Origin of the sequence: Alloalcanivorax xenomutans, assembly GCF_900217905.1 — a bacterium.
GTDB lineage: Bacteria > Pseudomonadota > Gammaproteobacteria > Pseudomonadales > Alcanivoracaceae > Alloalcanivorax > Alloalcanivorax xenomutans.
The window spans coordinates 1-56,683 of sequence record NZ_OBMO01000015.1 but is presented as its reverse complement, the minus strand read 5'-3'; the positions used below and the strand labels follow the sequence as shown (position 1 = coordinate 56,683).

Below are 56,683 nucleotides of genomic sequence, written 5' to 3'. Positions count from 1 at the left end.
GCGCCAGCCTAATTATCTGGCGGTGGCACCGATCAGCCATGTGTCCGGCACCAAGGTGCTGCCGACGCTGATCCGGGGCGGCTGTGTACACCTGATGAGCGGCTTCGATACCGGCGAAGTGCTGACGGCGATCGAACGGCGGCGGATCAATTTCACCTTGATGGTGCCAACCATGCTCTACAGCCTGCTGGACGACGCCCGCCTGGCGAAGGCTGATCTGTCTTCCCTGGAGCTGCTGTTGTACGGCGCCTCGCCCATGTCGCCGACCCGGCTGGCCGAAGGCATGGATCGGATCGGTCCGGTGTTCGCGCAACTGTTTGGCCAGACCGAATGCTATCCGATCACCTATCTGCCAAAGGAAGACCATGACCCCGCCCATCCACAATGGCTGGCGTCCTGCGGCTTCCCCGTTTCCTCCAACCGTATCGCTCTGCTGGACGACGAGGGCCATGCCGTGCCGCTTGGCGAGGCGGGGGAAATCTGCGTGCGCGGTCCGTCGATGATGGAAGGGTACTGGAACCAGCCGGAGCAGACCGAGGAAGCGATGCAATTCGGCTGGCTGCATACCGGTGACGTGGCGAGGGCGGATGAGCAGGGCCGGCTGTATATCGTGGACCGCAAGAAGGACATGATCGTCACCGGTGGTTTCAACGTCTACACCCGCGCGGTGGAGGATGTGCTCAGTGCTCATCCGGCGGTGGCCATGGCGGCGGTGATCGGCGTGCCGGACCCGCGCTGGGGCGAAGCGGTCACCGCCATCGTGGTTTGCCACCCGGGCGAGCAGGTATCGGCGCGGACCCTGATCCAGCAGGTCAAGGATTTGAAAGGTGCCGCTCACGCGCCGAAAAAGCTCGAATTCGTCGATGCCCTGCCACTGACCAGCCTGGGCAAAATCGACAAGAAAGCGCTGCGGGCCCGTTATTGGGCCGGCCAGAGCCGGCAGATAGGATGAACGGTGTGATGCGGAACCAAACCACGGGATTGCCACCTTCTCTGGCGCGCCGGCTGCGTTTGCCGCTGATCGCCGCGCCCATGTTCCGGGTCTCCGGGCCGGAACTGGTGATCGCCGCCTGCCGTCAGGGCGTGATCGGTTCGTTCCCCACCGCCAACTGCCGCACGGTGGAAGAGTACGACCGCTGGTTGAGTGAAATCAGCGCCGCGCTGACGGCTGAAGACGCGCCGTTCTGTCCCAACCTGATCATGCGGCGGCGGAGCCTGAAGGAAGAGCTGGCCTGCCTGCTGAAACACAAGGTGGAAATGGTGATCACCAGTGTTGGCGCGCCGGAGCCGGTGATCGCGCCGTTGCACGACATCGGCTGTCTGGTGTTCGCCGATGTGGCCAACGTCCGCCACGCGGAGAAGGCCATCGCCGCTGGCGCCGACGGCCTGATTCTGCTCACCGCCGGTGCCGGCGGTCAGACTGGCTGGGCCAATGGCTTCGCTTTCGCGCGCGCGGTGCGGGCGCTGTTCGATGGTCCCATGGTGCTGGCCGGAGGCATCAGCGATGGCCAGGCGCTGTGGGCGGCCCAGGCCCTGGGCTGTGATCTGGGCTATATGGGCACCAAGTTCATCGCCACCCGGGAAAGCCTGGCGGCGGACGGCTACAAACAAATGCTGGTGGATTCCCGGCTGGATGACATCATGCTCAGCCGTGCCTTCACTGGCCTGGAAACCAATACCTTGCGTCCCTCGGTGATCGCCGCCGGGCTGGACCCGGACAACCTGCCCACCGACATGACCGAGGAGCGGGCCGCGGCTCTGTATGGTGGAGGCTCCGGCAGCCCCGGGCCGAAACGCTGGGTGGACGTATGGAGCGCCGGGCATTCGGTATCCGGCGTCTCCGGAGTGCCGTCGGTGGCGGCGCTGGTGGCCCGGACCGCCGCTGAATATGAGCAGGCCCGCGCACAAACCGAGGCCATGCTGCAAGCGCCGTTCTGATTCGCGTTCTGCTTCGACCGCCCCCGCCGCGATTCATTTTCCTGCGATCATTGCCGTTCATTCTGGTACCTTTCCAGGATTGCCTGATTAATGAATGGAAGCCTCAACAGACGGAGTAGTAATGAACATTGCGGTGTTTTGCGGTTCCAGTTCCGGTGTCGATCCCATCTATGAACAACAGGCGCGGGCGCTGGCCCGGGCGCTGGTGGAGCAGGGTCATGGCCTGGTCTATGGTGGTGGCCGGGTAGGACTGATGGGCGTGATCGCCGATGCGGTCCTGGAGGCCGGCGGCGAGGTTATCGGGGTGATTCCCCAGGCGCTCAAGGATCGGGAGATTCAGCACACCGGGATTACCGAATTGCACGTGGTGGAAGACATGCACCAGCGCAAGGCGATGATGGCGGAACTGGCGGATGGTTTCATCGCCATGCCCGGTGGCGCCGGTACCCTGGAAGAGATCTTCGAGGTATGGACCTGGGCGCAGCTGGGCTACCATCACAAGCCCTGTGGTTTTTTCAACGTGATCGGCTATTACGACGGCTTGATCGGTTTTCTGGAACACATGGTGGACCAGGGTTTCATGAAGCCCGCTTACCGGGAAATGCTTACCGTGGACGCGGATCCCGGGGCGCTGGTGGCGGCGTTCGCCGATTACCAGGCGCCGGTGGCGAAATGGGAGAAGGGGTAAGCAATGTTGAAACCACAACCTGATCAGGAGACGCGCCCATGATGGCGGTGCTTACCGGCGGTTTGATCATCATATGGCTGGCGCTTTCCGCAGGCCGGACGTTGCTGCGCTATCTGCAGGTGGAACTGCATCGCTCCGCGGCCATCGCCGCGCCGTTGCTGCTGGCGGTATTGGAATCGGCGCTGTTCCTGTGTCAGGTGCGGGGCACTCCATTGTTGCTGGAATCCGAAGTGCCCCTGGCCTTGTCGCTGCTGCTGGCGCTGACCTGGGGGATTAATGGTTTGGTGGCGGTGAAGGTGGTAAAAGCCGGAAGTCAGGCGTCGGGCATTCAATAAAGAAATACGGATTGCCGATGTGGCCTTCAAGACAAGAATTCAGAGCTGACGAAGTCGCTGTGGGAGCTTGCCTGCAAGCGAATGGACTCGGGCCCTGAATTCGAGAATTCGCTTGCAGGCAAGCTCCCGCAGCGGCGGGCGGCTCCACCGGTTTTTTCAGAACGTCGACCAGCCGGTGAACTCCATGATCCGGTACAGCGCCATACGCCAATACGACGTGTCCTCGTAGGCCTCATAGGGCAGGCTGAACAACCTGTCGCCCGGGTTACCCCAACGTCTCTCGAATGTGGCCCGGGCACGGCTGATGACCTCATCTTCGGCTCCGGCCACCCATTCCACGCTGGTTTCCAGATTCAAATTATCCAGGTTGCGCCGGGTGTAGTTGGCGGACCCGAGGATCAGCCGCGCCGGGCGGTCGCTGTCCGCCGCCGGAAAGCGCAGCAGCATCTTGGTATGGCATTGTTCTCCGGTGGTGGCACACCAGCGCACCGCGACACCGGCGTCATGCAGCTCCCAGGCCACCTGCCGGTTGGGCACGCCATTTTTCTCTCGGCCGAAGGCATCCTTGTTCGGGTCCAGCAGCAGGCGCACCCGGACACCTCGTCGTTGCGCCTCGGCCAGGGCTTTCACCAGCGGGCGGTGGGAAAGATAAAACACACCGACATCCAACTGCTCGCCCTGGCGCGCTTCGTTCACGGTGGCCAGCAGGGCATCGCGGATGGCGCCCTCGGTGAGCAGGCGCAAATGGGGCAGGGCGTCGCCGCCGGTTTCGGAGGGCGGGGCCGTCGGCCAGTCCTCGCCCACCGCGGCGCCGGACCAGCGTGCCACCGCCAGTTCCGAGTGCAGGACATCAAGCGCCGCCGGACCGCTGAAGCGCAGGGCAATGTTGGAGTGGGCGCTGCTGGCGTCGTGAGCGTTGGCCGAGGTGACCAGCGCGGTCCAGTCATCGCCTTCGTCCACCACCAGGGTCTTGCGGTGATTGGCCTTGAAGTTGAGCAGGCTCAGATAGGTTCTCAACGTGACCTCGTCGCCGCCGGTGGGATTGGGCAGCCAACCGGCGCCCGCGCTATTGCCGAACCATTGACAACACACTCGCCACAGCGCCGACCAACTCGGGTTGGAATCGCGCAGACGAGGCAAGGCGGTGAAGACCACCGGAATGCCGGCCTGACGCAAACGCTCCAGCTGCGGCGCCCTGACACCGCCATAGAGAGTGTTGAAGGGATCGGTGATGACCAGCATGCGCAGCCCGGGCACCGCAGCGTGACGAGCCAGCAGCGCTGCGGTGAGCTGTTCGCTGAGCGGCCGATGGGCGCTGCCGCTGTCGCCGGCGAAGGTGTTGAACAGGAACATATCCACCACCACAAGCTTCCTGGCCTGGCCGATCAAGCGAAAATACTCGTCGAAAATGGCCTGATCGAAATGGCGATCACCTTGTTCATCGCTCCAGGTGTCGTCCACCAGCAGCGCCACCTGATGGGCGGAACGCGGCGGCCCGGCTTCGCCAACGCCCTCCGGTAGGGGCTTGTAGCGTTGCCAGATGGCTATCGCGATGAGTAGTACCAGCACCGTGAGCAGTGCTTTTTTCCATGGCTTCATAGTGTGTCCTGTCGCAAGTAGGGAGCAGCCGGAGCGGGGCCGACCGCTGATATTCGCGGGGAGGGTGGCGGCGGGTCAAGGCGGACGGCGCCATTCGACAGTGCAAGGGATAATGGCACCTTCGTACATGTTGTGAAAAAAATGACGGTTTGGTTAACGCTCCGGTAACCGCCAGCCAACAGTGTTTTCGCCTCCGTTGGGATAACAATCGGGAAAGGCCCGGCACCGGCCGGGACTGAAAACGGAGAATAATAATGAAACGGCTGTCTTCGATCGGACTTTATGGTCTGTGTTTGCTCCTGGCCGCGTGTGGCGGTTCGGGGTCCTCGTCTTCCGGTGATCCCGCCCCTTCCCCCAATCCCGATGGGCCGGATGAGCCGGGGGAAACAGTGTGGGCGGACGGTGAGATCCAGGTGCTGTCCAACCGCGCCGATCTGATCAGCGGCGGTGACGCTCTGATCAACATCGTGGTGGATGATCCCGCCTTGCTGGAGGGCGCCCGCGTCACCGTGGGCAAGCGGGATGCCGGCGCCGGCCTTCATCGCACCGGCGATACCCTGGGCGGTTTGATTGGCGGCCTGACGGAAGGCGAGAACACCGTCACCGTGACACTGGCGGACGGCTCGCTGTTGCAGCGCACTCTGATCAACCACCCGATCGGCGGGCCGGTGTTCTCCGGTCCGCAAATCCAGCCCTGGACCTGTACCAATGCCGCCGCCGAGGACGCCTTTTGCAACCAGCCGGTGGAATACCGCTTCAAATATGTGCCGGCGGACCGCCTGCAAGCGCTGATCACCGGCTTCGATCCGATGAACCCGGGACTGCCCGGTGCTTTCCAGGATTATGACCCGGACAACCCGCCGCCGGCGGACCAGATCGCCAGCGTCACCACCGACCAGGACGTGGAGGTGCCGTTCATCGTTCGCGTGGAAACCGGCGTGATCAACCGTGACCATTACCAGATCATGGCGCTGTACCAGCCGGATCAATCCTGGAGCGCGCTGGCACCGCAGCCGCAATGGAACGGCAAATTGTTGATTCATCACGGCGGCAACGTGGGCGTCAGTTATGGCCCCGGCGAACCGCCCAACGGCGACATTGCCGGTACCGCGCCGGAAGGGGCGGAGATGCTGTTGGGCGACAGCATTTCCGTGGCGCTGGGGCGCGGCTTCATCACTCTGTCCACGGCTCAGGCCAACCTCGGGCACAACGTCAATCTGGTCACCGCCGCCGAATCGCTGATGATGGCCAAGGAGCGCATCGTCGAGCAGTATGGACCGCTGCGTTACGCCATCGGCACCGGGTGTTCCGGCGGTGCCATCGCCCAGCAACACATCGCCAATGCCTATCCGGGTATTTATCAGGGGCTGATCGTGCAGTGCTCCTACCCGGACGTGTGGACCACCGCCACCCAGTTCGCCGATTACCATTTGCTCAGCCGCTATTTTGGCAACCAGTTGCCGGAAAACCCCACCGACCTGCTGTCGGTGATCACCTCGCTGTTGACCTCGGGGACGATTCCGGCGCTGCAGTGGTCGGCGTTCTACGGGCATTTGCCGGTCAATCCGGTGGTCTCCGATCTGGCGTTCTTCCCCTCGGCGTACCCCACCCAGGACCAGTGCCCGGGGCTGGCGGACGGCGTGCCGGTGTACCACCCGGAAGATCGGCCGGACGGGCTGCGCTGCGGCCTGATCGACTATATGGTGAATCAGTTCGGCACCCGGTCGCCGTCGGTGTGGAGCGCCAACGAACAGGCGCTCGGCCGGGGATTCACAGGTATTCCGCTGGATAACGTGGGGGTGCAATACGGTCTGGAAGCGCTGCGCGACGGTACCATCACGCCACAGCAGTTTCTCACCGTGAATCGGGAGATCGGCGGCTTCGACGTGGACATCCGTCACCGACCGGAGCGTACCGTCGCCGATCCGGAAGCGCTGCGTAATGCCTACCGTACCGGCGCCATCAACACCGCCGAGCATCTCGCCAATGTGCCGATCATCGATCTGCGCGGCCCGGATCCGGGGCTGGCCCACGACGCCTACCATTCCTGGCAGATGCGCGAACGACTGATACGAACCCAGGGCCATGCCGACAATCATGTGATCTGGTTCGGCGCCTTTCCGTTGGCCGGCGACACTGTTTACACCACCGAGGCGTTGCTGGTGATGGACCGCTGGTTGTCCGATATCGAGGCCGATTCGGAGCCCGGAGCCATCGAGGAAAAAGTGGTGGCGCGCAAGCCGATTCAGGCACGTGACCGCTGCCTGTCGGTGTCATCGCTGTTGGGCGCCGATGGCCCCATCGTGCCGTTCACCGGTAATTTGTTGTATCCGGATCCATTGATTCCAGGGCTGGATTTGTCCCTGTTGCCACCGCCGCCGCCGGAACTGGGGGTGGTGGTGGATGCGGTCACCGCCCAGGTGTGCGGTCTGGATCTGAGCGCGCTGGGGCTGCCGGGCATCGTCGGTGATCTGCTGTCGCCGATCACCGATATTATCGCCGGGTTGCAGCAAACCGTGGTGCAGACCCGCTTCGGCACGCCGCGCACCGTGGCTGGTGATGACATCACCACCCTGGTCAATAAATGCCAGTTGAAACCGGTGGACCCGGCGGATTATCCGTCCGGGCTGTTGTCCGGGATTCCCGATCCGGACGCCTTCGCCGCGCAGGTAGCGGAAATTTTCCCGGACGGAGTTTGTGATTACAGTCTGCCGGGAGTAGGGCGGGTGCCCACCGAAACCTGGTTGCAATACGGCACCGCGGAGCAGGTGATCACCGGCGGGGCGCCGTTCACCGGCGATGCCGGCGGCTCCCGTCAGGGATGGGCGTCACCGGCATTCGGGGTGGGATTATAGATTCGCATGGGAGAGCCCCCGGCCCGGGGGCTCCCGATCCCCGAGGTCAGTCGGATTTTGGCAGGGCGTAGGTGATGACGTAGTCGCCGCTTGGTGTTTCCATGAAATGATGGCCGGTGGCGACGATCATCAGATATTGCCGCCCGTCCGCTTCGTACACCAAGGGCGTGGCCTGGCCGCCGGCGGGCAGGGCATCCTGCCAGATGGTTTCACCAGTGGTGATGTCGATGGCTCGGATCAGATCGTCGGTGGCGGCGGCGATGAAGATCAGACCGCCGGCGGTGACCACCGGCCCCCCGTTGTTGGGCGTACCGATGGTGAACGGCAAACCGCTGCGAATGCCCCAGGGGCCGTTGGCGCGGGCGGTACCGAACGGGCGGTCCCACAAGGTTTCGCCGGTGGTCACGTCGATGGCGCGGATACCGCCGTAGGGCGGCTGTTTGCACAACAGTCCGGTCCACGGCACACGCCAGCCCGCGTTCACGTCAATCGCATAGGGCGTGCCCGCTTGCGGGTCGCCGGCGCCCTCGGCGTCGCCATGGTCCTTGGCGTCGCCCTCGCCGCGTGGCAGCCAGCCGTATTGATTGGCCAGCTCCCGTGGCACCAGCCGATTGTAATTGGGGGTGATGTTGTAGTTGGCGATCATCACGCCGCGGGACGGGTCCAGCGCCACGCTGCCCCAGTCGGAGCCGCCGTTGTAGCCGGTGAACTCGATCCATGGCCGGTCCGCGTTGGGCGGCGTGTACATGCCCCTGTAGTCGGCTTTGTGGAACTGCACCCGGCAATACATCTGGTCGAACGGCGTCATCCCCCACATGTCATGCACGGTGAGGTCGGGCTGTTTCAGGCTGTGCCAGGTGGAGAAAGGCTGAGTCGCGCTGCGTTGCTCCGGTTCGGCGCCGCCCTGGGGCACCGGCCTTTCCTCGATACCGGTGAGCGCTTCGCCGGTGCGCCGGTCGAACACATAGAATTCGCCTTGCTTGGTCGGTAGCAGAATCGCTGGCACCGGTCCCTTGCTGGTGGGGAAATCCAGCAACGAGGGTTGCGAACCCAGGTCATAATCCCAGACGTCCTTGTGCGCGACCTGAAAGTGCCAGGCTGGTTTACCGGTGCTGGCGTCCAGCGCCACCAGCGACGCCGCCCATTTGTTTTCCGCTTCGCTACGCGGTGTGCTCCAGTAATCGGCGGCGGAGTTGGCCATCGGCAGGTACACCATACCCAGAGCATTGTCGCCCACCGCCGTGGTCCACATATTCGGCGAGCCACGGGTGTAGATCCGGTCGCCGCTGAGGGGCTCGCTTTGCTCCGGCCGGCCGGCGTCCCAGGCCCATTTCAGTTCGCCGGTGAGAGCATCGAATCCCTTGATCACGCCGGACGGCGCATCCCGTTTCTGGCCATCCAGTACCTGGTGCCCGGTGATCACCACATCCCGTACGATCACTGGCGCTGAATTGATCGAGACATAGCCGGGCGGGGTATCGCCCATGTTTTCCTTGATATCCACCTGGCCGCCGTTACCGAAATCCTGGCAGGGTTCGCCGGTGGCGGCGTCCACGGCGACGATGCGACCGTCCAGGGTGCCGGAAAAAATACGGCGGGCGCAGGCCGGGCCACTGCCGTCTCCGGCGCCGCCGGGCAGTGTCGCCAGACGTTCTTCCGGTACCTGATAGTAGGTCACTCCGCGGCAGGCGGCGGTATAGGGAATGGCGTCCTCGGATACTTCGGGGTCGTAGCGCCAGTTTTCCCGGCCATCGGCGGCGTTCAGGGAAATAATGATGTTGCGGGAGGTACACAAAAAGACGTCGTCGCCGACTTTGAGCGGTGTGGTCTCCGCGCCCCAGCGCCGGTCCAGCAGATCGCCGGTACGATAGACCCAGGCCCGTTCCAGGCCGGCGACGTTGTCGGCGGTGATTTGATCCAGCGATGAGTAGCGTTGCGCGCTATTGCCGCCGCCGTAGGCGGGCCAGTCGCCGGGGTGCGGATTGTCCGCCGGTTGCGCGTCGCCCACCGCGGTGGCCAGTCGGGCACTGTCCGGTCCGGGGACCGGCTTGGGGTTGACCGCGCCGAACGGCACGAACGCCAGCCCGAGGCCGACCACCATCAGCACCACCAGCGCCCCCGCGACAGAATAAGAAGCACCGGGGGCAAAGCCGTTACGCAACCTGGGAGCAGCCAGGGCCACCGCCACACCGAGCCCGATCACCACGTCCATGCGCGGAATCCAGCCCCAGTAGTTGCCGCCGGCTTCCCACAGCGTCCACAGCAGGGTGCCAATGAACACCAGAACGTAAATGCCGACGCCGGCCCGGCGCCCGGTGATCAGCAACAAACCGGAGACGATCATGGCGAGGCCGGCCAGCAGGTAATACCAGGTGCCACCCACCGACACCAGCCAACCGCCCTCGATGGTGAAGGCAACACCGAACAGGGCAACGACGGCGCCGATTAGGAAGAGCAGGACATCGCGGGAACGTGAGGCGGCCATGGAGAACTCCTTCTCTGCTTATTGTGAGGGAACATCCGTGCACCCCACGGTAACGCAGCGAAGCAGGCCCTCGCCCATTTTGCGGACCGGGTTCCGCAGATTTTACCAAACTTTAGAATTGAGCCCGCCGGGAGGGTCCGGCGGGCGGGAGCGATCTGCTGTCCTTAGCGGTAGTCGTCGAAGCCCGGGTCGTCGCGGAAGGTCAGCGCCTGATCCCAGCCGGGCAGACGGATGGACTGGTCGGTGATGCTCAGGTCGTCGCCACTGAGGACGCCGTCGTTGAAGTAGTAATCCGGCGCGGTTTCGCCAGCCAGGGCTCGTCGTTCGTAGTCGGCGGCGGCTTCGCGGGTGTCGGCCACCCGGTCCCGCCAACTGTCCAGCGTGCTTTGGCCATGGCGGCGGCGCAGCAGGTCCAGGGTGGCGTCCGGGGACAACATCACGGCGGTGGCGTTGTTACCGCCGAACCCTTTCGAGTTGAGCAGCGCCGCCGAGGGCCGCATCTCCCGGTGCTCGCGGGAGAACGACAGATTGCTGTCATGCAGATCGGCGGCGAAATGGTCCACCGTGGCGATCCCCGGCAGTAAGCCATCCTGGAAAGTCCCCGCCGCGGAAGCCAGTTGATCACCACCAGCGCTGCCCAGGGAATGGCCCACGTAGGCTTTGATCGCGGCCACCGGCCAGTCGCTGATGTGGAAGGCCTTGGCGACTTCGTTGAGGACGTGGGATTCGGTGACCCGGTTCTGCGGCGTGCCGGTGCCATGGGCGTGCACCACACTGTTGTTGCGCAGGGCATCCTCGCCCAGCAGTTGACGGACCAGGGAAGCGGCGCGGCCGAGGGTCAGGTAATTGCCAATGCCCGGCGAGGAAATGGATTTCTTGGCGCCATCGGCGTGGACGAAGACGTCCGGTACCGACGCCAGAATGTCCGCGCCCAACTCCAGCGCCAGGCTGTCGTCCATCACCACCGCGAACTGGGCGGACTCCGCCATGGTGAAACCGCAGTTGTCCGAGAACGGCCGGCAGGCGCGGCGCAGGTCGGCCTGTTTGGCGCCGTCCAGGGCCGCCAGGGCTTCATCCTCGGCCAGCGCGCCCATGGCACGGTAGCCTTCCAGCACTTCCGGTACCAGCGGCGCTTCACTGGTGCCCACCACCACCAGCCGGGCACGGCCGTTGCGGATCGCGTGCACGGCTCTTTCCAGGTTGTAGAGGAAAGTGGCACAGGCGCCGAGCATGCCACCGGTACCACCAGGGCTGCGCAGCACATAGGCGTTGATGAAATCGGCGGTCATCTCGCCGAGGCCCAGCGGGCATTGTTTGGAGGTGGTGCGTTGGCCCAGCGACGGGGCGCGCATCATGCCGCCGAGACCATGGTCGTCCAGTTGCGCCATGGCATTGGAGGCGAACACCGCGACCTCGTCCGGTGCCAGCCGGCCACGCAACTGATCCCAGGGAATACCGAGCATGCCAAAGGCGTCACTGACACCGTAAATGGCCATCTGCAAGGCACGGGGGTGGTTGCGTGAAGCGTACAGAGTGGCGGGATCGAAACCGCTGGGCAACTGGCCGGCGGCGCTGACCCGCCGGGTGATGGCCGCCGGCGCGCGCAGTTCGGCCCCGGCGGGCACGGTGACCCGGCTGCGATGCCGGTTCAGCTCGGTGACTTGCCAGCCCTCCGGCAAGGGGTGGGGCAGATCAAGGTTGCGCATCTCCAGAGTCACCGGCGCGTCGCTATGGCCGTTGCTCGCCATGGTGATGCGCACCGCTTCCGGCAGTTCACGGATCAAGGTGGCGTTCAGCAGTTGCTGGCGGTCGCTCAGGCCGGTGAGCGCGGACAGGCTGTCCAGAGTCTGTTGTTGTCGGTGGGCATCCAGCGCTTCGAACACCATGCGGCGGAAGCCGTGGTGCATGGAGGTGCGGCCGGCGGCGTTGATGCCGCCCACGGCGGTAATGACGGGCAGGGCGGACATGGTACTCCCTAGAATGATGACTAATCGGTCAATTCTAGGCCCCAGGATAGCGTTTGCGTATCAATGCCGCCGCCGGAGTTGCAACGGGATATTACCGCTGGCGCATCTGCACGCTGATCACCTTCTCATCAAGGGCGCTACGAAGCCGCTACAGCGGCTCCGTGGCCCGGTCTGTGGGGCGCTGCCTGACGACGCGGCGTTTTTTACAGCAGCTCGATGGCCACCGCGGTGGCTTCGCCGCCGCCGATACACAGGCTGGCCACGCCGCGTTTGCCGCCGGTGCGTTTGAGTGCATGAATCAGCGTCAGGATGATGCGCGAGCCGGTGGAACCGATCGGGTGGCCCAGGGCACAGGCGCCGCCGTGGATGTTCAGTTTGTCGTGGGGGATGCCCAGATCGATCATCGGCAGCATCGCCACCATGGCGAAGGCTTCGTTGATCTCGAACAGATCCACGTCCGCCACGCTCCAGCCCACCTTCTTCAGCAGTTTCTCGGTGGCGCCGATGGGGGCCACGGTGAACTCGCTGGGGTGACGGCTGTTGGTGGCATGGCCGAGAATGCGCGCCAGCGGTCGCAGGCCGCGCTCGGCGGCGACGGATTCCCGTGCCAGCACCAGCGCGGAAGCGCCGTCGGAAATGGAACTGGCGTTGGCGGCGGTGACGGTGCCGTCTTTCTTGAACGCCGGTTTCAGATTCGGGATCTTGTCGATATTGGCGTTGCCCGGCTGCTCGTCGGTATCCACCACGGTTTCGCCCTTACGGGTGGTCACGGTGACCGGCACGATCTCATCCTTGAACCAGCCCTGCTCGATGGCGGTCTGGGCGCGCTTCAGTGATTCGATGGCGAAAGCGTCCATTTGCTCGCGGGTAATGCCGCGCTGGTCCGCCACTTCCTGAGCGAAAGAACCCATCAGACGGCCGGTCTCGGCGTCTTCCAGACCGTCCAGGAACATGTGGTCATGGATCTGGCCATGGCCCATGCGCAGGCCGGAACGGGCCTTGTCCAGCACATAGGGGGCGTTGGTCATGGACTCCATGCCGCCGGTGACGACGATGTCATGGCTGCCCGCCTTGATCATGTCGTGACCGAACATGGTGGCGCGCATGCCGGAACCGCACAGCTTGTTGACGGTGGTGGCGCCGGTGCTGTCCGGCAGACCGGCCTGGCGCATGGCCTGGCGCGCCGGGCCCTGCTTGAGACCGGCCGGCAGCACGCAACCCATCACCACGTCCTCGATATCGGTGGCCTTGAGGCCGGCGCGGGCCACCGCTTCACGGATGGCGGCGGCGCCCAGAGTGGGCGCGGTCACCGGCGCCAGGCTGCCTTGGAAGCCGCCCATGGGAGTACGGGCGCCGTTAACGATGACAACGGAGTCTTGGGACATGATTTTTCCTCGATCATGGTGGCCGTCCACCGCTCCATGGCGGTCAGCCAAGATGTAAAAACCGCCATCATTGTACTTGAGATGGGCCGGATCGTCCCCAAGTGTCAGAGACACCGACGCGGATGACACAGCCGCACCCAATCGACACGATAGTGCCGGTCTATGTGGTTCCCCGAAAAGCCGCTTGCTATGATGCTCCGGGCCACGGGTGGGAGCGCAACTTCCGCCTGCGGGTGGCTGCGATCATCCGCTTCAATGGCAACACGTCAGATAACAGTCAGGGGAAATGACTATGGCTTTTGAACTTCCGCCGCTTCCGTACGAGAAGAACGCCCTGGAACCGCACATCTCCCAGGAAACCCTCGAATATCATCACGGCAAGCACCACAACGCCTACGTCACCAAGCTCAACGAGTTGACCAAAGGCACGGACGACGAGAACAAGTCCCTGGAGGAGATCATCCAGTCCGCCAAAGGGGGGTTGTTCAACCAGGCGGCGCAGGTATGGAACCATACCTTCTATTGGAACAGCCTGAGCCCCAACGGCGGTGGCGCGCCCACCGGTGATCTGGCCGATGCGATCAACAAAGCCTTTGGTTCCTTCGACAAGTTCAAGGAAGAGTTCAACGCCAAGGCGGCTGGTAACTTCGGCTCCGGCTGGACCTGGCTGGTGAAAAACAGCGACGGCAGCCTGGAAATCGTCAACACCGATGACGCCGACACCCCGATCGCTCACGGCAAGGGCCAGACCCCGCTGCTGACCGTGGACGTGTGGGAGCACGCTTACTACATCGATTACCGCAATGCCCGTCCCAAGTATCTGGAAACCATCTGGAACCTGATCAACTGGGACTTCGCCGCGAAAAACTTCGCCGGTTGATCCAGCCCTGCTGGCGGCGCCATAACGCGCCGCTCCAGGCCACCGCGCCGCCAGACGAGCCTCCGGCCCGTCGTGGCGGCGGCGGTATCCCCTCTCCCCGCCGGCCGTGACGCGATGCCGGACAAGCCTCCCCCGACACGGTAATATGGGCGCCTTGAACGGCGGCCGTTTCCGCCTGTCTGACAGATTCCCGTTCACTTTACTGGTACCACTTCAGGATGCCCTATGACCCAAGAGCGTGACGTCAAGCTGGGTGATATCGACGATCTTTCCCTGGATGATCCACCCCATTCCAGTCACAACCGGCCGCCGGCCAGGGAGCCGGCCCGCCGTGGCGGGGGAGGGGGCGGTGGCCGACGCGAGCCACCAGCGCGCGCCAAGGGCGGCGGCAGTGGCGGCTGGATCGCCGCCACCTTGGTGCTGGCTGTGCTTCTGGCGGTGGTCGCGGGCTACTTCTACAGCGAAATCTCCCGGCTGCAAGCGCGGATGGAAACGCGGATCAGCGAGTCGTCCGAGCAACTCGGCAATCTGCAGTCCAAGCTGTCCGAGACCGGTGAATCCGCCACCGAGTCCTACAGCAAACTGCAGGCCAACGTCGGCGATCTGAACAAGACGGTGAAGGAGCACGGTTCCGAAATCCGCAAACTGTGGGATCTGAGTAATAAGGGCAATAAGGATGCCATCGCCGCCAACGACGCGGCGATCAAGAAACAGGCCCAAAGCGTCCAATCCACCCAGGCCAGCCTGGCGGAACTGAAAAAAACCGTGGCCGGTTACGATGAGGCCATCCGCAAGGCCGGCGGCCAGGCGGAGGCGGTGCGCAAGCAACTGGACAGCGCGGTGAAATCGGTCAACGACAGCAATGCCCAACTGCGTACCCAGGTCGGTCAGTTGCAAACCCAGGTGGATGTGCTGGTGGACTCGCTGAAACAACTGGAACAGCAGAGCAAGAACCAGCAAACCGCCATCAGCCGCTTGCAGACCCGCACCAGCGGCCAAAGCGACGAGCGCCTCAAGGAAATCGAAGCCGCCATCCAGGCCTTCGATGCCTACCGCATCCAGGTCAACAACCGCCTGGATCAATTGGAGCGCTGATCCCTTATCGGCCCATACAGCCGGCTGGCTTTTGCCCGGCTGGCTGCTACAATGTGCCCGCCCGCGCCAGTGGTGGAATTGGTAGACACGCCAGATTTAGGTTCTGGTGCCGAGAGGTGTGGGGGTTCAAGTCCCTCCTGGCGCACCACTATCCCTTTGATTTATCCCCTTGAGTTTCGAGTGATATCCGCCGGATTTTCGGCAGGTTTATCATTCGTCGCTGTTACGACTCTTCTTGTGGTTTCACCAACGGCAAAAAAATCCTGTCCACCCACGCCGTTCGTAATGCCTCCGGCGGTGGTGAGAAGGTCATCAGGACGTGGTGACGAAACAGCACGCCCAGCAGAGTATCCACCGGAGGGGCAAGGTTTTGCTCCAGGATCTCACCACGCTCCACCGCTCTGTCCAGTAGTGCCCTGAGCGTTTCCTTGCCGCCTGCCAACAGGGCAGTGCGCAGGTCCTGCGGCGTGGAGGAGGTGTCTTGAAAATACTCGCTGGAGAACAAGGTGAAGACGGCGGCGATCCCCTTGGCACGGGTGGATGCCAGCTCCAGGTATTCCAGCAATTCCGTGCGCAGATCACCCCGATCCGCCACGGCCATGGGGTGCTTCGCCATCTGCTGCCGGATCGCCGCGATGGCCAGTTCCGCTTTGTGGTTCCATCGTCGGGCCAGTACCGGCCGGCTGGTGCCGGCCCGATTGGCCACGCCCTCCATGGTTAAACCGCTATATCCACGTTCGGTCAGTTCCGTCCAGGCTGCTTCCAGCAGAGCGGCCTCGAGATCCGCGCCGCGCCGGCGTCCTTTCATTGTATGAATCCTTTATTAAGATGCATTGATGTATCTTGACGTGCCAGAAGGTTCGTCAATAGGATGCGACAACGCATCTTAATTGACGGGGAATGAAAATGACAAACAGTGATGGGCTGAGACGCCTGGGTGAGGCGGGTTTTAGATGCTCGCTGGGTATGGTGATGCTGGGTATCTCGGCGTCGGCGACGGCGGATTCGGAACAAGCCCGCTCCCGTCATTTGGCCCTGGGCCTGGGGGTCGCGGGACTGCCCCGATACCAGGGCTCCGATGAATATGAGGCCGAGCCCGTTCCGCTTATTGACGCACGCTATGGTCGCTTCTTCGCCAGAAGCGGCGAGGGTATTGGCATCACCGCCATCGATACCGACGGATTCACGGCGGGCGTCAGCGCTAACTGGATGAGAGGTTACCAGGATGACGACGTGCCCAGGGGGATCGACGAGGTAGACAGTGCTCTGGGGGCACGGCTGTTTGTCTCGACGAGACTTTGGGGTGCGGTGGCTACCCTGGCCACCACTCGGGCCATTACCGAAGTGGAGCGAGGGTTGCTGGTCAATGCCGCTCTGGCTTATCCCATTCACGCCACGGAACGGTTGATGGTGACCCCGAGCCTGGGCGCGACCTGGGCCAATGAGAAATACATGATCAGCTATTTCGGTATTGATGCCACCGAGTCGGCGGCATCGGGATTGGCTCCGTATCAGCCGGAGGATGGTTTCAAGGATGCCTCGCTCCGCATCAGCGCCAGCTATCGGATGACGGAGAAAGTCAGCGCCTGGGGAGCCGTCGGGGTAACGCGTCTGCTTGGTGACGCAGCGGATAGTCCTCTGGTCGAGGACGACACGCATGCCATCGGGCTGCTCGGGTTCGTCTACAGATTCTGAATCACGGACAATGTGGCAGGGCTAGTGCATTTCGTTCATGTCGTGGGTCAGGTTGCGTTGCAGGGTGTGCTTGAGCATGGCATTCAGATCCACATCCAGTTCGGCCAGTGAGCGCGCCGGCCGTTGCTCCCGGGTCGATAACGGAGTGATACCTGTCGGTGCCGCGACTCGGGGGGCGAGGGTGAATTCATCGAGCAGTATTTCCTCGCCCTCGGGGTACAGGTTGCCGTCTTCATCGCTGACCGCGTAGCTGCGTGCGTGGATCCGCCGGTCTTCCACATCCACGACGGTGAAGCCGTGGCATACCCTGGAAACAGCGGCCCAGTTGGCGGGATCCTCGATCAGCTCATAGAGACTTTGCCCGCCGCCTCCCTGGGTGACCTGGACATAACCGTTGTCGGATGGCTTACCGTAGGCCATCGGATGCGAGCGCTCAAAAACATGGTCGTGGCCCACCAGGACCAGGTCCACGTCGTAGCGCAGCAGAATTTGTTCTTCCACCGCCACCAGGGCAAAGTTGGCGGGGTCGCGGCCTTCGCAGTTGGTCCACAGGGTGTAGTGCTGGACAAAAACGATGAAGTCGATTTCGCCGTCACGCCGCCGCCGCCAGGCTTCGGCCAGGTCTTTTTCCATTGCCGCCAGTTCCACCAGAAGTTCGGTGGTGGAGGACAAATCGGTCAGCAGTGAGCCACCAGTGCTGAAAAAGAAATGCACGCGGTTGTAGTCGAAACCGTAATAAATGCCTTTACCCGGCTGGCTGACGCGGGTGCGATAGCCCTGGCCCCCACCATCCTTGTTTTCGTGGTTGCCGGGGCAGGTCATTACCGGCACCCGGGCGGCGAGGGGCTCGAGCATGTCGAAATAGCGGTCCCATACCGGCTGGTCGCCATTGGCGTAGGAGAGATCGCCGGCGACGATGAAAAAATCCGGCGCCAGGTCTTCCACGTTGCTCAGCACACGCTGGCTGGTGTCCCGCAGTCCGTGATCGCCGAAGTGGCAAAAACGAAAGCCATTGATACGAGTGGGCGCGAGTACCCGCGTTGAACTCCAGCCGCCGTTGTCCGAGCCGACCCGATAGCGTACCGCCTGTCCCGCTTGCAGACCGGTCAGTGTGGCTACGTGCGTGAGGGCCTCCACACCGTAAGTCTCATGAGCCGTGCCCGTGACCTCAAAAGGAAAGGCCTCGTTGGTGAGTGAACATGAATCCGCATCCCCGGTGACGGGACCGTACTGAACCCGGGTTCCGGGATCCGTGGTGCCGTCGGTGAACCAGGTCAGGGTGCGGGTGGTGTGAGGATGATCGGTCCAACTGGCGTGAAGCCCTCGCGGGGGCTGCGCGCCGGCGGTTTCCTCGGGAGGGCATTCGGGCTCCTCCGGTGTCTCCGGATCGTCCGTTTGGTTTGGGGAGGGGGTAGATGGGGCGGACGGTGGGCTGGAGCCGGAACCCCCGCCGCCGCAGGCGGTGAGGGTCGACGATGCCATTCCCAACAGAATGGCCCGGACGATAGCGCGGCGAGTAAAACGGGAATCCACGGCAAGCACCTTTAATGCCAGAGCAGTTGCGGCACGAAAGGCAAACCCTAAGAGGCCTTGTTGTCGCTAATGTGACGTTCCCGTTTGGGGATACATAAAAAAACAATAATCCGGAAGGAATAAAAGTTGCCGTTCAGAATAAACCGTTCAGGTCTACCCGTTCAGGTTTTGCTGAAAGAACGACTTGATCGTCTCCAGCACTTCCTCCGGTTTTTCCTTGTGCGGCACATGGCCGCAGTCCGGCACGATCTTCTTCGTCGCCGGCCCGGCGCACAGTGATGTGATGCGTTCAGGGTGGATCAGGGAACCGTACTCATCCTGGTCACCATGGATGGCGAGCACCGGACACAGCACCCGAGGCAGGGTGTCACTGAGCGTCCAGTCCTGAAAGGGCTCGGAAAGCCAGGTGTCGACCCAGGCGCTGAGCACCCATTGTGCTTTGTCGCCGTGGTATTTGCGCAGGCGATCCATTTGTTCTTTTTCGGCGAAGCCGCGGTCGGCGTCACGAATGCCGGCCAGGGTGACATCCTCGACGAAGGTCTGGGCGGATTCCGTGATCAACGCTTGGCAGCGGTCGGCGAAAGCAGTGGCGCAGAAGGTGGCCATGCCGCCGCCGACGCTGTGTCCGAAGACCACCGTATTCTGCAATTGCAGCGCCTGGCAAAGCTCGGGGAAAGTATCCTGCGCTTCCCGCCGTACGAAGTCGGGCTCCAATGTGCCGGGGTGAGGATCCGATTGGCCGAAGCCAAGCCGGTCATAGGCGATCACCTCCCGCCCGGTGACACCGGCAAGCTGTTGCGGGAAGTCGCGCCATAGTGCGACACAGCCCAGTGAATCATGGAACAGAACTATCGGCGTCGGAGTGGCGATGTTTTTCGGTGTCCAGCGTTTCACGAAAAGGCGCCCCTGGGAGGCGTTGATCCAGGTTTCTTCCACGAAAAGCGAGTGCATGCGGCTTCCTTGATTCAATCGGTGGTGCTCTCTCCGGATGGTCGGGAGCGGTCGGTCAGGGAATGGAGCGGTTGCGGCCATCAGTCGCGGTCATAACAAGGGCCTGTTTTTCATGCCTGCTCCATTCCGGGAATGTCCTTTATCTTCTCAACCAGAAAATCGATCAACAAGCGCACCCGGGCGATGCCGGCGCGTTCCGGCACGATCAGCAGATTGATCGGTACCGGCGGCAACGTATAGTCCGGCAGAATCCGCACAAGCCGCCCCGAGGCCAGCAGGTCATCCACCAGCCAGTGATGGACGGGGCCGAGTCCGCGGCCGGCGGCGAAGGCTTCACGGGCAGCCAGGCCATGATCGACACGCAGGCGTCCGCCGAACGGCACGGCATGTTGGCGGCCATCCGGTCCTTGCAGGGTCAGGGTATCGCTGCCCGCCACATTGGTCATGCGCACGCCCTGATGCCGGGACAGGGCCTCGATGGAGGTGGGTGTACCGTGGAGGGCCAGATACTCCGGCGAGGCCACCAGCAGGCGTTGGGAGCGGCCCAGCGGGCGTAGCTTGAGATTACTGTCGTTGAGCGGGCCCAGACGCAGGGCCAGGTCCACGCCTTCGCGGACCAGGTCAATGCGTTCATCGGTGAGATTGAAATCGACATCGATGTCCGGGTAACGATCCTGGAAAGCGAATACCAGCCGGCTGGCTTGCCGCACGCCAAACGCGGCGGAGCAGGACAAGCGGATGGTGCCGGCTTCAGCGCCACGGGCACTGCGAGCTTCCGCCGCCGCCTGATCCAGCAGACGCAGAATCTGCACGCATCGGGTGTAGTAGCGGCGGCCCTCCTCGGTGACGGTGACACGGCGAGTGGTGCGGCTGAGCAGCGGTACTCCCAGTGCTTCCTCCAGTTCCCGCAGGTGACGGGTCACGGTGGATTGCCCTATGCCCAGTTCCCGTGCCACCGCCGACAGACCACCCCTTTCGACGACGCGGACGAAGCTGCGCAAGCGCTCCAGGCTGATGTTTGATTTATCCATTTTTCAGCTAAATGTTATGTATTGCCATGGTATAACGGATAAACGCCTTCCTGGCTATGGTTCTTTCTCCAAGCAATCAATGGAGAGGATCCATGAAGGTATTACTGGTGTTCGCCCATCCGGAACCCCGCTCGTTGAATGGCGCCCTGCGTGATGTGGCGGTAAGTGAGTTGCAAGCGTTGGGGCATGAGGTGCGGGTCTCGGATCTGTATGCCCAGGGCTGGAAGTCCCAGGTGGATCGCGCCGATTTCCCGGCGTTGCCGGCGCGGTCGCGGCTGAAAGTGCCCGGCGCCTCCAAGGACGCGTTCGTTGCCGACGGTTTGACCGCGGATGTGGCGATGGAAATTGAGAAACTGCGGTGGGCGGATACCTTGATTCTGCAGTTCCCACTGTGGTGGTTTTCCATGCCGGCGATTTTGAAGGGTTGGGTGGATCGCGTGTTCGCCTATGGTTTCGCCTATGGCGTGGGGGAGCATAGCGATCATCGCTGGGGAGACCGCTATGGCGAGGGCAGTCTGGCGGGGAAAAAAGCGATGCTGATGGTGACCGTTGGTGGTTGGCGGGAGCATTACTCCGCTCGCGGCATCAACGGCCCAATGGAGGATCTGTTGTTCCCGATCCACCACGGCATCCTGTTCTATCCCGGTTATCAGGTTCTGCCGCCGTTCGTGGTGTATCAGGCGGACCGTTTCGGTGAGCGGGACTTTGAGAGCGCGGCGCGGCGATTGCGGGAGCGGCTGGGCAATCTGGAAACCATTGCGCCGCTGGCATACCGCCAGCAGAATGCCGGCGATTACACCATCCCCGAGTGCGAATTGCGGCCCGGATTGGAGGGCGCCGGCGACAGCGGATTCGCTCTGCACCTGCGCGATGACGGAAAACGGTAACCTGATCAGGGTGTAATTAGCGTAACCGAACGTGCCGAACGTTATCCTGGACGGGTATCATGCTTCCTTCTGGAGTGACGCCCGACATGGGAGGCGCGCATGAAAAACGGACTGTTCCTGTTGATTGCCATTGTCTCCGAGGTGGCGGCGACGTCGGCGTTGAAAGCCAGTGAAGGCTTTACCCGGCTGTGGCCGTCGCTGGTGGTGGTGTTGGGGTACGGGCTGGCGTTCTACTTCCTGTCGCTGACATTGCGAGTGATTCCGGTGGGCGTGGCCTACGCCATCTGGTCCGGCCTTGGCGTGGTGCTGGTGGCGTTGCTGTCCTGGCTGATTTATGGGCAGAAGCTGGATGCACCGGCGATGTTGGGGATGGCGCTGATCATATCCGGCGTGGTGGTCATGAATCTGTTCTCCAGCTCCTCTGTTCATTGAGCCGGGCGATCAGACGGGTCAAGGTTGAAATCGGCGTTGCGCGTCTCTATTATTTGACTATATCAACTATTTATTGTCCCCCGTTCACACCCCAGCATCAGGTCTCCTATGTCCCGTCCTTACCCGGTTACCTTGCCTGTCGTATTGGCACTGGCCATGGCCTTGGGGCCTTTGTCGGTGGATGCCTATCTGCCGGCGTTTCCCCGCATGGCCGAAGCCTTGGGGGTGGAGATCAGTGAGATCGCCCGCAGCCTGTCGATTTATGTGTTCGGCCTGGCGATGGGGCAATTGGTGGGCGGGCCGCTGTCCGATGCCATCGGCCGGGCGCGGGTGATGTATCTGGGGCTGCTGATTTTCATGGTCGCGTGCCTCGGTGTCAGCAGCTCGGAATCGATCTCCGCGTTGTTGGGCTGGCGGGCGCTGCAGGCCTTCGGCGGCGGCTGCGTCGCGGTGCTGGTGCCGGCACTGGTACGGGACCGGGTGCATGGCGCGGATGCCGCCAAGCTGTTCAGTATGATCGGTTTGATCATGGTGGTGGCGCCTGGGGTGGCGCCAAGCATCGGCAGCGCCATTCTGGCGGTGGGAAGCTGGCATACCATCTTTCAGTTGCTGGCGGTGTACGCGGTATGTCTGGCGCCGCTGACTTACTTTTTCGTGCTGCGGCAGAGCCCGCGCAATGGCGGCGGTGCGGCGCCAGCCGAGTCTCTCTGGCAGCGTTACAAGGCGGTGTTCGCCATCACCCCGGCGCTGCCTTTCCTGTTCCTGCAGGCGTTCGCGTTTTCGGTAATGATGCTGTTCATTACCCACGCGTCCTTTATTTATCAGGAACACTTTGGTCACTCGGAGAGCGTATTCGCACTGATGTTTGGCGCCAACATCGTGATGATGCTGATTGCCAACCTCACCAACCGGGTGTTGTTGAACCGGTTTTCCTCCCGCCAGATTTTGTGCGGTTTTCTGGTGCTGCAATTCGCCGGTTGTCTGTTGCTGGCGATCATGACCGCCACCGGCGCGCCGGTGTGGCTGTTCCTGCCGGCAATGATGCTTACCGTGGGGGCTCAGGGTGGGGTGGTGCCGAACAATCAGGCTTGCTTCATGGAGTACTTCGACCGTCACGGCGGCACCGCCGCGTCGCTGCTGGGGGCGGCTCAGTTCGGCATCGCCGGAGCGTTGAGCGCCTTGTCCACGCTACTGCCGGAAACCCTGCCGTCGGTGATCGCCGCCATGTTCGCCTGCTCGCTGGTGTGCATGGTGATTGTCATGGCGGTGGTGAGGCCATTCCGCGATCCGGCCTGAGTCGCAACGCACCATTGGCCATTCGCGAGCAAGCTTGCTCCCACAGAGGGCTACGAAGTCGCTGTGGGAGCGAGCTTGGTCGCGAATAGCCAGGATCAGCGCCCCACTGGCGGCGCTGTCGCTTCCACGCATTGCGTGATCACCTCGATGACCAGATCCCGGCTCGGATTGGGCTGATCCCGCGGCCAGATGCACAGCGACTGGTGGTGGGCCGGGGCGTCCTCGATCGGCAGGAACACCTCCTGACGGAAGCGCGCTCCGGTCAGCGCCTTGGGCACCAGAGAGACGCCCATGCCGTGGGCCACCAGCGCCATTATGGTGAGCCAGTGCGTCACCTGGTGGCGGATCTGCGGCTCCAGCCCGGCCAGGTGAAACTGGGAAATGATGCGATCGTAATAATGGGGTGCCAGATTGCGGCTGAACATGATCAGCGGCTCGCCGGCCAGATCCCGCAGCGTCAGCGAGCGCCGCGAAGCCAGCGGATGGTGCGGAGGCAGGCAGGCCAGGAACGGATCCTCGGCAATGGGTAGCGAGGCAATACCGTCCGGCAGCGGCATGGCATGGATGAAGGCCAGATCCAGTTGCCTGGCCTGCAGCGCCGCAAGCTGTTCCGCCGAATTACGTTCGATCAACTGCACCTCGATACCCGGGTGGGCGTCTTCCAGTTGCCTCAACATCGCCGGCAGGTGGCGAAAAATCATCGCCGGGGTGAATCCCATCCGCACCACGCCGGAGGCGCTGGAAGCGATCCGCTGCACCAGGTTCTGTGAGGCTTCCAGATTCTCCAGCAGCCGCCGGGCTTCGCGCTGAAACACCTCGCCGGCCGGCGTCAGGGCTACGTGCTTGCTGCTGCGTTCCAGCAGCTTTACCCCCAGTTCCTCTTCCAACTGGCGCAGACTGGCGCTCAGCGGCGGCTGGGAGATGTGCAGACGTTTGGCGGCGCGTCCGAAATGCAGGTCCTCGGCGAGTACCAGAAAGTAGCGTAATTGGCGGAAGGTCAGGGCCATGGTCCGGCTCCCATTAAGAATACTGAAAATGCTATTGATAAATAGAAAAATCGGATTGGAGGTTAGGAAAACCCCTTTATATCATGCGATAAATACTATGAATAAGAGAGGTTTGCCATGGCCAAGGCGATTTATCGCAATATTCCGGACAGCCAGGGGAACAATGCTTACCAACAGGACCCGGATTTCGCCCGTTTGTTGTCGGTGTATCTGCCCGCGGAACTGCGTGATCATCTGGAGCCGGTGTTTCAGGAACTGGGTGCCCTGACCGGGGATGAGTTGGAAAGACTGGCGCGGGAGGCGGACCGCAATCCTCCGACGCTGCGATTCCGTAATCGGGATGGCAGTGACGCTCAGGTGGTGGAGAAGCATCCTTCCTATCAGCGGCTGGAGTACTACGCTTTTTCCCGCTTCGGCCTGGCCGCCATGTCCCATCGCGGTAATGTTCTGGGCTGGCCGGAAGTGATGCCGCCGTTGGTCAAATATGGGCTCACTTATCTGTTCGTGCAGGCGGAGTTCGGCCTGTGCTGTCCGTTGAGCATGACCGATGCGCTGACCCGCACTCTGCGCAAGTTCGGTGACGAAGCACTGATCAACCGGTTCATCGACGATCTCACCTCCCAGGACGAAGATTCTCTGTTCCAGGGCGCCATGTTCATGACCGAGCAGGACGCCGGTTCCGACGTCGGCGCGATCACCACCGAGGCCCGCTTCGAGGACGGTGTCTGGCGTCTGTACGGCGATAAGTGGTTCTGCTCCAACGCCGACGCGGATCTGGCCATGGTGCTGGCCCGTCCCTCCGGTGGTGATGGCGGCACCAAGGGGTTGACGTTGTTCCTCCTGCCCCGCCGGTTGCCCGACGGCACTCTCAACCGTTATCGCCTCATCCGACTCAAGGACAAACTGGGCACCCGCTCCATGGCCAGCGGCGAAATCGTGCTGGAAGGGGCGGAAGCCTATGTGGTGGGGGAGCCGGGTAACGGCTTCAAGCAGATGACGGACATGATCAACATGTCACGGCTGTCCAACGGCGTGCGTTCCGCTGGCATGATGCGCCGCTCCGTCAATGAAGCCCTGTTCATTGCCCGTAACCGGGTGGCGTTCGGCCGCAAGCTGATTGACCTGCCGCTGCTGAAGCGGCAACTGGTGAAGATGATGGTCACCGCCGAGCAGGGCCGCAGCATGGTGTTCCATACCGCCGAGTGTCTGCGCCGCGCGGACCAGGGGGATGCGGTGGCGGCCAAACTGCTGCGTATCCTCACGCCGTTGATCAAGTTCCGCACTACTCGGGATGCCCGCAAGGTCGCCGCCGACGGCATGGAAGTGCGTGGTGGTTGCGGCTACATCGAAGAGTGGTCCGATGCCCGGGTATTGCGCGACGCCCACCTGGGCTCGATCTGGGAAGGCACCAGCAACATCGTCGCGCTGGACGTGTTCCGGGCGATCCGGCGGGAACAGACATTGCCGGTGTTGAGCGAGCATCTGCAGCAATTGCTGTCGGAAAGCGCTCTGTCCGACAGCGAGCGCCAGCGGTTCGAGGCGGTGCTCAAACAAGTGACCGCCGCCGCCGAGCAGGTGGCTGGCGACAACACCCTGGAAGCGGACGCGCGCCGCATCGCCAGCGCTCTGTACAACTTCACCTCGGCGGTAGTCCTGGCCTGGGAAGCGGCGCGAATCGGCGATGACCTGCGCCGCCTGGCGCTGGCCAAGTTGGTGTTGAGCCATAAACTGCTGCCACGGGATCCGCTCAAGCCGGAGGCCGGCGACGGTGCCTGGCTGGCGGCCTTGCTGGCGGAAACGCCGCTGTCCCGGGATCAGGTGGACGCGGTCTGGGAGGCGTAGGTATCGCGGCTCGTGAGCCGCGCTGCCGGGCCTATCGCAGGACGGCGAGGCCCTGTCTGACCAACGGCGCCCCGGTTCGCAGGGCGGTTTCCAAAATCTGGCGCCGCCGCCGCGGATCCATCATGTTGTAGCCGAACGCGGCGAGATCCTCCGGGCCGGGCTCCAACCGCACCACTTTTTTGCCCCGCTGCTTCAGCGCGGCTTCTTCCTGGTCGACACGGGTGGTCATATAGCGGCGCAGCCGCCGCTCCAGCCTTTCCAGGGCATTGCCCGGACGGCCCGGATGTCGTGATGCCATCGGTGCCAACAGGATGACTTCGTCCACATTGCGATCCAGCAGTAGGTCGGCGGAGGTGGGAGAGACGATGCCGCCGTCCAGGTAGTGGCGGCTACCGATCTTCACCGGCGGACACCAGCCGGGCACGCCATAAGAGGCGCAGACCGCGTCGCTGAGCGTGGCCCTGGGGGCATCGTCCCGACCGAACGCCACGCGCCGGCCGCTGGTGCTGTCGGCGGCGATGATCCAGGTAGCCGGGTGGGGAACCCAGCCATCGGGGGTTTGCACCTCTTCGCTCAGCCGCCGGAACGGTGCCATGTCCAACCGGCCTCGGGGCAGCAGACCGCACAAGCCGGTCAGAGCCGGCACCCGGCCGCGCAGGGCCAGCATCGCCAGTGCCGGATTGTTCAGTCCCGGAGCTGGCAGCGGGGGCAGGGCGCCGCCGGCATCGCGATCATGATCCCATTGACACCCTGACGACCGTTGTTGCTGGCAGGCCAGCAGCTGTTCCACCGAGCGACCGCCACCGAGTTGCGCGGCCAGGACAGCGCCGACCGACGTGCCCATCAGCACCGCCGCGTCACGGACATCCCAGCCCGATTGCTGCTCCAGGTGATGCAGAACCGCTACCGACCAGGCGCCACCGGCGACGCCACCGCAACCAAGAACCAGGGCACGGCGGGGCGAGGAAGAACGGGCTGGTGGCATGATGACGACTCCGCGGCAAAGGTGGGGATGATGCCCCCGCCGTTCCGGCGGGGCCAGGTGAATGGGGGTCAATTGTTGGCGCCGTCATGTTCTGGAGTGGGCGCGAATTCCTTTATTGTTACGTTATAACATGATAAAAAGCGCCTTCGCACTTTCGTCACCTTGGCATCGTCGCCAAGCAGTCAGGAGCCCGCCATGACGCCAGCCCAACGCTTACCCGTCACCGTGTTGTCCGGTTTTCTCGGTGCCGGCAAGACCACGGTACTCAACCATATCCTCAATAACAGGCAGAACCGCCGGGTGGCGGTGATCGTCAACGATATGAGCGAGATCAATATCGATGCCGCTCTGGTTAACCAGCAGGTCAGTCTTAATCGTGCCGAGGAAAAGCTGGTGGAGATGAGCAACGGCTGTATTTGCTGCACCCTGCGCGAGGATCTGCTGGTGGAAGTGCAGCGGCTGGCCGGGGAAGGGCGCTTTGATTACCTGGTCATCGAGTCCACCGGCATTTCCGAGCCGTTGCCGGTGGCGGAGACCTTCACCTTCGAGGACGAAAGCGGCGCCAGCCTTTCCACGGTGGCGCGGCTGGATACCCTGGTGACCGTGGTGGACGGCGCCAATTTCCTGCGCGATTACCGCGAAGCCCGCTCGTTGCAACAGGTGGGAGAAAGCCTGGGCGAGGAGGATCAGCGTAATGTGGCGGACTTGCTGGCGGACCAGATCGAATTCTGCGACGTGCTGCTGGTCAGCAAGACCGACCTGATCGACGAGGACGAGCTCAAGCAAGTGGTCGCTTCCCTGCGGGCCTTGAATCCGGAGGCGGAAATCGTGCCGATCCGCCGGGGGCAGGTCGACCTGGATCGGGTCCTGGATACCGGCCGCTTTGATTTCGAACGGGCCAGCCAGGCGCCGGGCTGGCTCAAGGAAATGCGCGGCGAGCACACGCCGGAAACCGAGGAGTACGGTATCGCCAGCTTCACCTACAAGGCGCGCCGACCGTTTCATCCCAAGCGCTTTTTCGAGTTTCTTCATCAGGACTGGGAGCAGGGCAAGCTGCTGCGCTCCAAGGGCTTCTTCTGGCTCGCCTCGCGCCCGCGGTGGGCCGGCAGTTGGAGCCAGGCCGGCGGTATCGCCCATCACGGTCCCGCCGGTTTGTTCTGGAAGGCGGTGCCGCAAAGCCACTGGCCGAAGGATCCGGAGTACCGTGATAATATCCTTGCCAACTGGGAGGAGCCGTTCGGCGATATGCGTCAGGAGCTGGTGTTCATCGGCCAGGATCTGAGCCCCGAGCAGGCCCGCCGCGCGCTGGACGCCTGCCTGCTCGATGATGATGAACTGCGGGCCGGGCAAGACCATTGGCGCACCCTGGAGGACCCGTTCCCCGACTGGGGTGAGCCGCCGGTGGGGTAAAAGCGGCGGGGGTTGATGTAGAATGGGCGGTTCGCATTCCGCTCTCTGGAGCCCGCATGACGGAAACCGTGGAAAAGCAACTGCGCATCGCCGAGCAGCGCTGCGCCGAACAAGGCCTGCGGCTGACGCCGCAGCGGCGTCAGGTGATGGCACTGCTGCTGGAGCAGGACGGGCCGCGCAGTGCCTATGATCTGCTGGATGCCCTGCAAAGCCAGCATCACCCCGGCGCCAAGCCCCCCACCATTTACCGGGCACTGGACTTTCTGGTGACCGCCGGACTGGCCCACCGCCTGGCGTCCACCAACCGCTATCTCGCCTGCGGCCATCTGGCCTGTGAGCATGGCCATGACGGCACCTTGTTTCTGGTCTGCGACCGTTGTGGCGCGGTGCGCGAGGCGCCGATGGAAGGCCGCTTCAAGCAGGCACTGAACAACAGCCTGGCCCATCAGGATTTTGTCGTTGGCATGCAGCCGGTGGAGATCCACGGCCATTGCCGTCAATGCCAGGACTGACGCCCCTCCCGATTCTCTCCCGTTGAAGCCTCCGCACGGTGTTCGAAAACGCCTATGGATGCGGTGGTGCCGACGGTTGTGTTTAGATAAATCCAAATAACACAGCAAATCGGGAGAGACGTATGAAAACAACAATGTCAGGTCTTGGTTCGGGATGGCGCTGTCTGCTGGCCGGCTGTCTGTTGGCCTCGGTGTCGCCATTGCTGGCGGAAACCACCATGGAGCGATTACAAAAGGATGCTCCCAACAACTGGAGCAAATGGGGCGAGGACGACCAGGTCGGCGCGCTGAATTACCTTGCCGACGAGTCGGTGCTCACCGGCCTCAAAGCCGTCAGCGAAGGGCGTGTCTTCACCCTGCAGATTCCGATGACCTCCGGCAGCGGTCCGGTGTTCCCCGGACGCATTCCCACCCAGCACTTCATGGCCAACGATGCCGCGGCTTACAGCGCCGGCAAGGCGGAACCGTTGCCCGGTGGTATCAAGTACTCCGATGATGCCGCCTTCATCTACCTGCAAGGCACTACCCACGTGGACAGTCTGGCCCATGCCTGGTACGGCGAGCAGGTCTATGGCGGCAAGAGCGATCAGACCACGGTACATGGCCACGCTCACGCGGACGTGGCGCAACTGGGCAACAAAGGCATTGTCGGCCGCGCCGTCTTGCTGGATGTGGGCCGACACAAGAACAAGGACGCCCCGTATCGGCTGGCGCCGAGCAGCTGCATCGACTTGGAAGACCTCAAGGATACCGCCGAAGCGCAGAAGGTGAAGGTCAACAAGCGTGACATCCTGGTCATTCGCACCGGCTCCATCGCCCGGTTCTGGGAGGAGGAACCGGATGCCAAGTGGGAGGCCTACACCGAGCCGGGTCTGTGCTACAGCAAGGAACTGGTGAACTGGGTGGATGAGATGGAAATTCCGATGATCGCCTCGGATAACCTGGCCATCGAGAAAGTATCCCAGCAGATTGATGGGGAAACGGTGATCATTCCGTTGCACGGCGCTTTCATCCGTGATCTGGGCGTGGTGCTTTCGGAAATCTGGTGGCTTGATGATCTGGCGGCGGACAGTGCCGAGGATGGCAAGTACGACTTCCTGCTGGTGGCGGCGCCGCTGAAGATGGAAGGCGGCACCGGCGCGCCGGTGAACCCGGTGGCGATCAAATAGCGTAAACTGGGGCTCCGAGCCGACAACGGAGCCCCTATGTCCCCCGCTCAATTCTGGCATGACCCGGCGCTGCCGTTCGTGGAGAGCCGCCGGGCCTGTCGCAGTCGCGCCTGCTACCGCGCCCACAGCCATCGCACCTGGTCCATCGGGGTGGTGGACGGCGGGCGCAGCCGCTTCACCAGTCTCGGCGTCGGCCGCGCTCTGTTGCCTGGCACCTTGATCAGTATTCCCGATGAACAGGTGCACGCCTGCAATCCGGCCGCCGGCGGAGACTGGAGTTACCAGATGCTCTATCTGGATCCGCGCTGGCTCGGGCGGGTTCTGGGGGAGATGCCGCCGCGACGGGTGGAGGTGGGCCGGGACCCGGTGGCCTATGCCGCTTTCTGCAAGCTGAATCGATGTCTGTTCTCCGCTGCTTCGCCGGCGGTCAAGGAGCGTCACCTGACCGGTTTCCTGCGCGCTCAATGGTGGCGCGGCGAACCTCTGGAAGGGAAACAAACCGGTGAACCCGGAGAGCTGGAGGCCGCGCGCCGGGCATTGCGTGACGCCGACCAGACGATTCCGCTGGACGATCTGGCCGCCGCCAACGGCCTCAGCCGCTATCAGCTGATCCGCCGCTTTCGCCGCCATTTGGGCCTGACACCCCACGCCTATGGGCTGGACCAGCGCATAGACCGTGCCCGGGCCTTGTTGCGGGCCGGGCTGGCGCCAGCGGATGTGGCACAGACATTGGGGTTTACCGACCAGAGCCATTTCCAGCGGGCGTTCAAGGAACGGGTGGCGGCGACACCGGGGCAATACCGGCGGGTGGCCGTGGACGGCTGACCGTCGGGAGCCGGGACATCGCAGTCCTTTCCTGTCAGGGTGCCGCTTGCCAGGAGAGGAGAGCCGACGGTCAGCGTTCCAGGACACGCTACAAGCACGTCCATGTGGGCTCGGGTTTGGCCTTCCCTGGCCAAACACGGTCCTGGAACGCTGCCCGCCGGCTCTCCTCGCAATTTTCTACAATCCCGCCCGCTCTCCGCGCCGCTAGCATGTGCCTCCCTGTTGGTGGGAGGTGATGTATTGGAACAGTTCCTGATGGTGGCCGGCGCTCATTTCCTGGCGTTGCTCAGCCCCGGTCCGGATTTCTTTTTGATTCTGCGTAGTGCCCTGGTGGAGGGCTGGCGCAGTGCCGCCGGTGTGTGCCTGGGGGTGGCCCTGGCCAACGGTGTCTTCATTGCCCTGGCGCTGGCGGGCTTCTCGGTGCTAAGGCCGGGAAGCCCTCTGTTCGTGGCGGTGTTGTGGGCCGGATCCGGTTACCTGTTTTACCTTGGCGTTCGTCTTATCCGCTCGGCCGCGCCCCTGAGTCTGCCGGTGGCGCCGCGGTCCGTGGCCGGTACCGGCGGCCATTTGCGCGGCCTGGGCATGGGCTTCGCCTCGGCCATTCTCAACCCAAAGAACGCCTTGTTCTACGCCAGCCTGTTTTCACTTCTGGCGGTCAATGGCAGTACTTTGACGATCCAATTGGGCTATGCGGTGTGGATGGTGACCGTGGTGCTGGGTTGGGACCTGCTGGTGGCGTGGCTGGCGGCTCAGCCACGCTGGATGAGCGTGTTCGGGCGCCGGCTGGCCTGGGTGGAACGGGGCGCCGGCGCGGCCTTGATTCTGCTGGCCGCGGCGGTGGCGTGGGAAGGTCTGGGCGGCGCGCCGTGACGGGCGCCGGGGCTCATTCGCCGCTGCTCACCAGCCCTTTTTCCTGGGCGGCGCGCAGGATCAGATCGCCGGTGCTTCGCACCGGGCGGGCGAAGGAGCGGTCATAATGGGCCTGGTTGAGGGCGTGACATTCACGGCTGATCACGTCGTAAAGCTCCCGTGGCGTGAGGCCATCTGCGCTGGGCAACGGGTACAGCCCGTAATCCTCATATCGGAGAGGCTGCCGGCCGGCGGCCTTGAGCAACTCCGGAACCCAGCCTTCCGGTGACATCTGCCGCTGATAGCGCAGATTCTGATAGTCCAGTTGCGCCGCCAGCCGCTCGCCATCCAATACCTGGAAGTAGTTGCGCACCACCAGCGTGAGCAACTGGTCCAGACGGCGCCAGACGATACGTTTTTCGTCCTCGCTATAGGCGTTCCAGTCCACCACCTCATGACTGAAGCGGCGGCAGCCGCGGCATACGGTGTCACCGAAGACAGTGGAACAAACGCCAATACAGGGGGTGCGGATGCGGGAAGTGCTCATGGCCCCAGTGTACTCAATCCGCCGCGGTCGGGGCAGGGGCAAAGGGCGCCTTTTACGAATTCCGGACGGTGTCTTTAACGGGAGCCGAGCGCCAGCGGGCCGTCGTCCTGTTCGGTCAGGCGGCGCTTGCTTTGCAGCAGGTTTTTCCAGTCCTGAACATAATCCGGCAGCACCGGTGAGCGCCGGTTCAGGCCGGTCATTTCCTGGAACGCCTGGGGGCTGATGGGCTTGCCGCCGTACAGGTGCGCGAGGCGCAGCAGGGCGTGGGTGTGCAATTTGCGCTGCGATTCGAAACGCTGGTCGTAGTAGGTGTACTTGTCGTCCCAACCGAGAATGCGGGTGTGCACCTGGAAGCGCTGGTAAGGCCGCAGTTCGCGAATATAGGCGATCTCGGTGTTGGCGACGATGGTGTGAGTGCGTGCCTTGATCATGCGATCGAGCAGACCGGTGACCACGCCGTGTTCCAGGCGGCAGCGATCCATGATCTTGACGTATTTGCCGTTGTTCAGATGCAGGTTGATGTCGATGTCCAGCAAGCCGACACGGAAATCCTGGCTGACCACGTCGAACATTTCATGGGTCGGTGGCCGGCGGCGGCGCCGGGCGGCGCTGATCAACTCAAGCATGGGTGCGTTCCAGAAAAGTCATGAGCCCAGTATAGCCAGCTTGGCGCGTCACTGTGGAGCCCGTTCATAATCTTTAAAGCGCCGCCCGGCCGGCGCGCCGGAAAAGCCGTTGAACTCATGCGGCGCGGGCCAGATGCACACTGAACAGGGCCTCGTCGTCGAGCCAGCAGGACAGCGGCTGGAAACCGGCGGTGACCAGCTCGCGGCTGAAGTCCTCCACGGAAAACTTGTAGGAGTTCTCGGTGTGGACCCGGGTGCCGGCGCTCAGGGTGAGGGATTTGCCGGCGATTCGCACATGCTGATCGCGGTGGCATTGCAAATGCATTTCCACGCGTTGCTGATCTTCGTTGTAAAAGGCCTGATGTTCGAAAGCGTCGAGATCGAAGCCGCAGTCCAGACGACGGTTGAGATGGGCGAGGATGTTGAGATTGAAGGCGGCGGTATGGCCGGCGCTGTCGTTGTAGGCTTGATGCAGCCGCTCCGGGCTCTTATGCAGGTCGGCGCCGATCAACAGGAAGCCATCATCGCCGGCCAACTGGCGCAGGTCGGCGAGGAAGGTCCGCCGGGCCACCGGCTCGAAATTACCGATGGTGGAACCCGGGAAGAACACCAGCCGGGGCAGTTCCTGATGGCCGGTGGGCACGGTGAGGGCCTGGGAATAGTCGGCGCAAACCGCCTGGAACTGGACTTGCGGGTACTGGGGCGCCAACTGCCGGGTGGCATCGAGCAGGCACTCACGGGAGATCTCCAGCGGCATGTAACCGCGCGGCTGCCACTGATCCAGCAGGATGCGCGCCTTCTCGCAGCCGCCGGCGCCCGGCTCCACGATCGTCAGTTCGGTATCCAGGGTACGCGCCATGGTCCGGGCGTGCTCGCGCAGCAGCCGGGTCTCGGTGCGGGTGGGGTAATACTCCGGCGTCCGGGTGATGGCGTCGAACAGGGCGGAGCCCTGCTCGTCATAGAAATATTTCGGGTCCAGATGCGGGGTCGCCGCGCTGAGCGAGGACAGCACTTCCCGGGCGGCGTCCGCGGTCGGTGGATATAAATCCAGAAAGGTCAGATTAGGGAGCAGTTGCCGGGGTTGCATCGCACGCCTCCATGCTTTGGGCCAGCCGCACGCCGCTGAACTGCCAGCGTAAATGAGGATAGAAAAAGTTACGGTAACTGGCACGCAAATGATCGCGGCTGCTGGCACAGGAACCGCCACGCAGGACCATCTGGTTGCACATGAATTTGCCGTTGTACTCGCCCACCGCGCCGGGCGCCGGTTGAAAGCCGGGGTAGGGCAGATAGGCGCTGGCGGTCCACTCCCAGACGTCGCCGAACAGTTGCCGTGGCCCCTCTCCGGGCGTGGCGATGGCGGGGTGATAGCGGCGGTTTTCCACGAAACCACCAGTCACCGGCCGGGCCGCCGCCGCGTGTTCCCATTCCACTTCCGTGGGGAGCCGCTTGCCGCACCAGCGGGCGAAAGCGTCCGCCTCGTAGTAATTCAGATGGGTAACCGGTTCCGCCAGATTCAAAGGGCGCCGGCCGGCCAGGGTGTAGTGTTCGGCCAGCCCGTCGTTCAGAAACCAATACAGCGGCATCGCTACCTGCTGCTGGCTGCGCCAGGCCCAGCCGTCGGAGAGCCACAGCTCCGGCCGTTGGTAGCCGCCGTCCTCGATGAACGCCAGGTATTCGCCGCAGGTGGCCGGACGGCTGGCGAGGGCGAACGGCTCCAGCCATTGCCGGTGGCGCGGGGTTTCGTTGTCGAAATAAAACGACTCCGGAGACGAAGAGGCGTCGCCAGCGCCGATCGTCACCAGCCCGCCGGCATACTCCAGCCAGCTTAGCGCGGGCGCGCTGCCTGCCTGATCCTCGCGGGGCTGATATTGAGGGTACAGCGGATTATGAGAGAAATTGAACTTGAGATCGGTGAGCAGCAATTCCTGATGCTGTTGCTCGTGCTCGATACCCAGCCTCACCAGGGCAGCCAGTTCCGGGGTGACGGAGCGGCTCAGCAAGTCCGCCAGGGCCTCGTCCACATGCTGGCGCCAGGCCAGCACGGTGGCGGTGTCCGGACGCGACAGCAAGTGCCGCCGTGGCCGCGGATATTGTTCGCCGACGCCGTTGTAATAACTGTTGAAAAGGTATTCGAACCGGGGATCAAGAGGGCGGTAACCGGGAACATGGGGCTTGAGAATGAATGTCTCGAAAAACCAGGTGGTATGCGCCAGGTGCCAACGCGGCGGGCTGACTTCCGGACAGGCCTGCAGACCCATATCCTCCGGCGTCAAAGGCGCGCACAGCGTTTCGCTGAAAGCGCGATTGGCCAACAACGTGGCGGCCAGGTCGTCCTCACGGAGCCTGGCTTGGGGATAGCTCATAAGCGCTGCCCTCGTATGGCGAGCGGGTGAAATGAACCGACCCGTACAAGAATGCGTATGTTGACCCGCGGACGCAAGACTGCGGCCCTGTCCCGAGCTGGGTATACTCCCTGTTTCTGAAATCGAGGAGGATGTATGGATATCAAAAACAAAGTGGCGGTGGTGACCGGTGGCGCGTCCGGCCTGGGCCGGGCCACGGTGGAAGCGCTGGCCGCGCGTGGTGCCAAGGTAATGATTCTGGACCGTGACGCCCAGCGGGGAGAGGAAGCCGCCGCCGCCATTGGTGCGTCCGTGGCCTTCACGCAGACCGATGTCACCGATGAAGCCTCGGTGCAGGCGGCCATCGATGCCACCCGGGATGCCTTCGGCGCGATTCATCTCTGCGTCAACTGCGCCGGCGTCGGCTCCGCCATGAAAACAGTGGGGCGGGATAACAAACCTCACGACCTGGGTGTGTTCAACACCGTGGTGCAGATCAACCTGATCGGCACCTTCAATGTGACCCGTCTGGCCGCCGCGGTGATGGCGGAGAACGAGCCGGGTGAGGACAACGAACGGGGACTGATCGTCAATACCGCATCCGTGGCCGCCTTTGATGGCCAGGTGGGGCAGGTGGCTTACTCCGCCACCAAGGGCGCGGTGGTCGGCATGACCCTGCCCATCGCCCGTGATCTGGCATCCCTGGGCATCCGCTGCAACACCATCGCGCCGGGTATTTTCAATACGCCGCTGATGAACGCCGCGCCGGACAAGGTGAAAATGCCGCTGATCGAAATGACCCAGTTCCCGAAACGCCTGGGCCACCCGGAAGAATACGCCGCCATGGTTTGCCATATGGCGGAGAACCGCTTTCTCAACGGCGAAACCATCCGTCTGGATGGCGGCATCCGCATGCAGCCGCGGTAACAAGAATGCGGTCCATGAGTTACTGCTGTTCCCTGGGGCCGCACATGAATTGAGAGATGGCCACGAAGCCGCTGTGGGAGCTTGCCGGCAAGCTCCCACAATGGTTCCGTGGAAGCCGCTTTAGTAGCGAAGGCGTGCCAGCTTGGTTTGCTCCGGCGTTATTCCCTTTCCTTCTCCTGCGCCTTGTGCCAGGCGGTCCAGGCGGCGATAAGATGGCACACCCAGCCGAACAGGCCGCCGCTGCCGATCCATAGTCCCGGTGTCACTATCAGCCAGAACAGTGCTCGCCAGATATGGCCGTTGTAGAGCTGGCCAGCGCCCGGGATGACAAAGCTCAGCAGCGCGGCGAGGGTGCTCGGTTTCATGAGCCCAGCCGGTAGCAGGGTTGATAATGGCTGCCGGGCAGTTTCATGCGCTGTTGCTCGACGAACGCCTTCAGCAAAGTATCCAGATGGGTCATCAGGCCCGCCTCCGCGTGCAGCTCATAGGGGCCGCGTTCCTCGATGGCACGAATACCCGCCTCCTTCACATTCCCCGCCACGATGCCGGAGAACGCCCGGCGCAGGTTGGCGGCCAGCTCGTGCACCGGCAGAGAGGTGCTCAAGCGCAACTCCGCCATGGCTTCGTGGCTGGGCTCGAACGGTTGCTGGAATTCCAGCGGCACGGTGAGTCGCCAATTGAAGTAAAAGGCATCGTCGTTTTCGCGGCGAAACTGGGTCAGTTCCCGCACGCCCTCGCGCACCGCCAGCGCCACCGCTTCCGGGTCGTCGATGATGATGCGATAGCGGCTGGCCGCTTGTTCGCCCAGGGCGTAGCGGATGAACTGATCCACCTTGTGAAAGTAATCGGCGCTGTCCGCCGGTCCGGTGAAGACCACCGGAACCGGAAGGTGCTGGTTGGCCGGATGCAGCAGGACACCGAGCAGATAAAGGATCTCCTCGGTGGTGCCGACACCGCCGGGGAAAACGATGATGGCGTGGGCGACCCGCACGAACGCCTCCAGACGTTTCTCGATGTCCGGCATGATCACCAGTTCATTGACGATGGGGTTGGGCGCTTCGGCGGCGATGATGCCGGGCTCGGAAATCCCCAGATAGCGGCCATTACGGCGGCGCTGCTTGGCGTGGGCCACATGGGCGCCCTTCATCGGGCCTTTCATGGCGCCAGGGCCGCAACCGGTGCAGATGTCCAGATGGCGCAGCCCCAATTGATACCCCACGCTCTTGCTGTAGTCGTACTCTTCCCGGGAGATCGAATGGCCGCCCCAGCACACCACCAGATTGGGGGTTTCGCCAGCGTGCAGTATTCCGGCGTTGCGCAGAATATGAAATACCGCGTTGCTGATGCCGTCGGTGCTGTTCAGATCGAAACGGCCACCGGTGTGTATCTCGTTGGCCACATAAACGATGTCACGCAGTACCGCCGAGAGATGTTCCCGGATACCGCGGATCATGCGGCCGTCGACGAAGGCGCCGGCCGGCGCGTTGTCCAGCTTGAGCATCAGACCGCGGTCTTCCTGCATCACCTGGATATCGAAATCCGCGTAGGTTTCCAGCACCTGGCGGCTGTCGTCGGTGGGGGTGCCGGCGTTGAGCACCGCCAGAGCGCAGCGGCGCAACAGATCATGCAGCCCCCGTGACGAGGTGTCGCGCAGGCGTTCCACTTCCTGCTGGCTGAGCACTTCCAGGCTGCCTTCCGGGGCGACGATAGTGGACACTGTGGCCGGCCGCGTGGCGGTGGCCGCGTTAATGACGGTCATTCAGGGCGGTTCCTTGCTCCAGGGGTTCAGACCTCTAATCTGAGGGCTGGTGATGGGGGAATCAAGCTCCCACGGCGGTTCTGCCGTGGTGTTTCACTGCCGCTTTTCCCGCAGCGCCCGTTCCCTCTCCTCCGGGAACAGGTCCGGTTGTTGCGGAGACTTCAAATCACGCAGGCGGGCGCCGATGCCGAGCAGCCGCACCGGGGCCGAGTGCCGCTCCCACAGTTGCCGAAGCAAGTGCTCGAACACGGCTTTGTCCAAGGCGGTTTCGGTCTGGTCGGCGCTGACGATGCGGAAGTCGTTGTAACGCACTTTCACCGTCAGGCCCTGGACCAGATAGTGGCTGTCAAGACGGTCCAGGCGCTGCTCCAGACGGGGCATCAGTGCCTCCAGTTCCCGCAGCCAGTCGCTGAAGTGAGTCAGGTCCTGGTGGTAGGTCTCCTCCACGCTGACCGATTTGCGCCGCCGGCTGGTCTGCACCGGCCGGTCATCCTCGCCCCGGCACAGGTGGTACAGACGCTCGCCGAAGCTGCCAAACTGTTGAGCCAGTTCCAACCGGCTCAGTGGCTGCAGATCGGCGCAGGTACGGATGCCCCGCAGCGCCATTTTCTCCGCGGTGACCCGGCCGACGCCAAAGATGCGGGTGACCGGCAACGCCGCCACGAAGTCGGAGACCTGGTCCGGCGCGATCACGAACAGACCGTCCGGTTTGCGCCAGTCGCTGGCCACCTTGGCGAGAAACTTGTTCGGCGCCACGCCGGCGGACACGGTGATGCCGACGTTGTCGCGTACCCGCTGGCGAATGGCCTCGGCGATACGCGTGGCACTGTTGCTGTGCAGCGGGCTCTCGCTCACATCCAGAAAGGCCTCGTCCAGGGACAGCGGCTCGATGATTGGAGTAAAGGTTCGAAAAATGTCCTGAATCTGTGCGGAGACCCGGCGGTATTTGTCGAAGTCCGGGCGCAGTATGACCAGCTCCGGACACAGACGCAGCGCGTGGGCGGAGGACATCGCCGAGCGCACGCCGAAATCCCGGGCCGGATAATTGCATGTGGCGATGACACCACGGCGCTGGGGATCGCCGCCCACCGCCACCGGCCGGCCGCGCAGGCGCGGCTCGTCGCGGACTTCCACCGCGGCATAGAAGCAGTCGCAATCCACATGGATGATTTTGCGGCTCATGGCGCTTCCGGGGGCAGGAATGGGCGGACCGCGACGCGCGGGCGGCCCTGGATGTGATACATTTCGTCGCGGTGCCGGTGGCGGGTTGCACGGGCATCCTCGACGGCGGGGCCGCCGTCGCACCTGTTCCGGGGAGCCGGCCGCGCATGACGGCTTTTCATACACCGATTGTAGCATCGCATTCATGATCACGGGATCACGTCAAGCCAAAGTACTGATCGTCGGCGCCGGCCCCACCGGCCTGACCCTGGGCGTCAATTTGCTGCGCGGCGGCATTCCCTGCCGCATCATTGACCGCCTGCCGCAACGCCGGCCCTGGTCCAGGGCGCTGGGGCTGCACGCCCGCACCCTGGAATTCCTCGATGCCATGGGGGTGCTGCAAACCCTGCGTGAACGCGGCCGTCCGATTCGGGCGGTGAATCTCCATGGCGAGAAAGGGCCCCTGCTGCATCTGGATTTCGCCGCCCTGGGCACGCCGGAGCCGGCCCTGCTCAGCTGCCCGCAGTCACAGGTGGAAGCCGTGCTGGAGGAGCGTTTCCGCAGCCTCGGTGGTGAACTGTGGCGCGATGCCGAACTGCTCGACTGCTCACAGGATGGCGCCGGAGTGCGGGCCCGGCTCCGTGTTGGCGAGCAGGTAACCGAAGTGGAAGCGGAGATCCTGGTAGGCGCGGATGGTGCCCATTCCCGGGTGCGGGAATTGCTCGGCCTGCCCTTCGAAGGCATGGATTACGAGGAAACCTTCCTGTTGGCGGATCTGGATGTGGAACTGGATCTGCCGGAGGATCAGAGCCACGGCTTCCTGCTCCCCGGCGGTGCCCTGATGGCGATTCCGCTGCCTTCTGGCTGGCGTTTGATCACCGTGCTGGAAGAGGATGCGGAACCGGGGCCGGCGGACGCGGAACAGGATCTGGCGTTGTTGAGCGAGCGTCTCGCCCAGGTGCTGGAACCCGTGCCGGAACTGCCGGAGCCAATCTGGTTGACGCGCTTTTCGGTGCACCGCCGGCTGGTCAGCCATTATCGACGCAATCGTATTTTCCTCGCCGGCGACGCCTGCCATATCCAGAGTCCGATGGGGGCCCAGGGTATGAACACCGGTATCGCCGACGCCGTGAATCTGGCCTGGAAACTGGTGCTGTTCCTGCGTGGCTACGGCGGTGGCGCCTTGTTGGACAGCTACCAGCAGGAGCGCCGGCCGGTGGCGGTGGAGATGCTGCGTGAAGTGAATCTGTTGTCCCGGACCTCGACGTTGCGGCGGCCATTCCTGCGTGGCGCCCGGGATTCGTTACTGAAGCTGGCCGGCCAGCGCGCGCCCGCGGAAAACAAGGTAATGCGTCGGGCCAGCCAGTTGGACATCCACTATCGCGCTTCGCCGCTGGTGGATGCCGGTCCGGACGCGGACCTGGGGTGGCGGCACCAGGGTCCGCTGCCTGGCGACCGGGTGCCGGATGTTGCCCTGGTGTCGCTGCACGACGGCGGGCCCCGGCATTTGCACGGCCTGCTGCGTCAGCCGGTGCATCACCTGTTGCTGCAACTGGGCGAGGCCCCGGACCATCCCACCCGGGTTATCCTGCATGCGCTGTTGTCCAGGGTGCCGGACGAATACCTCAATGAGCTGCGCATCACCTTGATCCTCAATGAGCCGCCGGAAGGGGCGGCGCCGGACATGGCGCCGGGGCGGGCCCATCTGTGGCATGACAAGGACGGTGATTTCGCCGAGCACTTCGGTAATGGCAGCCGTTTGTGGCTGATGCGCCCGGATGGCCATCTGGCCTACCGGGCACCGCTGTCCGACGCGGATTTCCTGCTGGCTTATCTGGAGCGGTTGTTTCGGCGTGGCGGATGAACTCGCAGCGCCAGCCCTGCCAGAGCGAGCAACCACCCGACTCCGAATGACCCGCCACCGCCGGAGCCGCCGCCCGAACCGCTGTCACCACTGTCGCTGGCGGCCTCGACGCCGGAATAGGCCACGGTCATGTCGTGCTGATTGTTGTCCCGGGGATAGTCCCCGCCACTCTGGTCGGTAGCGGCCAGTGCCAGCGTGCCGCTTTCCGGTGTTCCGCTGGTGAGCGTCAGGGTGAAATCAACGCTGGCGCCGCGTTCCATGGCTCCCACCCAGCACAGCGTGTCGCATTGGACGGTATCGTCACCGCGGGCGGTGGTGCCGGCGGGTAGGGTCAGCTCCACGGTGGCATCATCGGCGGTGTTCACGGTGGAGAGGTTGGTGACCCGCACCGCCACGGTGGCGATGCCCTGGCCATCGCTGTCCAGATCAGCGGATGTCTGTTCGGCGCTCACGGTAAGATCCGGCCGGTTGGAGAAGACCACCGTGACCGGGGCCTGATTGTTCTTGATCCGGTATTCATCCTCGTCGCTGCTCACCGACAGGGCCAGGGTGGCGTCGGTTTCGGTGACGCCGTCGTGGCTCACTTCCACCTGGCCGCTGCTGTGGCCGCCGGCGGTCAGCGACGACAGGGTGCACTGGTCATCGCCCGCCAGGAGGCCGCCGTCGTCACAGCCGCTCCATTGCAAAGAGGCGTCGGCGCTGGTGTCGTCGGTGTTCGCCCGGATCATGACGTTGCGGGCGGTGTTTCTCAGACTGCCGTTGGTGACCGTGGCGGGGACCGTGGTCTGTCCACCCAGAGCGCCATAGTAGCGTTCGGGCCCACTCTCGATCGTTACGTCCACCAGGGGGGCGTTTTCTTCCACGAAGTCCACCATGTTCAGCACCCGGTTGAACACGGTGGGGCGGCCAGCCTGGCAATTATCGGCGGAGCCGAAGCTGGTCAGACCGACGATATAAGGCGCCGGATCGTTGCCCAGAATCAACGGACCGCCGGAGTCGCCCAGGCAGGTGTTCTCGGTTTCGTTGTCTTGCGGGTTCAGCTCGGCGGCGCAAATGACGCTGCTTTGAACCGGAGTCAGGAAACCGTTCCAACTTTGATTGCAGGTGGAAAACGGCACGTAATCCAGAGCGACCTGCTGCAGGGTGTCGGAGACCGTTGGATTATCCGGATCGGTGACGCCCCAGCCGATGGCGGTGACGGCCTCGTCGCGGCCCATGGCGTCGCGGGCAAGCAGTTCATCAAAATGAGCGTCGTCCACCAGACTGGGCAAGGAAGACACTTCGATGGCCGTGCTCAAGTGGACCAAGGCGATATCGTTGCCAATGGGGTTGGCTTCGTTATCGTAGCCGGAATGCAGACGATACTCATCCGCCCTCCGGGTTGGATTGGTTCCCTTCGGGCCACTGCCGATGTGAACGGTGATGGTGGACACGTCCATCGCCTCGCCGTCTTCGTTAAAAAAGCAATGAGCGGCGGTCAGTACCCATTCCCGGTTAAGCAGGGAACCGGAGCATGAGTTCTCGAAACCGTTTCCCAGATCGAGGGCGACTCGTGCCGCCCAGGGCCAGTCGCCGGTGGCCTCCTCGCCGCCGACGATATAGGTTTGGAAATCATCGGCGAGAACCGGTGAAGAGAGAGCAAGCGCGAGAAGGGTAAGGCGGTGGACCATGACGTTTCCCCTGTTGTCGACATGGGGTTGGCCGGGCCTCCCTTCCCGGGTTTCTTGAGTCTTTTTAATCCAGCGGCGGCGCGTACACCAGCCAGTGGGTGTCATCATCCCGGCTACGGGGCAGGGCCTGCTGCAAATGATGCAGCACCTGTTCCAGGGCCAGGTTGGAACTGTTCAGGGTCAGTACGGCGGCGCGCAGATCCGGCACCCGCTGACGCAAATGCTCGATCACCTGGCTGGCTTCCGCGCCGCTGGTGCAGGGCAGCAGCAAGGCCAGTTGATCATCGTCGTTGCGGGCCACCACATCGCTGCGGCGCAGCCTTTGAATGATCGCGTCCGCCAAACCATTGAGGTCCGGGTGTTGCAACAGCACCACGGTCAGCGGCGAGGACAGGCGATCGTGCAGGGGAATCATCCAACCGGCGGTGCTGACCAGCGCGGCGCGGCTGATGAAGCCGGTTTGTGGATCGTTCCAGGCCGCTTCCAGGGCGGACCGGCCCAACACCTGATTGCGCCAGATCATCAGCCCGAAATAGATCATGCACACGGTCAGCGCGGCGAGCAGGAACAGGCTGGCGGAGGCCGGCTGCGTGACCCCTGCCGGCAGATAAGCCATGCGGATGGGCAATACGATGGCCAGGACCACCTCGGCGGCCAGCAGCATCACCAGGAAACGCTTGAGACCGTACAGCAGGCCGTTACTGAGCACCGCCAGGAACAGCAGCGCCATGGTTGGCGGCGGTTCGCCGCCGTCCAGCAGCATCACCACGCCGAGCACCACCATGTCCAGGGTCGAGGCGAGAATGACCGCGTAATCGGCCCGGCTGATCAGCAGCAACAACTGCAGCCCCAGATAGGCGCCGGCGATCAACCAGGGGGTGCTTTCCGGCACCGTGACGAAGAACTGGGGGGTGTGATGGAAGTAAATCACCGCCAGCACGGCGAACAGGGCCCGGGCCAGGTACTGCAGAATGATGGCGCCCTGTTCGGAGGACACGCGGTTGGTCGAGTTCATTGAGGTTCCGTGGATAACCAGATGCGCCTATGTTGCGGTAGCTGGCCCGGGGAATAAAGACTTGCAATGGGCGTAATGTTGTAAAAAGGTATTTTGCGGGGCCTTTCTTGCCACGGACCATAGTTCTATTGCCTGTTCCCTCGTTCCCGGTAGCATGAAGGATCTCTATTAACGGAGAGACGTATTGATGGAACAGGATCAGCACGCGCCGTTGCGCGAAGATGTTCGTTGGCTCGGGGAATTGCTTGGCCACACGTTGCGTGAGCAGGTGGGAGAGAACCTGTATGAAACGGTGGAGAGGATCCGTTTGGCGGCGGTGGAAACCCGCTCCAACGACGAAATGTCGGTGGCGCGTCTGCGGGCCCTGCTCGATCCCCTGGAGGACGATGCCCTGTTGGAAGTGGCACGAGCGTTCAGCCAGTTCCTGAACCTGGCCAACATCGCCGAACAACATCACCGTGAACGTCTGCACCGTCAGCATCAGCGCTATCCCGGCGACCCCGACAGCGACCAGGGTTTGCGCAATGTCCTGGAACGGCTGTCCGCCAAGCAGGTTTCGGCGCAAACCGTGCGCGACACCCTGACGGACCTGTCCGTGGAACTGGTGCTCACCGCTCATCCCACCGAGGTGACCCGGCGTACTCTGATTCGCAAGTACGACCAGATGGCGGATCTGCTCACCGAATCGGATCGCCCGGATCTCACCGGGGAGGAGCGGCAGCGGCTGGAACAGCGTTTGCGCGAGCTGATTATCTCCGCCTGGAGCACCGACGAAATCCGTCGCGAGAGACCGACGCCGGTGGACGAAGCCAAATGGGGTTTCGCCACCATCGAACAAAGCCTGTGGCGGGCGGTACCGGACTTCATGCGACAACTCGATGAGGAACTGCAACGGGCCGGGCTGCCATCACCGCCGGCGGACTGGGTGCCGGTGCGCCTGGCGTCCTGGATGGGCGGCGATCGTGATGGCAATCCCAATGTCACCGCCGCGGTGACTCGCGAGGTACTGTTCCTGGCGCGCTGGATGGCGGCGGACCTGTATTTGCGTGATGTTGAGAATTTGCTGGCGGACCTGTCCATGCATCGGGCCAGCGACGAACTGCTGGCTCGCACCGGGCCCAGCCATGAACCCTACCGCGTGGTGCTGCGTGATGTGCGTGACCGTCTCAAGGTCACACGGCGCCGCATGGAAGCGCTGGTGGAAGAACGGCCGGTGCCGGATGGCGAGGGCTTTCTCAACGGGGCCCAGTTGCGTGACGAATTACGCTTGCTGGACCGCTCCCTGCGCGCCGTCGGTCTTGAGTCCATCGCCAACGGCCAGCTCAAGGACACCCTGCGCCGCCTGAGTTGCTTTGGCATCACGTTATTGTGTCTGGACGTGCGCCAGGAGTCCGGCCGGCACGCCGACACCATCGATGCCATCACCCGCTACCTGGAACTGGGGTCCTATCTGGAATGGGATGAAGGCGAGCGGCAACGTTTTCTGCTGGCCGAACTGGAGAACCGTCGCCCGCTGGTGGATGAGTTGTTTTACCGGAGCGACGTCTGTGACCCGCAGGTGCGTGAGGTGCTGGACACTTGCAAGGTGATCGCCGAACAAGGACCGGAAGGGTTGGGCGCCTACGTCATCTCCATGGCGCGGGCCCCCTCGGATGTGCTGGCGGTGATGCTGCTGCAGAAGATCGCCGGAGTGACCCGGCCGATGCGCGTGGTGCCGTTATTTGAGACCCTGGACGATCTGGACAACGCCGGGGATACCATGTCCGCGCTGTTGTCGATCCCGTTTTATCGGGAGCGGGTCAAGGGAGGCCAGGAAGTGATGATCGGCTATTCCGATTCCGCCAAGGACGCCGGTTTCCTCGGTGCCGCCTGGGCCCAGTTCCGCGCCCAGGAAAAACTCACCGGTCTGTTCCGCGAGCACGGCATACCGCTGACATTGTTCCATGGCCGTGGCGGTTCCATTTCCCGTGGTGGTTCGCCCACGCGAATGGCGTTGCTGTCCCAGCCGTCCGGTTCGGTGGCCGGGCGCATCCGTGTCACCGAGCAGGGTGAAGTGATTCGCTTCAAATACGGCCGCCCGTCGGTGGCCGCGTTCAATCTGGAGCAGTATGTCGCCGCCACCCTGGAAGCGACGCTGCTGCCGCCTCGTGAACCGCGGCCGCAATGGCGCGAGCAAATGGAAAAGCTCACCCGGATATCGGTGGAAGGCTACCGTCAGGTGGTGCGCGATGATCCGGCGCTGGTGCGTTATCTGCGCACGGTGACGCCGGAAACCGAGCTCAGCCGTCTGGCCCTGGGCAGCCGCCCTGCACGGCGTAAAAGCGACGGTGGTATCGAATCCCTGCGCGCCATCCCCTGGGTGTTCGCGTGGACGCAGATCCGCCTGATGCTGCCGGCCTGGCTGGGTACCGGCGCCGCTCTGGAAGCCGCCCTGGAAGATCAATCCGACACCGACCGGATCCGGGAAATGGCCAGCCACTGGCCGTTTTTCCAGGGCGTGGTGGACATGTTGGAAATGGTGTTGGCGAAAGCAGATTCGCGGGTGGCCGCCTGGTACGAGGAGCGGCTCACCGATGACGCCGACCTGATGCGGCTGGGCGATTCCCTGCGCCAGCGTCTGGCCGGTACCGTGGAGGCCCTGGGCCGTCTGACCGGCCGTGGTGATCTGCTCGATAACAACCCGGTCATGCGTTGGTCGATCCGCGTGCGAGATCCCTACACCGATCCGCTGCACTTGTTGCAGGCGGAACTGATGGCCCGTCTGCGTGACCGCGATTCCGACAAAGTGCTGGAAAGCGCCTTGATGGTGACCATCGCCGGCATCGCCGCCGGCCTGCGCAACACTGGCTGAGTGGTTATGTCCCAGACCGGGCGATGTTCCGCTTTAGCCATGAATGGCGGGTTTCGACTCCCGCAATGTCTTCTCGAAAAACGACAATACCCGGCGCCAGCTGTCCTCGGCGGCGTCGGGATCATGGCGGGAGCGCAGCGGTGAGTACCAGCCCAGTCGCTTGAAGGTGAACGTCTGGTGGTCGTTCATATAAGAATGGCCGGCGTGGTCGTAGGTGCGTATGTCGTGGGGAACGTCGAGCCGGGTCAGATGGCCGGCCAGTCGGTCACCATGGTTTCCATAAATCAGATCCTTGCGTCCCCAGCCGCCGACCACCGGACAGATGCCGCGGAGTGATTCCGCCTGTTTCGGCACACCGCCGTAGAACGGCGCCACTACCTGTATCGGCGCTTGTGCCGCGAACAGCAGGGCAAAACGGCCGCCCATGCAAAAACCCATTACACCTACCTTGGTGACCTCGGCGTCGCCTTGCCGCAACAACCATTGGCGGCAGGTTTCCAATTGTTCGAAGGCGAACCCGCGTCCCCGTTCATGATCCCGCAGCGTTCTCACCACGCAGGAGGCTTTGCCACCGGCCTTGTCATACAGGTCCGGCGCCAGCACCGGGTAGCCGGCCCGTGACAGCCGCTCGGCGATACGCTGCACATCCGGGGTATAACCGAAAATATCGTGGATCACGATAACGCCCGCCCCCAGACCGTTGTTCTCGGCGGGAACGATCCAGCGTGCTCGCATCGGATGTCCGTCGGGCAGTGAGAGGCTCACTTGTTCGGTGGTCATGGCAACGCCCCGTTGGTGTCGGTGGTAAGAGACGGTTTCCACTGCAAAAGATAGCGAAGTCGCCGTCATTATGGCTTACCGGATTCTTTGCTTCGCCCGCCAAGTGGGCCAATTGGCTCGGCGTTTATCCCAAGTATGAGGTGACCCGACAGGAGCGGGGCGGGGTACGCCTGTGTCGCGGAACTGTCACAAGGTTGTCACCGCGCCGACATGGCCGGCTTCCAGACTGCCGGAAAAAGAGCCATGGAGCCCATTATGCTTGCGCAAGCCGCTGGAAAATTGAAAGCCCTCAAGCCGCAATGGCGGGTGGTTTTCCGCCAGCCTGCCCGTGAGCGGGAAGAGGCGAATACCAACAACAGCCGTTTCAGCGCCTACTTTACCCGGTCTCGACGCGAGATCCTGAAAGTGCAGCGCATGCGCTACCGGATTTTCTCCGAGGAGTATGGCGCCAGCTTCCACGCGCCGTTCGGCCTGGACCGGGATCGCTTCGACCGCCATTGTCTGCATTTGGTGGTGCGCGATAACCAGACCGGGGAACTGGTGGGTTATACCCGGGTGCTGCCTGGTGATCGGGTGGCGCGCACCGGCGGCTTTTACTCCACGGGTGAGTTTCACATGCCCCTGGTGCGGCATCTGGATGGCCAGGTGGCGGAGATTGGCCGCACCTGCATCGACCCGCGCCATCGCGGCGGTGCCGTGATCACCGTGCTGTGGGCACGGCTGGCCCGTTACATGATCGAGCAGAACACCCGATACCTGATCGGCTGTGCCAGTATCGCTCTGGGCGAGGGTTATAACGTGGCCGCCATAGACCAGCATATTCGCGAGAATCACAGAGCACCGGCGCAATACCGGGTGTCACCACGGTACCGTCTGGAAAGTTTGCCCGGCGATCCGCTGGAGAACGGCAAGCGTATGCCGCCGTTGCTCAAGGCCTACCTGCGCATGGGCGCCAAGGTCTGCGGCGAACCGTGCTGGGATCCGGATTTCAACTGTCTGGACTACTTCATCCTGCTGGCGGTGGATGATCTGCCCAGCCGCTACGTCCAGCATTTCCTGCAACCGGCGCAGGCGGTGTAATGGAACGAATGGAGACGTCCTCCGCCTCCGGCCGCCATGGCACCGGTTTGGCGGCGGCATGGCGCCGCGCCTGGCGGCTGCCGCTGGTGATCCTGCATATTCTGGCCGGGATGCTGGAGGCGCTGTGGCTGCGTGCCCGCTATCCGCAGGCTCATCCGGCCATGGCGATGGCCAAACAGCGCTGGTATTTGCGGTTGCTGTCCCTGCTGGGGGTGCGGCTGCGAGTGACCGGCGCTCCGGCCGGCGGCGCCATGCTGTTGATCAGCAACCACGTTTCCTGGCTGGACATTCCCGTGATCGGCGCGCTGTGGCCCTGCGATATGTTATCCAAGGCGGAAGTGGCCGAGTGGCCGGTGATCGGCTGGCTGGCCCGCAATGTGGGGACCTTGTTCATCCGTCGCGGCAGCGGAGAAGTCAGCCGCAAGGTCGAGGAAATCCGCGAGCGCCTGGCGGGCGGCCGTTCGGTGCTGGTCTTCCCCGAGGGCACTACCACCGATGGCCGGGCTGTGCGGCGGTTTTTCCCGCAGTTGCTGGCCGCCGCTGATCAGGCGCCGGTGCAGCCGGTGGCGTTGCGTTACCGGGACCATAACGGTGACTTCGATCCGGCTCTGGCGTTCATCGGCAACGACGAATTCCATCATCATCTGTGGAGGCTGCTGGGCCGTCCACGGGTCATTGTCGATCTGACCTTCGGCGCGCCCTTGCCGGCGGATGACGACCCCAAGCGCCTGAGCGAACGCGCCCGGGAGTGGATTTCCGGGCAGTTGTAATTCTCGCGGAAACCTGGATGCCGTTGTGGGAGCTTGCCTGCAAGCGAATCTCGGCGTCCGGAAGCCCATTCGCTTGCAGGCAGGCTCCCACAGAGGCTTCGTGGTCAGGTCGGTGGAAAGCCGCCTGGGCAGCGAATACAGTGCGAATTTATCTCTCCAAGTCAGCGTGCCAGCTAACTCTGGGACCGCACTTGCCCTCTGGGCTAGAATAGCCGGCGACCATTCAGTGAGGATTGTTTTGTGACCCGCGCCAGCGACCTGAAGAAATCCGATGTGATCGAGCATAACGGCGGCCTCTACGTGATTCGCCAGATCGAAGTGCAATCCCCTTCCGCCCGCGGTGCCGCCACCCTCTACCGGGTCCGCGCCACGGCCGTTGGCGGCGGCTCCAAGTTCGAGGAGCGGTTCAAGGGGGACGACGACGTGCCCACCGTGGATCTGCAGCGCCGCCCGGTGCGTTTCTCCTATGTGGATGGCGCCGAGCATATCTTCATGGACGAGGAGGATTTCACCCAATACCCGCTGCGATCCGAGGACATCGAGGACGAGCTGGCGTTCGTTACCGAGGACACCGGCGGGTTGCTGGCCTTGCGGGTCGGTGATTCGGTTATCGGCCTGGAGCTGCCGCAGGCGGTGGAGCTGACCATTCAGGAAACGGCGCCGGCGATGAAAGCCGCCTCCGCCAGTGCCCGCACCAAACCCGCCACCCTGGAAACCGGCCTGGTGATCCAGGTGCCGGAGTACATTCAGGAAGGGGAGCGGGTGAAGGTCAACACCCTGGAACGGAAGTTCATGTCCCGCGCATGAGGCGTAAACGGATCTGGCTGTTGGCCGCCGTCATTGCGGTGGCGGCGCTCTCCGGCTGCCAATTGGGCTATTACGGCCAGGCGATAAAGGGACATTGGTCTCTGATGTCGAAACGGCAACCGGTGGCCGACGCCCTGGCCGATCCGGCCACACCGCAACGGGTGCGGGATAATCTGCGGCTGGCGGAGGAGGTGCTGGACTTCGCCGCCGACCGCATGGGATTGCCCGCGCGCGGTGTCTATCGCCAGTACGTGGCCCTGGAAAGCCGGGCGGTGGTCTGGAATCTCATGGCCGCGCCGGCGTTCTCCTTGACGCCGGAAACCTGGTGCTACCCGTTTGCCGGCTGTGTCAGCTATCGCGGTTATTTCGATCGGGAGGCCGCCTTGCGCGCGGCGCGTGATCTCGACGAGCAGGGTTTCGACACCTACGTGGGCGGCGCCGCCGCCTACTCCACGCTGGGCTGGTTCAACGATCCGCTCACCACGCCGATGATGAACCGTTCCCGCGCCGACATGGTGGACCTGCTGCTGCATGAGCTGGTGCACCGGCGTTTGTATGTGAAGGGCGATACCCGCTTCAACGAGTCCCTGGCCACCATGGTGGCCCGTGAAGGCACTACCCGGTTCCTTGCCGGCCATGATCTGGCCGTGGACCTGGAGCGCTGGCGTGATGTGGACCGTGCCCGTGCCGCCTTCCTGGCCATGGTGGCCGACACCCGCGCGGCCCTGACCCGGTTGTACGCCACTGATGTGCCGGCGCGGACCATGACCGAACGCAAGGACCGGCTGATTGGCCAGTTGCGTCAGCGCTATCAGTCCGAGCGCCGCCAATTGCCCGCCCTGGACGCCTATCAGGGCTTTTTCCAGGGCCCGCTCAATAATGCCCAACTCAACGGGGTGGGGGATTATTACGGTTTGGTGCCCGCTTTCCAGGCCCTTCTGTTAGGCTGTGGCGGGCACTGGCACTGCTTCTGGGAGCAGGTGGAGCGGCTCGCCGATGACCCGCGGGCCCGGCGGCGCTGGCAGCAGGAGATTCCATGATTGAACTGGTTCGCGTGAACAACGCCGCGCTCGCCGCGCGGTTGGTGCATATGCTGGGGCAACGCGGTATCCGCGCGGAGCTGCGGCAGGAACAGGATGGCCAGGTGCTGTCCGTGGCGGCGGACCGCTTTGAGGAGGCCCGCGAGCTGTGCCAGGCATTCCTGGCCAGCCCGGATGACCGGCGCTGGCAGGAAGACGCCTGGCACAGCAACGCGCCCGCCGACGTGCCGCGGCAGGCGCTGTTCAGCGGTGGCTGGTTTCGCAGCCTGGGGTTGGTGACCAAGAGCGGGCTGGTGCTCTGTGTTCTGGTGTATCTGTCACCCTTTTTACTGGGAGACCGGCTTTACGCGGCGCTGATGTTTCCGCCTTCCCTGGACGGACTGGCCGTGCAGCCGTGGCGGGTGGTCACGCCGATGCTGCTGCACATGTCGCTTCTGCATATCCTGTTCAATCTGTTGTGGTGGTGCGATCTGGGCCGGGTGATTGAACGGTTCCAGTCCAGTTTTCAACTGCTGTGGATCACCCTGGTCACCGCCGCCATCAGCAACCTGGCTCAGTTTTACGACACCGGCCCCAATTTCGGTGGTCTGTCCGGTGTGGTGTATGGCCTGCTCGGGTATCTGTGGCTGTACGGCAAGGTCAATCCGGGGGCCGGCTACCAACTGCGCAAGGAAGTGGTGGTGTTGATGCTGGTGTGGCTGGTGATCTGTTATGTGGGGCTTTCCGGCATCGTCGCCAACTCAGCGCATCTGGCCGGATTGCTCAGCGGCATGGCGATTGGCACCGCGGTGGGGCTCTGGCGCCGTCAGCGGTCGGCGTGAAGCGGAGCGTCACGGTCGGTTTCCAACGGTCGTTTGAGTTTTGCCGGTGGCCGCTGCTATAAAGAGTCCCGGAATAGGAGGCAACAACAGCGTGAAACAATGGCGAGCAGTCTGTTCGGTGGCTCTGGTGCTGATTCTGCAGGGCTGCGCTGTGAATCGGATCGGCGACAATCTGGCCAAGGGCATCGAGGACAACAACGATCTGGTTCTGGTGGGTGAGGGACTGCCCAGCTATCTGCTGATGGTGGATGGCCTGATCCTGACCTGGCCGGAGCGTACCAGCCTGTTACGGGCTGGCGCCGATTTGTATGGCGCCTACGCCGGCTTGTTCGTGCGGGAGCCCGAGCGTGCCGCGGCCCTCAACGAGAAGGCCCTGGATTACGCCATGCGCGCCGCCTGTAGCGACCGGAGCGATTACTGCGAGTTGCGCGAGATGCCGGTGCCGGAATTCGAGGCGTTGCTGGCGGAGGCCGGCGACGATGATCTGCCCCTGCTGTTTACTCTGGGCAGCGCCTGGGCCGGCTACATCCAGACCCATTCCGACGATTGGAACGCGGTGGCCGAACTGGCCCGGGTGCGTGCGCTGATGGAGCGGGTGGTGGCATTGGATGAAGGCTACCAGAACGGTCAGGCGCACATGTACCTGGGAGTGCTCAACAGTCTGCTGCCGGCTTCCCTGGGCGGTCAGCCGGAGCAGGCCAAGGCGCATTTCGAGCAGGCGGTGGCGTTGTCCCAAGGGCGCAACCTGCTGGCGCGGGTGCTGTATGCCGAGCACTATGCCCGTCTGGTGTTTGATCGTGAGCTGCATGACGCCCAGCTTCATAAAGTGCTGGAAGCGGATCCGGAGCAGCCTGGACTGACCCTGCAGAACGTCTACGCACAGCAGCAGGCACAACGCCTGCTGGATAGCGCCGACGCGTATTTCTGAGCCGTATTTCGTGAACCGTATCTGTGAGCGATGGAGCGCCCGGCCCCGTCGAAGCTGGAGAGGATGATGTTGCGATTCGTGGTGGCCGTCATGGCCCTGTTTCCGGTGCTGGCTCTGGCCACTACCTTCAAGATTTCCACCCTGTATCCGGATGGCACCAGTGTGGTCCGGGCGCTGAAAAAAGCCGGCGCCACCATCGAGGAGCGCACCGAGGGGCGAGTGGCCCTGAAGATTTATCCCGGTGGTGTAATGGGGGACGACAGGGCGGTACAGCGCAAGATTCGCATCGGTCAGTTGCACGGCCAGATGGCCCAGGGGGGCGCCTTTGCCGACGCCTATCCGGATGGCCAGATTCTCAACGTGCCGCTCACGTTCAATGATTACGGTGAAGTGGACGCGGTTCGCGAAGAGCTGGACCCGGTTATCCTCAAGGGGCTGGAGGATAACGGCTGGATCAGCTTCGGACTGGTGGACGGTGGCTTTGCCTACATCATGTCGACGCAGCCGGTGGCCAGCCTGGCGGATCTGCAGGCGCGCAAACTGTGGTTGCCGGCCAGCGACTCAGCCTCCGCCAAGGCGGCCAAGACGCTGGGCTTGTCTCCGATCGTGCTGAATATCGGTTCGGTGCTGACCTCGTTGCAGACCGGCGCCATCGACAGCTTCGCCGCGCCGCCGGTGGCGGCGCTCACTTTGCAATGGTACGCGCGGGTGAAGTACATCACCGACCTGCCTCTGCTATACACCTACGGCCTGCTGGCCATCGACAAGCGCTATTTTGATCGTCTTTCCGAGGGGGATCAGAAGATCATGCGCGAGGTCCTGGGCAACACTTTCAGGCAATTGGATCAGGAAGGCCGCGAACAGAACCGCGAAGCGTTCCAGGCGGTACAGCAGCAGGGATTGGAAACGGTTACTCCCAGCGATGAACAACGCGCCGAATGGAAATCCGCCGCGGATAAAACCACCCAGGGGCTGGTCGCGGATGGCGAGTTGAGCCGTGCCATGCTGGACCGGCTGCATCGGTTGCTCGACGACTACCGGGCCCGCTGATGCGGCGCCTGCTGTCCTGGTTGCACCGCCTGGAAGATGGTCTGATCGTGGCCATTTTGTTGGGCATGGTGCTGTTGGCGGTGGTGCAAATCGGGCTGCGCAACATGGCCGGTGTCAGTCTGATATGGGTGGAGCCACTGCTGCGTAACGCGGTGCTGTGGATCGGCTTGCTCGGCGCCATGATCGCCTCGCGCCGTGACGAGCACATCCGTATCGATCTGCTGGGACAGTGGCTGCCGAAGTCCTTCCAACCCTGGATTACTGGCACGGTGGATCTGTTCACCGCCGCCATCTGTACCCTGGTGGCCTGGTACAGCATTGGTTTCGTGATCGAGGAATATCAGTACGGCGAGATCGCCTTTGCCGGTATCCCCAGCTGGGTGCCGCAGGTGATCATTCCGTTCGGTTTCAGCGTCATGGCGCTGCGTTACCTGGTGCTGTTCGTGCTTGGCCTGGGTGGGCGCCGGCCCTGCATGCGGGAGCCGCTGGGATGATTATCGCCGCCATTGTTCTGTTGATCGTGCTGGCGTTGATGGGCGCGCCGTTGTTCGCCATCCTGCTGGCCGCGGCCGCCATCGGTTTCTTCACCCAGGAGACGCCGCTGTCGGTGCTCCACATCGATATTTACCAGCTGTCCGATTCGGTGGTGCTGATGGCGCTGCCGCTGTTCACTTTCGCCGGTTTTCTGCTCAGTGAATCGCGTACCGCCGATCGCCTGGTCCGTCTCAGCCAGGCCGCGTTCGGCTGGATGCCCGGCGGCATGGCTTTCGTGGCATTGGTGGCCTGTGCTTTCTTCACCGCGCTTACCGGCGGCTCCGGTGTCACCATCGTGGCGCTGGGCGCGCTGTTGCTGCCGGCTTTGGTCAAGGCCGGTTATCCGCAGCGTTTCAGTCTTGGGCTGGTAACTTCGTCCGGCAGTCTGGGGTTGCTGTTGGTGCCGTCGGTGCCGTTGTTGATCTATGGCATCATCGCTCAGCAGTTGTCACAGCAACTGACCATGCCGCCGGTGGAAATCGTCGATCTGTACCTGGCCGGGGTGGGGCCGGCGCTACTGATGGTGGTATTGCTGTACGGCTATTGCGTGTGGGTCAATCGCGCCGATCCGTTGCCGCGGCAGCCGTTCAACGCGCGGGAGCTGGGGCAGGCGTTGTGGGATGCGCGTTGGGAATTGCCGCTGCCGCTGGTGGTGCTCGGCGGTATCTTCTCCGGCTTCCTGGTGGTGAGCGAGGCGGCGGCGGTCACCGCGCTTTATGTGTTGCTGGCGGAAGTGGTGCTGTACCGGGAGATTCCGCTGCGCCGGCTGCCGGGTTTGACCCGTGAAGCCATGGTCATGGTGGGGGGGATCCTGCTGATTCTGGCGGTGGCCCAGGCTTTCGCCGACTATCTGGTGTATGCCGGCGTGCCAGAGCATTTGTTCGCCTTCATCCAGACTCACGTACAGAGTAAGCTCGCGTTTTTGATTTTGCTTAACATTCTGTTGCTGTTGCTCGGCGCCTTGCTGGATATCTTCGCCGCTCTGGTGATCATGGTGCCGTTGATCCTGCCGGTGGCGTTGCGCTACGGCATTGATCCGGTACACCTGGGTATCATCTTTGTCGCCAACATGCAGATCGGCTACATCACGCCGCCGGTGGGGATGAATCTGTTCATCGCCAGCTACCGGTTCCGCAAGTCGATCACCGAACTGTTCCGGGCCACGCTGCCGTTCATGCTGGTGCTGATCATCGCGCTGCTGCTGATTACCTATGTGCCGGAATTGAGTCTCTGGCTGGTTCGATAGGAGGGGATCTGGAGCCTCTTGCCAGGTGAGGAGAGTCGGCGGGCAGCGTTCCAGGACACGCTACAAGCACATCCATGTGGGCTCGGGTTTGGCCTTCCCTGGCCAAACACGGTCCTGGAACGCTGCCCGCCAACTCTCCACGAATTCTGAAGCCGTTCGCTTCGAATCAGCACTCAGGCTACGAAGCTGCTGTGGGAGCCGAGCTTGCTCGCGAATTGCGTGTCGGTGTTGCGTACAAGCAAGCTCTCAACTGTGGAGCACCAGCGAGGCATGGACCGTGATCACCCGTTCTTGTTCTTAACCCACAGTCCGCCGTTTTCCCCTTTCTTCAGCTCGAAGTGGCCGGTCTGGGCATTGAGCAGCTCGCTCAGTTTGCGAAAGCCGTAGAGCCGCGTGTCGAACTCCGGGCGGCGCTGGCTCAGGTTCTGTCCAAGCACTCCCAGGTGGGCCCAGTCGTCTTCTCCCGAGACATCGTCGATGACCCGGGCGATAAACTTCAGAGGCGGCGTGTTGCCGCTGGTTTTGTCCTTGCCGGCTTTGCCGCCCTTGCTGGCGGCGCCATCGTCGTCCGCGCGCAGAATCTCGGTGTAGATGAATTTATCGCAAGCGGCCACCAGCGGTTTGGGGGTCTTCTGTTCGCCGAAGCCATAGACGGTGAGGCCGGCTTCCCGTAATCGGGCCGCCAGCCGGGTGAAATCGCTGTCGCTGGAAACCAGGCAGAACCCATCCAGTTCCCGGGTGTAGAGCAGATCCATGGCATCGATGATTAGCGAACTGTCGGTGGCGTTCTTGCCCGTGGTATAGGCGAACTGCTGCACCGGCTGAATCGAATGGTCCAGCAGCACTTTCTTCCAGCCGCCCAGGTTGGGCTGGGTCCAGTCACCGTAGATGCGCTTGATGGTGGCGGTGCCGTATTTGGCGATCTCCTCGAACAGGCCCTCGACGATGGCCGGTGGTGTGTTGTCCGCGTCGATCAGAACGGCCAGTGTGGGTTGCCGGTTGGACTCGGAGATAGCGGTGGTGTCGGCCATGGTGATTCCTTGCTCAGTGGAGTCCTTACCATAACGTGTTTTCTGGCGTTGAAGACACAAATTCGGAGGTGGCTACGAGGCCGCTGTGGGAGATTCTATGTTGGAGATCAAGCGATTTGGGTCTCCGATTGGTAGGTGGTTTTGTGCTTCATCAGGGCGAAGGCGATGCGAGCGAGTTTG

Annotated in this window: 50 protein-coding genes and 1 tRNA gene (1 of these 51 cut by a window edge); 30 read left to right on the top strand and 21 right to left on the bottom strand. The window is 63.1% G+C overall.

The genetic code is table 11. The features are described 5' to 3' along the window. From CRO06_RS13000 to CRO06_RS12985, 4 genes are all read left to right on the top strand, one after another. Positions 1-952 carry the 3' portion of an AMP-binding protein gene (locus CRO06_RS13000; protein WP_097058602.1) on the top strand. The gene continues 605 nt to the left of window position 1, outside the view, so 952 of the gene's 1,557 nt are visible here — the last part of the coding sequence; its start codon lies beyond the left edge, outside the window; the stop codon is at positions 950-952. An 8-nt stretch (positions 953-960) separates the two neighbouring features. Further along, positions 961-1,938 (top strand): NAD(P)H-dependent flavin oxidoreductase, encoded by a 978-nt coding sequence (locus tag CRO06_RS12995; RefSeq protein WP_244902831.1) that lies wholly within the window; start codon positions 961-963, stop codon positions 1,936-1,938. Positions 1,939-2,059: 121 nt separating this feature from the next. Continuing rightward, a complete protein-coding gene (locus CRO06_RS12990) occupies positions 2,060-2,626 on the top strand; it encodes an LOG family protein (RefSeq protein ID WP_022995616.1) in 567 nt (188 codons plus the stop codon). A 38-nt stretch (positions 2,627-2,664) separates the two neighbouring features. Then, entirely contained in the window at positions 2,665-2,961 is a 297-nt protein-coding gene (locus tag CRO06_RS12985; protein ID WP_244902829.1) for a hypothetical protein, read from the top strand. A gap of 156 nt (positions 2,962-3,117) precedes the next feature. Here CRO06_RS12985 and CRO06_RS12980 read toward each other — a convergent pair whose 3' ends face one another. Beyond that, positions 3,118-4,560 (bottom strand): phospholipase D family protein, encoded by a 1,443-nt coding sequence (locus CRO06_RS12980; protein WP_097058600.1) that lies wholly within the window; start codon positions 4,558-4,560, stop codon positions 3,118-3,120. 254 nt (positions 4,561-4,814) lie between these two features. On the opposite strand from CRO06_RS12980, the gene CRO06_RS12975 reads away from it, so the two are divergent. After that, complete coding sequence (locus CRO06_RS12975; protein WP_097058599.1) at positions 4,815-7,415, top strand: DUF6351 family protein; 2,601 nt, start codon at positions 4,815-4,817, stop codon at positions 7,413-7,415. 46 nt (positions 7,416-7,461) lie between these two features. On the opposite strand, the gene CRO06_RS12970 is transcribed toward CRO06_RS12975, so the two are convergent. The 3 genes from CRO06_RS12970 to CRO06_RS12960 form a co-directional block, all read right to left on the bottom strand. Further along, positions 7,462-9,900 (bottom strand): membrane-bound PQQ-dependent dehydrogenase, glucose/quinate/shikimate family, encoded by a 2,439-nt coding sequence (locus tag CRO06_RS12970; protein WP_097058598.1) that lies wholly within the window; start codon positions 9,898-9,900, stop codon positions 7,462-7,464. Between the two features lie 164 nt (positions 9,901-10,064). Then, positions 10,065-11,867 (bottom strand): beta-ketoacyl synthase, encoded by a 1,803-nt coding sequence (locus CRO06_RS12965; RefSeq protein ID WP_063139960.1) that lies wholly within the window; start codon positions 11,865-11,867, stop codon positions 10,065-10,067. A 203-nt stretch (positions 11,868-12,070) separates the two neighbouring features. Next, complete coding sequence (locus CRO06_RS12960; RefSeq protein ID WP_055098838.1) at positions 12,071-13,252, bottom strand: acetyl-CoA C-acyltransferase; 1,182 nt, start codon at positions 13,250-13,252, stop codon at positions 12,071-12,073. 292 nt (positions 13,253-13,544) lie between these two features. Here CRO06_RS12960 and CRO06_RS12955 point away from each other — a divergent pair, with 292 nt between their 5' ends. From CRO06_RS12955 to CRO06_RS12945, 3 genes are all read left to right on the top strand, one after another. Next, on the top strand, positions 13,545-14,132 hold the full coding sequence (locus tag CRO06_RS12955) for a superoxide dismutase (RefSeq protein WP_022995609.1): 588 nt from the start codon (positions 13,545-13,547) through the stop codon (positions 14,130-14,132). A gap of 225 nt (positions 14,133-14,357) precedes the next feature. Continuing rightward, a complete protein-coding gene (locus tag CRO06_RS12950) occupies positions 14,358-15,227 on the top strand; it encodes a hypothetical protein (RefSeq protein WP_022995608.1) in 870 nt (289 codons plus the stop codon). Between the two features lie 63 nt (positions 15,228-15,290). Next, a tRNA-Leu gene (locus CRO06_RS12945) sits at positions 15,291-15,375 on the top strand. Between the two features lie 75 nt (positions 15,376-15,450). Here the strand turns inward: CRO06_RS12945 and CRO06_RS12940 are convergent. Next, complete coding sequence (locus tag CRO06_RS12940; protein ID WP_097058597.1) at positions 15,451-16,035, bottom strand: TetR/AcrR family transcriptional regulator; 585 nt, start codon at positions 16,033-16,035, stop codon at positions 15,451-15,453. Between the two features lie 98 nt (positions 16,036-16,133). On the opposite strand from CRO06_RS12940, the gene CRO06_RS12935 reads away from it, so the two are divergent. After that, positions 16,134-16,922 carry a MipA/OmpV family protein gene (locus tag CRO06_RS12935; RefSeq protein WP_244902828.1) on the top strand — a complete coding sequence of 263 codons (789 nt, stop codon included), beginning with the start codon at positions 16,134-16,136 and terminating at the stop codon, positions 16,920-16,922. Between the two features lie 21 nt (positions 16,923-16,943). On the opposite strand, the gene CRO06_RS12930 is transcribed toward CRO06_RS12935, so the two are convergent. The 3 genes from CRO06_RS12930 to CRO06_RS12920 all read right to left on the bottom strand — a co-directional run bounded on the left by CRO06_RS12930 (position 16,944) and on the right by CRO06_RS12920 (position 20,437). Further along, positions 16,944-18,455 (bottom strand): purple acid phosphatase family protein, encoded by a 1,512-nt coding sequence (locus tag CRO06_RS12930; protein ID WP_097058596.1) that lies wholly within the window; start codon positions 18,453-18,455, stop codon positions 16,944-16,946. A gap of 153 nt (positions 18,456-18,608) precedes the next feature. Continuing rightward, positions 18,609-19,406 (bottom strand): alpha/beta fold hydrolase, encoded by a 798-nt coding sequence (locus CRO06_RS12925; protein WP_022995604.1) that lies wholly within the window; start codon positions 19,404-19,406, stop codon positions 18,609-18,611. Between the two features lie 110 nt (positions 19,407-19,516). Next, positions 19,517-20,437 carry a LysR family transcriptional regulator gene (locus tag CRO06_RS12920; protein WP_022995603.1) on the bottom strand — a complete coding sequence of 307 codons (921 nt, stop codon included), beginning with the start codon at positions 20,435-20,437 and terminating at the stop codon, positions 19,517-19,519. Between the two features lie 92 nt (positions 20,438-20,529). Here CRO06_RS12920 and CRO06_RS12915 point away from each other — a divergent pair, with 92 nt between their 5' ends. The 3 genes from CRO06_RS12915 to CRO06_RS12905 all read left to right on the top strand — a co-directional run bounded on the left by CRO06_RS12915 (position 20,530) and on the right by CRO06_RS12905 (position 23,052). After that, positions 20,530-21,324 (top strand): NAD(P)H-dependent oxidoreductase, encoded by a 795-nt coding sequence (locus tag CRO06_RS12915; RefSeq protein ID WP_022995602.1) that lies wholly within the window; start codon positions 20,530-20,532, stop codon positions 21,322-21,324. Positions 21,325-21,423: 99 nt separating this feature from the next. Next, positions 21,424-21,756, top strand: coding sequence for a DMT family transporter (locus CRO06_RS12910; protein ID WP_022995601.1), 333 nt, complete (start codon positions 21,424-21,426; stop codon positions 21,754-21,756). 108 nt (positions 21,757-21,864) lie between these two features. Then, entirely contained in the window at positions 21,865-23,052 is a 1,188-nt protein-coding gene (locus CRO06_RS12905) for a multidrug effflux MFS transporter (RefSeq protein WP_026948684.1), read from the top strand. Between the two features lie 95 nt (positions 23,053-23,147). Here CRO06_RS12905 and CRO06_RS12900 read toward each other — a convergent pair whose 3' ends face one another. Next, on the bottom strand, positions 23,148-24,059 hold the full coding sequence (locus CRO06_RS12900; RefSeq protein WP_022995599.1) for a LysR family transcriptional regulator: 912 nt from the start codon (positions 24,057-24,059) through the stop codon (positions 23,148-23,150). Positions 24,060-24,176: 117 nt separating this feature from the next. Between CRO06_RS12900 and CRO06_RS12895 the strand changes: the two genes are divergently transcribed. Further along, entirely contained in the window at positions 24,177-25,901 is a 1,725-nt protein-coding gene (locus CRO06_RS12895; protein WP_097058595.1) for an acyl-CoA dehydrogenase family protein, read from the top strand. A gap of 31 nt (positions 25,902-25,932) precedes the next feature. Here CRO06_RS12895 and CRO06_RS12890 read toward each other — a convergent pair whose 3' ends face one another. After that, a complete protein-coding gene (locus CRO06_RS12890; RefSeq protein ID WP_097058594.1) occupies positions 25,933-26,886 on the bottom strand; it encodes a patatin-like phospholipase family protein in 954 nt (317 codons plus the stop codon). Positions 26,887-27,081: 195 nt separating this feature from the next. Between CRO06_RS12890 and zigA the strand changes: the two genes are divergently transcribed. The 5 genes from zigA to CRO06_RS12865 all read left to right on the top strand — a co-directional run bounded on the left by zigA (position 27,082) and on the right by CRO06_RS12865 (position 31,672). Then, the gene (gene zigA / locus CRO06_RS12885; RefSeq protein WP_097058593.1) at positions 27,082-28,296 is read left to right on the top strand and encodes a zinc metallochaperone GTPase ZigA; all 1,215 of its coding nucleotides are present in this window, start codon (positions 27,082-27,084) and stop codon (positions 28,294-28,296) included. Positions 28,297-28,352: 56 nt separating this feature from the next. Further along, positions 28,353-28,808: a transcriptional repressor gene (locus CRO06_RS12880; protein ID WP_097058592.1), complete on the top strand. Its 456-nt coding sequence runs from the start codon at positions 28,353-28,355 to the stop codon at positions 28,806-28,808. 122 nt (positions 28,809-28,930) lie between these two features. Next, entirely contained in the window at positions 28,931-29,977 is a 1,047-nt protein-coding gene (locus tag CRO06_RS12875; protein WP_097058591.1) for a cyclase family protein, read from the top strand. 36 nt (positions 29,978-30,013) lie between these two features. After that, the gene (locus tag CRO06_RS12870; RefSeq protein ID WP_022995594.1) at positions 30,014-30,802 is read left to right on the top strand and encodes a helix-turn-helix transcriptional regulator; all 789 of its coding nucleotides are present in this window, start codon (positions 30,014-30,016) and stop codon (positions 30,800-30,802) included. Positions 30,803-31,042: 240 nt separating this feature from the next. Next, on the top strand, positions 31,043-31,672 hold the full coding sequence (locus CRO06_RS12865) for a LysE family translocator (RefSeq protein WP_026948689.1): 630 nt from the start codon (positions 31,043-31,045) through the stop codon (positions 31,670-31,672). Positions 31,673-31,685: 13 nt separating this feature from the next. On the opposite strand, the gene CRO06_RS12860 is transcribed toward CRO06_RS12865, so the two are convergent. The 4 genes from CRO06_RS12860 to egtB form a co-directional block, all read right to left on the bottom strand. Continuing rightward, complete coding sequence (locus tag CRO06_RS12860; RefSeq protein ID WP_022995592.1) at positions 31,686-32,198, bottom strand: DUF1289 domain-containing protein; 513 nt, start codon at positions 32,196-32,198, stop codon at positions 31,686-31,688. 74 nt (positions 32,199-32,272) lie between these two features. Then, a complete protein-coding gene (locus CRO06_RS12855; RefSeq protein WP_022995591.1) occupies positions 32,273-32,824 on the bottom strand; it encodes a thioesterase family protein in 552 nt (183 codons plus the stop codon). Positions 32,825-32,939: 115 nt separating this feature from the next. Then, complete coding sequence (gene egtD, locus CRO06_RS12850) at positions 32,940-33,911, bottom strand: L-histidine N(alpha)-methyltransferase (RefSeq protein WP_097058590.1); 972 nt, start codon at positions 33,909-33,911, stop codon at positions 32,940-32,942. Next, positions 33,886-35,190 (bottom strand): ergothioneine biosynthesis protein EgtB, encoded by a 1,305-nt coding sequence (gene egtB, locus CRO06_RS12845; RefSeq protein WP_097058589.1) that lies wholly within the window; start codon positions 35,188-35,190, stop codon positions 33,886-33,888. The genes egtD and egtB overlap by 26 nt, the downstream gene beginning before the upstream one ends. Positions 35,191-35,325: 135 nt before the next feature. Here egtB and CRO06_RS12840 point away from each other — a divergent pair, with 135 nt between their 5' ends. After that, positions 35,326-36,096, top strand: coding sequence for a 3-hydroxyacyl-CoA dehydrogenase (locus CRO06_RS12840; RefSeq protein WP_022995588.1), 771 nt, complete (start codon positions 35,326-35,328; stop codon positions 36,094-36,096). Positions 36,097-36,254: 158 nt separating this feature from the next. On the opposite strand, the gene CRO06_RS12835 is transcribed toward CRO06_RS12840, so the two are convergent. From CRO06_RS12835 to dinB, 3 genes are all read right to left on the bottom strand, one after another. Further along, positions 36,255-36,461 carry a DUF5683 domain-containing protein gene (locus CRO06_RS12835; protein WP_022995587.1) on the bottom strand — a complete coding sequence of 69 codons (207 nt, stop codon included), beginning with the start codon at positions 36,459-36,461 and terminating at the stop codon, positions 36,255-36,257. Then, the gene (gene ppnN, locus CRO06_RS12830; protein WP_022995586.1) at positions 36,458-37,855 is read right to left on the bottom strand and encodes a nucleotide 5'-monophosphate nucleosidase PpnN; all 1,398 of its coding nucleotides are present in this window, start codon (positions 37,853-37,855) and stop codon (positions 36,458-36,460) included. Before ppnN ends, CRO06_RS12835 begins: the two co-directional genes overlap by 4 nt. Positions 37,856-37,948: 93 nt before the next feature. After that, entirely contained in the window at positions 37,949-39,037 is a 1,089-nt protein-coding gene (gene dinB / locus CRO06_RS12825) for a DNA polymerase IV (RefSeq protein WP_022995585.1), read from the bottom strand. A gap of 184 nt (positions 39,038-39,221) precedes the next feature. On the opposite strand from dinB, the gene CRO06_RS12820 reads away from it, so the two are divergent. Beyond that, a complete protein-coding gene (locus CRO06_RS12820; protein WP_097058588.1) occupies positions 39,222-40,880 on the top strand; it encodes an FAD-dependent monooxygenase in 1,659 nt (552 codons plus the stop codon). Here the strand turns inward: CRO06_RS12820 and CRO06_RS12815 are convergent. Then, on the bottom strand, positions 40,847-42,550 hold the full coding sequence (locus CRO06_RS12815; protein ID WP_179746587.1) for a S1 family peptidase: 1,704 nt from the start codon (positions 42,548-42,550) through the stop codon (positions 40,847-40,849). The two genes, CRO06_RS12820 and CRO06_RS12815, sit on opposite strands and share 34 nt — an antisense overlap. Positions 42,551-42,614: 64 nt before the next feature. Beyond that, positions 42,615-43,565 (bottom strand): diguanylate cyclase domain-containing protein, encoded by a 951-nt coding sequence (locus CRO06_RS12810; RefSeq protein WP_097058586.1) that lies wholly within the window; start codon positions 43,563-43,565, stop codon positions 42,615-42,617. 187 nt (positions 43,566-43,752) lie between these two features. Between CRO06_RS12810 and ppc the strand changes: the two genes are divergently transcribed. Next, entirely contained in the window at positions 43,753-46,416 is a 2,664-nt protein-coding gene (ppc, locus tag CRO06_RS12805) for a phosphoenolpyruvate carboxylase (RefSeq protein WP_097058585.1), read from the top strand. A 33-nt stretch (positions 46,417-46,449) separates the two neighbouring features. On the opposite strand, the gene CRO06_RS12800 is transcribed toward ppc, so the two are convergent. Then, a complete protein-coding gene (locus CRO06_RS12800; protein WP_097058584.1) occupies positions 46,450-47,196 on the bottom strand; it encodes a dienelactone hydrolase family protein in 747 nt (248 codons plus the stop codon). A 255-nt stretch (positions 47,197-47,451) separates the two neighbouring features. Here CRO06_RS12800 and CRO06_RS12795 point away from each other — a divergent pair, with 255 nt between their 5' ends. The 9 genes from CRO06_RS12795 to CRO06_RS12755 all read left to right on the top strand — a co-directional run bounded on the left by CRO06_RS12795 (position 47,452) and on the right by CRO06_RS12755 (position 55,472). Beyond that, positions 47,452-48,276 carry a GNAT family N-acetyltransferase gene (locus tag CRO06_RS12795; RefSeq protein WP_014995653.1) on the top strand — a complete coding sequence of 275 codons (825 nt, stop codon included), beginning with the start codon at positions 47,452-47,454 and terminating at the stop codon, positions 48,274-48,276. After that, positions 48,276-49,046 carry a lysophospholipid acyltransferase family protein gene (locus CRO06_RS12790; RefSeq protein ID WP_244902827.1) on the top strand — a complete coding sequence of 257 codons (771 nt, stop codon included), beginning with the start codon at positions 48,276-48,278 and terminating at the stop codon, positions 49,044-49,046. Before CRO06_RS12795 ends, CRO06_RS12790 begins: the two co-directional genes overlap by 1 nt. A gap of 240 nt (positions 49,047-49,286) precedes the next feature. Next, positions 49,287-49,853, top strand: coding sequence for an elongation factor P-like protein EfpL (gene efpL / locus CRO06_RS12785; protein WP_022995566.1), 567 nt, complete (start codon positions 49,287-49,289; stop codon positions 49,851-49,853). 20 nt (positions 49,854-49,873) lie between these two features. Further along, on the top strand, positions 49,874-50,893 hold the full coding sequence (locus tag CRO06_RS12780) for an aminopeptidase (protein WP_097058633.1): 1,020 nt from the start codon (positions 49,874-49,876) through the stop codon (positions 50,891-50,893). Next, complete coding sequence (locus CRO06_RS12775) at positions 50,890-51,714, top strand: rhomboid family intramembrane serine protease (RefSeq protein WP_022995564.1); 825 nt, start codon at positions 50,890-50,892, stop codon at positions 51,712-51,714. Before CRO06_RS12780 ends, CRO06_RS12775 begins: the two co-directional genes overlap by 4 nt. Before the next feature lie 91 nt (positions 51,715-51,805). Beyond that, the gene (locus CRO06_RS12770) at positions 51,806-52,642 is read left to right on the top strand and encodes a TRAP transporter TatT component family protein (protein ID WP_026948696.1); all 837 of its coding nucleotides are present in this window, start codon (positions 51,806-51,808) and stop codon (positions 52,640-52,642) included. Between the two features lie 63 nt (positions 52,643-52,705). Continuing rightward, entirely contained in the window at positions 52,706-53,692 is a 987-nt protein-coding gene (locus CRO06_RS12765) for a TRAP transporter substrate-binding protein (protein ID WP_231504694.1), read from the top strand. Next, positions 53,692-54,186 carry a TRAP transporter small permease gene (locus CRO06_RS12760; RefSeq protein WP_022995561.1) on the top strand — a complete coding sequence of 165 codons (495 nt, stop codon included), beginning with the start codon at positions 53,692-53,694 and terminating at the stop codon, positions 54,184-54,186. The genes CRO06_RS12765 and CRO06_RS12760 overlap by 1 nt, the downstream gene beginning before the upstream one ends. Further along, positions 54,183-55,472, top strand: coding sequence for a TRAP transporter large permease (locus CRO06_RS12755; protein ID WP_063140004.1), 1,290 nt, complete (start codon positions 54,183-54,185; stop codon positions 55,470-55,472). Before CRO06_RS12760 ends, CRO06_RS12755 begins: the two co-directional genes overlap by 4 nt. A 281-nt stretch (positions 55,473-55,753) precedes the next feature. On the opposite strand, the gene CRO06_RS12750 is transcribed toward CRO06_RS12755, so the two are convergent. Next, positions 55,754-56,503 carry an NYN domain-containing protein gene (locus CRO06_RS12750; RefSeq protein WP_097058583.1) on the bottom strand — a complete coding sequence of 250 codons (750 nt, stop codon included), beginning with the start codon at positions 56,501-56,503 and terminating at the stop codon, positions 55,754-55,756. Positions 56,504-56,683: the final 180 nt, after the last annotated feature.

Bases quoted from the DNA above. Each gene is read 5' to 3' on its own strand.
- CRO06_RS12950 (WP_022995608.1), top strand. From the start codon at position 14,358: ATGACCCAAGAGCGTGACGTCAAGCTGGGTGATATCGACGATCTTTCC.
- CRO06_RS12790 (WP_244902827.1), top strand. From the start codon at position 48,276: ATGGAACGAATGGAGACGTCCTCCGCCTCCGGCCGCCATGGCACCGGT.
- ppnN (WP_022995586.1), bottom strand. From the start codon at position 37,855: ATGACCGTCATTAACGCGGCCACCGCCACGCGGCCGGCCACAGTGTCC.
- CRO06_RS12760 (WP_022995561.1), top strand. From the start codon at position 53,692: ATGCGGCGCCTGCTGTCCTGGTTGCACCGCCTGGAAGATGGTCTGATC.
- CRO06_RS12965 (WP_063139960.1), bottom strand. From the start codon at position 11,867: ATGTCCGCCCTGCCCGTCATTACCGCCGTGGGCGGCATCAACGCCGCC.
- CRO06_RS12915 (WP_022995602.1), top strand. From the start codon at position 20,530: ATGAAGGTATTACTGGTGTTCGCCCATCCGGAACCCCGCTCGTTGAAT.
- CRO06_RS12840 (WP_022995588.1), top strand. From the start codon at position 35,326: ATGGATATCAAAAACAAAGTGGCGGTGGTGACCGGTGGCGCGTCCGGC.
- CRO06_RS12835 (WP_022995587.1), bottom strand. From the start codon at position 36,461: ATGAAACCGAGCACCCTCGCCGCGCTGCTGAGCTTTGTCATCCCGGGC.
- egtB (WP_097058589.1), bottom strand. From the start codon at position 35,190: ATGAGCTATCCCCAAGCCAGGCTCCGTGAGGACGACCTGGCCGCCACG.
- CRO06_RS12935 (WP_244902828.1), top strand. From the start codon at position 16,134: ATGACAAACAGTGATGGGCTGAGACGCCTGGGTGAGGCGGGTTTTAGA.
- CRO06_RS12860 (WP_022995592.1), bottom strand. From the start codon at position 32,198: ATGAGCACTTCCCGCATCCGCACCCCCTGTATTGGCGTTTGTTCCACT.
- CRO06_RS12995 (WP_244902831.1), top strand. From the start codon at position 961: ATGCGGAACCAAACCACGGGATTGCCACCTTCTCTGGCGCGCCGGCTG.
- CRO06_RS12955 (WP_022995609.1), top strand. From the start codon at position 13,545: ATGGCTTTTGAACTTCCGCCGCTTCCGTACGAGAAGAACGCCCTGGAA.
- CRO06_RS12910 (WP_022995601.1), top strand. From the start codon at position 21,424: ATGAAAAACGGACTGTTCCTGTTGATTGCCATTGTCTCCGAGGTGGCG.
- CRO06_RS12765 (WP_231504694.1), top strand. From the start codon at position 52,706: ATGATGTTGCGATTCGTGGTGGCCGTCATGGCCCTGTTTCCGGTGCTG.
- CRO06_RS12750 (WP_097058583.1), bottom strand. From the start codon at position 56,503: ATGGCCGACACCACCGCTATCTCCGAGTCCAACCGGCAACCCACACTG.
- CRO06_RS12755 (WP_063140004.1), top strand. From the start codon at position 54,183: ATGATTATCGCCGCCATTGTTCTGTTGATCGTGCTGGCGTTGATGGGC.
- CRO06_RS12875 (WP_097058591.1), top strand. From the start codon at position 28,931: ATGAAAACAACAATGTCAGGTCTTGGTTCGGGATGGCGCTGTCTGCTG.
- CRO06_RS12920 (WP_022995603.1), bottom strand. From the start codon at position 20,437: ATGGATAAATCAAACATCAGCCTGGAGCGCTTGCGCAGCTTCGTCCGC.
- CRO06_RS12895 (WP_097058595.1), top strand. From the start codon at position 24,177: ATGGCCAAGGCGATTTATCGCAATATTCCGGACAGCCAGGGGAACAAT.
- CRO06_RS12900 (WP_022995599.1), bottom strand. From the start codon at position 24,059: ATGGCCCTGACCTTCCGCCAATTACGCTACTTTCTGGTACTCGCCGAG.
- CRO06_RS12820 (WP_097058588.1), top strand. From the start codon at position 39,222: ATGATCACGGGATCACGTCAAGCCAAAGTACTGATCGTCGGCGCCGGC.
- CRO06_RS12905 (WP_026948684.1), top strand. From the start codon at position 21,865: ATGTCCCGTCCTTACCCGGTTACCTTGCCTGTCGTATTGGCACTGGCC.
- CRO06_RS12985 (WP_244902829.1), top strand. From the start codon at position 2,665: ATGATGGCGGTGCTTACCGGCGGTTTGATCATCATATGGCTGGCGCTT.
- CRO06_RS12970 (WP_097058598.1), bottom strand. From the start codon at position 9,900: ATGGCCGCCTCACGTTCCCGCGATGTCCTGCTCTTCCTAATCGGCGCC.
- CRO06_RS12940 (WP_097058597.1), bottom strand. From the start codon at position 16,035: ATGAAAGGACGCCGGCGCGGCGCGGATCTCGAGGCCGCTCTGCTGGAA.
- CRO06_RS12975 (WP_097058599.1), top strand. From the start codon at position 4,815: ATGAAACGGCTGTCTTCGATCGGACTTTATGGTCTGTGTTTGCTCCTG.
- CRO06_RS12925 (WP_022995604.1), bottom strand. From the start codon at position 19,406: ATGCACTCGCTTTTCGTGGAAGAAACCTGGATCAACGCCTCCCAGGGG.
- dinB (WP_022995585.1), bottom strand. From the start codon at position 39,037: ATGAGCCGCAAAATCATCCATGTGGATTGCGACTGCTTCTATGCCGCG.
- CRO06_RS12960 (WP_055098838.1), bottom strand. From the start codon at position 13,252: ATGTCCCAAGACTCCGTTGTCATCGTTAACGGCGCCCGTACTCCCATG.
- CRO06_RS12990 (WP_022995616.1), top strand. From the start codon at position 2,060: ATGAACATTGCGGTGTTTTGCGGTTCCAGTTCCGGTGTCGATCCCATC.
- CRO06_RS12810 (WP_097058586.1), bottom strand. From the start codon at position 43,565: ATGAACTCGACCAACCGCGTGTCCTCCGAACAGGGCGCCATCATTCTG.
- CRO06_RS12775 (WP_022995564.1), top strand. From the start codon at position 50,890: ATGATTGAACTGGTTCGCGTGAACAACGCCGCGCTCGCCGCGCGGTTG.
- CRO06_RS12795 (WP_014995653.1), top strand. From the start codon at position 47,452: ATGCTTGCGCAAGCCGCTGGAAAATTGAAAGCCCTCAAGCCGCAATGG.
- CRO06_RS12890 (WP_097058594.1), bottom strand. From the start codon at position 26,886: ATGCCACCAGCCCGTTCTTCCTCGCCCCGCCGTGCCCTGGTTCTTGGT.
- ppc (WP_097058585.1), top strand. From the start codon at position 43,753: ATGGAACAGGATCAGCACGCGCCGTTGCGCGAAGATGTTCGTTGGCTC.
- CRO06_RS12855 (WP_022995591.1), bottom strand. From the start codon at position 32,824: ATGCTTGAGTTGATCAGCGCCGCCCGGCGCCGCCGCCGGCCACCGACC.
- CRO06_RS12980 (WP_097058600.1), bottom strand. From the start codon at position 4,560: ATGAAGCCATGGAAAAAAGCACTGCTCACGGTGCTGGTACTACTCATC.
- CRO06_RS12800 (WP_097058584.1), bottom strand. From the start codon at position 47,196: ATGACCACCGAACAAGTGAGCCTCTCACTGCCCGACGGACATCCGATG.
- egtD (WP_097058590.1), bottom strand. From the start codon at position 33,911: ATGCAACCCCGGCAACTGCTCCCTAATCTGACCTTTCTGGATTTATAT.
- CRO06_RS12815 (WP_179746587.1), bottom strand. From the start codon at position 42,550: ATGGTCCACCGCCTTACCCTTCTCGCGCTTGCTCTCTCTTCACCGGTT.
- zigA (WP_097058593.1), top strand. From the start codon at position 27,082: ATGACGCCAGCCCAACGCTTACCCGTCACCGTGTTGTCCGGTTTTCTC.
- CRO06_RS12870 (WP_022995594.1), top strand. From the start codon at position 30,014: ATGTCCCCCGCTCAATTCTGGCATGACCCGGCGCTGCCGTTCGTGGAG.
- CRO06_RS12880 (WP_097058592.1), top strand. From the start codon at position 28,353: ATGACGGAAACCGTGGAAAAGCAACTGCGCATCGCCGAGCAGCGCTGC.